This is a genomic window from Yersinia massiliensis, from assembly GCF_003048255.1.
Classification (GTDB): domain Bacteria; phylum Pseudomonadota; class Gammaproteobacteria; order Enterobacterales; family Enterobacteriaceae; genus Yersinia; species Yersinia massiliensis_A.
Genome location: NZ_CP028487.1, coordinates 2,248,179 through 2,305,849, shown reverse-complemented (window position 1 = coordinate 2,305,849; position 57,671 = coordinate 2,248,179). Strand labels below are relative to the sequence as shown.

Genomic DNA, 57,671 nt, shown 5'->3' with positions numbered 1-57,671 from the left:
GTCTGGGCGAGGCGATAAAGATATTTTCACCGTTCACGATATTTTGAAAGCTCGGGGAGAGATTTAATGGAGCGTTATCAACAACTGTTTAAACAGTTAGCCGCCAAGAATGAAGGTGCTTTTGTCCCATTCGTGCAATTAGGCGACCCATCACCAGCGTTGTCTTTAGAGATTATTGATACGCTGATTGCAGCAGGTGCCGATGCCTTAGAGTTGGGTATCCCGTTCTCTGATCCGTTAGCCGATGGACCGACAATCCAAAATGCCGCTCTTCGTGCCTTTGCTGCAGGTGTGACGCCAAGTATTTGTTTTGAGATGTTGGCCGAAATTCGTAAAAAGCACCCCACGATCCCTATTGGCTTGTTGATGTATGCCAATTTAGTCTTCCATAACGGCATTGATAATTTCTATCAACGTTGTGCTGATGTGGGCGTCGATTCTGTGCTGATCGCTGACGTCCCATTCGAAGAATCAGCGCCTTTCCGTGCTTCGGCATTACACCACGGTATTGCGCCGATATTTATCTGCCCACCGAATGCGGATGACGATTTACTGCGTGAGATTGCTTCCCATGGCCGCGGCTATACCTATCTGCTTTCTCGAGCAGGCGTGACTGGGGCTGAGAATCATGGCCATCTCCCGCTGAATCATTTGATTGATAAATTACGGGAATATCATGCTGCACCCGCTCTGCAAGGTTTTGGCATTTCAGAACCAGAGCAAGTCAAAACCAGTTTGGCGGCAGGCGCTGCGGGGGCTATTTCAGGCTCCGCGATTGTAAAAATCATTGAAAATAATGTCTCGAATCCCGCTGAGATGTTGGCGCAGTTGGCTCGTTTTGTGGCTGAGATGAAAGCAGCGACTCGCCGTTAATTTTCAGAAAAGCGTCTGATAGCAGGTTCCCATCAGGCGCTTTATTCCCTTCTTTTCAAATGCTTCCTGAAGACACATTCATTCAAAATTTGAATTAACGGAGTTCATCACTAATAATTGTGTAACAGACCCAGTATTTGTTTACATATTGGATGCTCTGCGTGCGCTGTAGTGATGCGTAATGTATGCGTTAATAACACTTTCAAAGAGTTACCCGTCCCCTTGTGATATCAATAACATGGAGAGTCATCTATGAAGCTTTTTAAAACATTTTCTGCCTTATGCGTTGCGGTAATTATGGCGATGGCTATTTCCGCTTGTGCGCCAACAAAAACGTCAGAAGGAACTGGTGGCTATATCGATGACACCGTGATTACCACCAAAGTGAAATCAGCACTGCTAGCAGCAAAAGATATAAAATCGACTCAAATCAGTGTTGAGACTTTTAAAGGACGCGTTCAGTTGAGTGGTTTTGTGAGCTCACGTCATGATGCAGACCGTGCAGTGGAAGTCACTCGCACCGTGCCAGGCGTGAAGTCAGTCAGCAATCAGATGCTGATTAGGTAATCAATACGTATGTATTGTATTTGTAGTATGCATTGTATTGAGAGCATGAGCCGTATGAATTGCCTGACTCTATAGTCTGGCGATTGGCGGGGAGATTTCACCGAGGGGTAAGTCAATGACTCACATTGTGAGCCTCCATTCGGTACCTTTCCCCGCCTATTTAATACTAGAATCGATAACCCGCGCCGAACATGAAGACCCATGGGTCTAAACGAGTATTGATTGTTTGCTCGACACCGCCAGCCTTAAATTTCACGTCAGATTCGATGTTCATCCACCAAACAGACATGTTTAGCATCCAATTTTCACTGACCATGTAGTCCATACCTGCCTGGCCTGCGATACCCCATGAATCCTTCACACTCAAATCTGTCAGGCCAGCAGCACTGCCCGTGTTGTTAAATTTCTCATCAAAGAAAGTGGTGTAGTTCAAGCCGATACCCAGATAAGGACGCAATTTGTCTTGTTTATCACGGAAATAATATTGCGCCATCAACGTGGGGGGTAATTGCTTAACTTCAGCGATATCACCAGTAGGGCCAAGACCAATCTTGTGGCGGAACGGTGTCGCCGCCAACAGTTCTACCCCGATATTATCCGTAATCAGATAACTAAAGGTCATACCCAACTGAGTATTATTGTCCGCTTTGAAGGAACCATAACCTAAAACATCATCAGATCCTGTTGTCGGTCTGACCGTTGCCGTCCCTGCCCGGAAAATATAATCGCCCGCTTGGTGCGCACTTGCCGCAGTGGGTGCCAAAGCGGCTACAGCTAACAATGCCAACGTGATTTTTTTCATTATCCATTCCATTTGTAGGTATATTCGCGGACTGAATATACCTACAAATGATTATTTATGATCTACTCGTGATCACATCTTTGGAAACAATTTAAATAAATCCTATTTTGAGTAAGGTTATTTAATTCCTTAATAACATTGAAATTGATCTGGATCATAAATCAGGATTTACGACAAATTACACCGCTTGGGGTTGATGAATAATGAAAAGGTAGGATGCACTATGTTTGAATATTATTTGTACGGGATGACGACAGGTAGAATGTTTACTCAGTGGCGCCCTATTAATAACGTCGAGGTAATAAGATCGGAAGAAATGATTTATCCGCCAACGTCAGTGTCCCACAACGCCCATAACAAGGTATAATCATCGGCTAAGTATTAGTTTTCGACCCCAAGGAGCTTTCATGCCTATCACGGCAAACACTTTATACCGTGACAGTTTTAATTTTTTACGTAATCAGCTACCTGCCATCGCGTTGATGGCTTTACTGACTGCGTTCATTACCGTCATGCTAAACCAGGCTTTTACGCCTGATACTGAACAACTGAGTATTTTAAGTGCCGCGCAAAGTGATATCGCATCATCAGCAAATGTGAGCATCAGTGAACTCGTGTCGCAGATGACACCAGAGCAGCAAGTTGTCTTGCTTAAAGTCTCCGCTGCTGCCACCTTTTCTGCGTTAATCGGGAATGTACTGTTAGTGGGTGGAATGCTAACGCTAATTTCGCTGGCTTCCCAAGGCCGTCGTGTTAGCGCATTGCAGGCAATTGGGCTTTCATTACCGATGTTGCCGCGGTTATTACTGTTGATGTTTATCGGTACCTTATTAATTCAGTTAGGGATTACGATGTTTATCGTACCGGGTATCGTGATTGCCGTTGCACTGTCGCTATCGCCTATCATCGTGACGACTGAAAAAATGGGTGTTTTTGCCTCGATCAAAGCCAGTACCAAATTGGCATTCGCCAATGTACGATTGGTTATCCCAGCCATGATGTTATGGATAGCGGCTAAATTGATTTTACTGTATTTGGTCAGCCACCTCACGGTTCTGCCAACACCGATTGCAACCGTTGTATTAAGTGCGCTCAGTAATCTGGTTTCTGCATTATTGCTGGTATATCTGTTCCGCTTATATATGTTGCTACGTCCTACTGATGTGACGGCCTAAGTATCCGGTATCGATAACACGACAAAAGGGCCATTTCGGCCCTTTTTGTTTTTCTTCGAACAAGTCATGCTCGTATAAGCCATGAGTAATGAAAACCGGTCAGCTTATTTCAGGCTCAACGTCTGCTTCTGGCTTATGCTTGGTTTCTGAGCCCTCATTGTCTGACTCGTTCTTTTCGGCGACCCGCTGTTTACTCTGAATCAGCTTCAGTGCCAGATACAAATCAGGTACCAAGATTAAGTCATTATCGTGGCTTTTCAGTCTATTAATACGGAACCAACGCGTCAGCTCAGTGCGTCTCCCCGCTAATATCAATTTAATATTGCGCTGCTTCAAATCACGCTTAAGTTCATCGATAGCGGCCAACACACTGATATCTGCATAGGTAAAACTGGCGACCGCATCAATCACAACCCAATCGGCCTGATGCGGCGTGCTATCAACCAAATTTAGAATACGCCGCTTAAAATAGGCTACGTTGAAGTAAGTCAAAGGCGAATTAAAGCGGTAGATCATCACGCCAGGAACCGGTTTGATACCATTACCACTGCGCATTGAATGGATCATGCCATCGGCATTAACCCCTAATAGCTGCTCTGTGGGGCGGAATACTGTCCGTAAAAACTGCAATAAGCCCAACAAAACGGCCAAACCAATACCGCTTATGACCCCAACTAATACCACACTGACGAAAGTAAATATCGCCAAGTAAAATGCCTGCGTATTCCGTTTGCGTAACTGCCAAAGGCTCCTGAACCCCAACAATGACCAGGCGGCATATATCAGCACAACGCCTAAGGCTGCGATGGGAATATATTGCAGTGGGCGAGTTAAAAATAGCAGCACCATTGCAATGACCAGTGCAGCAATAATGGAAACCAATTGGCTCTTGCCGTTATTGGCATCATTTACTGCAGTACGAGTACTGGCACCACTAATAGCAAAACCTTGCGACAATGCAGAGACAATGTTGGTGATACCCAGTGCACGTAATTCAACATCGGCATCAACTTCATAGCCATTTTTGGCGGCAAAACTACGCGCAGTGAGCATCATGCTGACAAAACTGACCACGGCAAGGTTCAACGCTGGGATCACCATGTCACGCAGCAAGCCAGGTTGAAAATCAGGCCAATGCACCATGGGCAAGCCACCACTAAATCCACCCACGACTAAGACACCAAATTGTTCTAAATTGGCCGCCCAAGTAACGAAGGTTGCAATGACAATAGCTAACAATGGCGCTGGCCAGTTAGGCCGTAACCATTTCACGCCATATAGCACCACCAAGGTCAGCAAGGAAATTGCCACCGTCGGTAGATGGCTGTTAATTAAATTATGGGGTAGCGCTAAGACCCGCTCAATTAATTGCGGGGGGCGAGTCATAAAGCCGAAGACCTTGCCCAACTGATCGACAATAATCGTAATCGCCACACCATTGAGTAACCCCGTCAATATCGGGCGGGATAGCAAATCAGCTAATGCGCCAAGCTTAAAACGACTGGCCACCAAGCACCATGTCCCCATCATGAGCGTCATCATAATGGTTAACTGCCAGTGAACCTCGCTGTTACCTGCCGCCAGCGGGGCAACTACCGCGGCGATCACGGCACAGGTCGCAGCATCAGGCCCGACAATTAATTGCCGCGATGACCCAAACAATGCATACGCAATCATTGGCAAAATACATGAATACAAACCAACAGCCGCACTGACCCCCGTCAACTCGGCATAGGCAATAGCAATAGGAAGCGCCACTGCGGCGACGGATAACCCTGCTCTGAAATCCGGCTTAAGCCAGTCCCGTTCATAAGCCATTAATTGGGTCAAACCTGGCATCCATTGCCGAAGTCGTTTTGTCTGCATATTTACTCCATAAATTCTTAACCCAATTTTCAGTATGCATCATGCTGGGTTAATGCATTACTAGCAATATGCAGACAAAATCTGTTACTTGTTTATCGTAAGTTTCTGCAAATTCCACTGGCAGAGCGCGCATTCCAACAGATAATTAAGGATAATAGTCTTTTGCCGCTAGTACCCTCACCTCACTGAATCCGGTATAGTCGGCCAGTGTACAAATGATGGATTGATTCATGAAGCAACTTTTAGATTTTCTCCCTTTGGTCGTATTTTTCGTTTTCTACAAGATGTATGACATTTTTGTCGCGTCAGGAGCATTGATTGTCGCGACCTTATTGGCATTAGCCTTTACTTGGCTGAAATTCCGTAAGGTCGAGAAAATGACGCTTATCACCGCGGCCATGGTGTTAGTTTTCGGCACGTTGACGCTGGCATTCCACAGTGACTTATTCATTAAATGGAAAGTCACCGTACTTTATGCACTGTTTGCGGTCGCACTCTTGGTCAGCCAATGGTTTATGAAAAAACCATTAATTCAGCGCATGCTCGGTAAAGAACTCACGCTGCCAGATGCCGTTTGGTCAAACTTAAATATGGCATGGGCACTGTTCTTCTTGGCATGTGGTCTGTTAAATATCTATGTGGCATTTTGGTTACCGCAGGAAATTTGGGTAAACTTCAAAGTCTTTGGTTTAACCGCACTGACATTAGTATTTACACTGATCAGTGGCGTGTATATTTATCGCCATATACCAGAAGAACAGAAAAAGTCATAACTTCAAATAACAAACAACTCAACTTATTGGCGTTGCACGGCATGTATGTAAATGGCGGCAGCGTCAAATATTCCAGTTTAGAAGCAGGCAGAGATGACCCAGGAACAACAATCACCTCGCGGTGAGCAATCATTACCTAACGGTGAGCTAGTACTTCGTACTCTTGCGATGCCCGCCGATACCAACGCTAATGGCGATATTTTCGGTGGCTGGTTAATGTCACAAATGGATATTGGCGGCGCTATTCAGGCGAAAGAGATCGCGCAGGGCCGTGTTGTGACTGTCAGAGTTGATGGAATGACGTTCCTCAAACCCGTTGCGGTGGGTGATGTGGTCTGTTGCTATGCACGTTGCATTAAAACTGGTCGCAGTTCTATTACCATCAATATTGAAGTCTGGGTAAAAAAGGTCTCTTCCGAGCCAATTGGCCAGCGTTATCGTGCCACTGAAGCCGTATTTACCTATGTGGCTGTTGATGATGCCGGTAAGGCACGCGGGCTACCTGATGGCCGTGGGAATTTCGAGGTGGGTGCAACGCAATAGCGGCTGCCCAATGTGACAGATGTCAAAAGGGTCGCCCAAAAGCGACCCTTTTCTTTTGCTAAGACAGCAAATCTAATGTTAGGACAGACAATATTGCGAGATGTTAATCCATCTCCATCGTACCGCCGATCTTAAAGACGATAGTAGTCACATAATCTTTAGCAGCCACTGCTTCAAAGCGCCATTTACGCATGACCTGCTTCACTTCGCGTTCAAAAGTATTGCGCGGTGTGGCATCTAAAATTCGGACATTAGTAACTCGACCATCGCTATCAATGTCATATTGAACTTTAACCTGCCCTTCAACCCCTAATGCCAACGCTCTCGCTGGATAGGTTGGTTTCGCCTTGCTTAATGCTCTTGGGCCGGATGTAGTAGAAGCGCCTGGCGCAGCAGCTTTAGGGGCTGATTTTACCGGTGCGTTATTCGCCGTCAGAGCAGGCTCATCAGATTTAAACGGTCTATCATCCGGTGGTGCTTCTGTTTTCTTCACTTCCGGCTTTTTGACTTCTTTTTTTACCGGCTTTGGTTTCGGTTTTGGTTTTACCGGTTCAGGGATAGGCACTGGAACGGGCTCTGGCAACACTTCAGGTTCAGGCGGTGCCTCTTCAACCGGTTCCGGTTCTGGCTCTGCCTTTGGTGGCTCCGCAGCAGCAGGTTGTGGCGCAGCAAAATCAGCAACATTCACCATCGTGACAGCAATCGGAGCATCCTCGACTTCAGGTTGAATGCTCATTTGCTCTACGGAAACATACAGTAACGCCGCAACCACGCTGCCGTGTAACCCGACTGAAAATACGAATGGCCACGTTAGCCGTCGACCCAAGAATAATTTATTTAGCTGCATAATAATTCAGTGTCCTCTAATGCAGCTAAGTTTAAATGCAAATAGCAATCATGTTCAATACGCAACTGCAAACAATCGTATCATTCATCCTTCAAATGTTGTTTTAAACGACGACCTCGGTGAAATGACACTTTTTATTTACCCTGAGTTATCATTTTATTTCATCATTAACGGTAAGTGTATACAGGTGATAGCCGCTGATGAGTCTCTCATCTCAGTTGATTGAATTTATGGAATGAACATGCTGATATGAAGTACTGAGGTAATGGCGAATCAATGCGGTATTGCCAATCTCATGCTCACATGAAGTCTGACAAAACAAATCTTAAAGGTGAAACATGCTGTATGTCATTTTTGCTACCGATGTCCCCGACTCACTCGACAAACGTTTATCTGTGCGCCCTGCACATTTGGCGCGCCTACAAGAATTGCAAGACCAAGGCCGCCTACTGACCGCTGGCCCGAATCCTGCCATCGACAATGCAGATCCCGGTGCGGCCGGATTTACCGGGTCAACAGTGATAGCGGAATTTGCGTCACAACACGACGCCGAGGTTTGGGCTAAACAAGACCCTTATGTTGCCGCAGGCGTCTACCAATCTGTCATCGTAAAACCCTACAAGCGCGTCTTCTGAGTTACCTTTCTGTTATAAAGGCCGCAAATATCAACAGCGGCCCCTATTTCGTATTCTTTATATAGGTATGACGTTAACTCAGCACATCAGCACAAATAGATGTTACGTCCAGCAAACCTCAACCGGTGGTTGACTAAACTTTGTAGTGTTTCATCCAATGTTCTTCACACGCATCAACGGCTTTATCCAACATATGCGCTGGCGATTTCAATATCATGTGGTCTTTTCTTACCCAGACTGGATAAGTGTGTTTACCTGCAGCAATGACTTGCTCAACATAGATAGCAGCGTGATAAATCAGCTCTGCTTCTTCACAATAGATTTCGTACTTATAAAGCGCAGTGCTGACTTTCAAATCACCAAAAAACACGGTTTTCGCTAATTTATATTGAGACATGAATGATAAGCCTTTGCTGTAATAGGGATAATATCATCCGCCGAACCACACTTATTAACTGTGATATTCTCGACAAAAACCACCTAACTTCATGTCTTACGTGAAAAATTTGTCTCTATGCTCACAGGGAATCGCTTAGCGTCATTCAGTGGCAACGCATTGAATAAGTAGCCTTGCATAGCATCAACGCCAATATTGGCTAATTGAATAAACTGTTGGCGGGTTTCCACGCCTTCCACGATGACACTCTGGCAATGATCACGTAATCGAGTGACAAGATTATCGAACGTGACACTCTCCGCCCACTGCCAATAAAACTGTTTGTCTACTTTAACACATTCAAAAAAACCACTGGCGGCGGCGGCAAGGTGCGAATTACCACTACCAAAATCATCTAACCATAGCGTGTATCGTTCAGCGAGTTTACTTAATAAGGTATTTTTCGGCCCATCACTAAGATTGGGGAAACTCTCCATCACCTCCAGTCGGATAAAAGGCATTGACTCCAGCAACGAGATGATGACCTTGTCATACAGCACGGCTTGCGCCATATCAAAATCTATATTTATCGAGAGTATGATTTGATAATCAATAAACCATTGCTGGTGAGTCGCCACAGCAAATAATTGCTCATACAACAATTCGGCCTTCATTTTGGCATTAAGTTGATGCAAGAAACGTTCAGTATTAATGGGCATTTTGAAAGAGTCAGTCGTAAAACGACTCAATAGCTCCACAGCAAATAACTCACCTTTTTTACTGTAAACAGGTTCACAGATAAAAGTGCAATCAACCGCAATGTTTAGCCTGCTATCCACTGAAAAATCCTTTTAATAAATAAGGAATGCAGTATTGATCAATTGATAAAATTGATCAATTTTTTATTATCGATCAATAATATCGATGAGCGCAAATGCAAACAAAGACAGGAGAAGAAATCAACCTATTGATAGATAGGAAGTATTACTTAAATACGATGATTGACATGATTATTATTTCACATTCACATATTTTACCAATAGGATGGCCGCTTCGAGCAACTCAACAGTAACACCCCTGAAACTGAATGATTTGAACGAAGCGGCCTAATATATAGAATAGCGCTTTGTTATTCTGATGTGAAATAAACTCACCATTTACTATGGTGCACTTTTTATTATTAATAGTGAAATAGGAATTGTCGCATTTCAATAATTTAGGATAGGTGTTTTTTTTCTGCGAAAAAAGACACCATTTAAGGTGGAAAATATCATACTCGTCATCACCGAGGACAACAACTCATTGTCAAAAAGCCCTCTACCCGACCCAAAATTGTGAATAAAAATGAAGGCGACTTTGTACAAAAACTCGATTTACACTGTCATAATTATTATGCAATAAACAAAAACAGCCTCATAAAGAGACTGTTTTTATTACTCATTCAGTGAATTACCATTCATAAGCAACAGTGAACAATAGTGACCTGCGATGCTGGTGCTCATTGTGCTGCCTGATGCTATAGATATGACGGTAACGTCGTGATTGACCTTCAAGCCAGCGACTTCTTCGACGCTGATTTTGCCGCAGCATACGCCAACGGCCTACCTCATTTTTACTCCGTCTCATGTAACAAGTCTTCCACAGCTGAGAACTGGGCTAGTATAAACCTTTCATCTTCTCAGCCAAGTTGCTGTTGGGCAAAATTCTGTATTTTACAAAAAATGCACTATCTTTCTATATATGTCGCACTGCGATATGTCACACAAACTATACGCATGACTCAACACACTCTAGAAACCCCAAAGCACATGCGAACTGCTGAATGTTTCATTGCAAGTCCTTTAAGCTAAAAGATTTTATCTAACATTATCTCTGCTTAAAGGTTTCGTCTTTGCCAGACTGTGCGTACACTCATTACTGACCGTTTGTGAACAGGATTTCCGCCCTCATGACAACATTTTATACCGTAATCAGTTGGCTTTCAGTTTTTGGCTATTGGTTGCTTATTGCCGGGGTAACATTGCGTATTCTCATGAAGCGCAGAACCGTTCCTTCGGCTATGGCGTGGCTACTTGTCATCTATATTCTGCCGTTAGTTGGCATCATTGCGTACCTCTCATTTGGCGAGCTTCATCTCGGTAAGCGCCGAGCAGAACGTGCCAAAGCCATGTGGCCATCTACTGCTCGTTGGTTGAGTGAATTGAAAGATTGCCAACATATTTTTGCCAATTCAAACAGTGAGGTCGCTACCCCACTATTTCAATTATGTGAGCGTCGCCAAGGCATCAGTGGTGTTAAAGGTAATCAATTACAGTTATTAACCACCACCGATGACACATTAAAAGCCTTGGTGCGAGACATTGAATTAGCCCGCCATAATATAGAGATGGTATTTTATATTTGGCAACCTGGTGGCCTGGTTGATCAGGTTGCGGAGTCCTTAATGTCTGCCGCACGCCGTGGCGTTCATTGCAGGCTCATGCTGGACTCTGCCGGTAGCCAACAATTCTTCCGTACCCCGTATCCCGCCATGATGCGCAATGCTGGGATAGAAGTGGTCGAAGCACTCAAAGTTAATGTTTTTCGCGTATTCTTGCGCCGCATGGATTTACGCCAACACCGCAAAATAGTATTGATTGATAACTATGTTGCCTATACCGGTAGCATGAATATGGTTGATCCGCGCTTCTTCAAACAAGATGCGGGGGTGGGTCAGTGGATTGATATGATGGCACGCATGGAAGGGCCAGTGGCGACAACAATGGGTATCGTCTATGCCTGTGATTGGGAGATTGAAACAGGTAAACGTATCCTGCCGCCGCCACCAGATAACCATATCATGCCGTTCGAAGAAGAAAGCGGCCATACGATTCAGGTAATTGCATCTGGGCCAGGTTTTCCAGAAGAGATGATCCATCAGGCGTTACTCACTGCCGTGTATGCTGCTCGTGAGCAGTTAGTCATGACAACGCCCTATTTCGTTCCGAGCGATGACTTATTGCATGCTATCTGTACTGCTGCACAACGTGGTGTCGATGTCAGCATTATTGTCCCTCGAAACAATGATTCAATGATGGTCCGCTGGGCAAGTAAAGCTTTCTTCTCAGAGTTACTTGATGCAGGAGTCAAAATCTACCAATTTGAAGGTGGGTTATTACACAGCAAAAGTGTGTTAGTTGACGGGCAACTCAGCTTGGTGGGAACCGTTAATCTTGATATGCGCAGCTTATGGCTCAATTTTGAAGTCACTTTAGTGATTGATGATGATGGTTTTGGCGCTGACTTAGCACAAGTGCAGGATGACTACATTGCTCGCTCAGTATTATTAGATGCTGAACAGTGGAATAAACGCCCTGTTTGGCATCGCGTTACTGAACGACTATTCTACTTCTTCAGCCCATTATTATAATGCAAAGGGCCATTCGGCCCTTTTTTGTAGATGCTCTGAGTTTCAGCGATAAGCTGCATAATCATTGTAAAAACGCTAAAGAGAATGTTTTAATGAGCGCAATCCGCAAAAATATATGGGAATCTGCAAAATGGACCAGAATGCACAAGAGCCAAGCTCAATGGATCTCAATAATCGCCTGACAGAAGATGAAACACTGGAACAGGCTTACGATATTTTTCTTGAACTGGCGGGTGATAACTTAGATCCGGCAGATATCTTATTATTTAATCTTCAGTTTGAAGAACGTGGCGGCGCAGAGTTGTTTGACCCCGCGGAAGATTGGCAGGACCATGTTGATTTTGACGTCAACCCAGACTTTTTCGCGGAGGTTGTTATTGGCCTAGCAGAAAGTGATGGCGAAGAGATTAACGATGTTTTTGCTCGCGTACTGCTATGCCGCGAGAAAGACCATAAACTTTGCCATATATTGTGGAAAGAGTAATCTCATTACCTGCGAATTAACTCAGTCCGTCAATTTTATTTCGTCATAATGAGTGCGCATTGTCAGTCATCATTAAAATCCCCGCCAGAGAAATATGACGGGGATTTTTACTCGGCAACCTAGCCAAATCACAACGCTATAGCGGATCCACTTTCAAACAAGAAACCGCATGACGGAAGCTCCCTTCCATCAATGGGCGTGTTTTCGCACACTCTGGCCCTGCAATTGGGCAGCGAGTACGGAATACGCAACCCGATGGCGGGTTAATTGGCGACGGTAGCTCACCTTCTAACAATTGAATGACTTTTGCCTTTTCTTTGTCTGGATCAGGGATAGGCACTGCAGACATCAGCGCCTTGGTATAAGGATGCTGCGGGTTATTATAAACCTCATCATATGTCCCCAGTTCGACCGCATGCCCCAAATACATCACTAACACTCGGTCAGAGATATGCTTGACTACGGCCAAGTCGTGGGCAATAAAAATCAGCGACAATCCCATTTCACGCTGCAATTGCTGCAATAAGTTCACCACTTGCGCCTGAATTGACACATCCAGTGCGGAAACAGGCTCATCGCAAATCACCAGCTTTGGCTCAAGAATCAATGCTCGGGCAATACCAATACGTTGGCACTGCCCACCCGAAAACTCATGAGGATAGCGGTTGATTAAATTGGGTAATAGACCCACTTTGAGCATCATTGCTTTGACTTTGTCCCTGGCTTCTTGACGCGGCATTTTAGGATGATAAGTCCGCAGCGGTTCAGCAATGATTTCACCAATCGTCATTCGTGGGTTCAATGATGCAAGGGGATCCTGAAATATCATCTGAATATCACTGCGGATATCGCGCCACTCATCAGGATTCATGTTGAGCAGGTCTTTTCCTAACCAAGCAACGCTGCCACCCGTTGCTTTCACCAAGCCAATGATGGCGCGAGCAAATGTGGATTTACCGCAACCTGACTCCCCAACCACGCCCAAGGTTTCACCTTCATACAGGCGAAGTGTCACCCCATCAACAGCTTTCAATGTTTTGGACGGTTGCCAGAACCACTGTTTGCCATCCTGAATATCAAAATGAACTTTCAGGTCAGCCACTTCCAACAAGACTTTTTTCTCTGTCATGGCATTCATACCAATTCCCCTACTGGCTTGTAGCAAGCGCGCAAACGCCCTTCACCGAAACTTTCTAATGCAGGTGCTGTGCTACAGCGATCCATGGCATATTGGCAACGAGGTTGGAAAGGACAACCTTTCGGCAAGCGCAGTAAATTGGGGGGGTTGCCCGGTATTGTCATCAGTGCATCGCCTTCAGTATCAAGACGAGGGACGGCATTCAACAAACCAATAGAATAAGGGTGGCTTGGGTGATAAAACACATCACGAGCCTGACCATATTCCATGGTTCGCCCTGCATACATCACCAAAACTTTGTTGCAGATCCCCGCAACCACCCCTAAGTCATGAGTGATCATAATTATCGCGGTATTGAATTCACGTTTTAGCTCATTCAACAACGTCATAATCTGAGCCTGAACAGTCACATCCAATGCCGTGGTCGGTTCATCTGCAATTAACAGTTTAGGACGGCACAGCAACGCCATCGCAATCATGACTCGTTGCCGCATCCCACCTGAAAACTCATGTGGGTACATGCGCATGCGTTTACGTGCTTCTGGCATTTTTACCGCATCGAGCATGCGAATTGATTCTTCGAACGCTTCGCTTTTACTCAATTTCTTATGCAGTTGCAGCACTTCCATCAACTGCTCACCCACTCGCATATAGGGGTTTAGCGAAGTCATTGGATCTTGGAAAATCATTGAGATCTCTTCGGCCCGCAGACGGTTTAACTGCTTTTCGGGGAGATTCAGGATCTCTCGACCATTAAACTTCGCCGAGCCCCCTATCCGGCCATTGCTGGCGAGCAACCCCATCAAAGCAAAAGCCGTTTGTGACTTGCCCGAACCAGACTCGCCCACAATGCCTAATGTTTCACCGGCACGCAGGTCAAAATTAAGGGCATTGACGGCCGTCACATCTCCGTCAGGTGTGCCGAAAGTCACAGTGAGATCTTTTACATCCAGCAGGACTTTTTGCTCTGGCTGCGCATTCTGTTCCAACAGTACATTTTGTTCCAACAATGCAGATTGCTGAACAGCAGACTGATTACCAATAGTCGTCATGGCGCTACTCCTCAGCGATCTTTCGGGTCGAGGGCATCACGCAAGCCATCGCCGATAAAGTTAAAACAAAACAAGGTTACGACCAAGAATCCGGCAGGAAACATCAGTAACCATGGCGAGACTTCCATTGAGTTGGCACCATCACTGAGCAAAGCTCCCCAACTACTCAGCGGCTCTTGCGTTCCTAGACCCAGGAAGCTGAGGAAAGACTCGAATAAAATCATGCTGGGAACCAGCAAAGAAGCGTACACCACCACCACACCGAGTACGTTCGGGACGATATGGCGCAAAACGATATTCCGTGTTGAAACACCGCCAACCAATGCCGCTTCAATAAACTCTTTTCGTTTCAAACTTAATGTCTGGCCACGAACGATACGAGCCATATCGAGCCAAGACACCATGCCGATAGCCACGAAAATCAACAAGATATTTTGGCCGAAGAAGGTGACCAATAGAATGACGAAGAACATGAATGGAAATGAGTTAAGGATTTCCAGCAGGCGCATCATCAGTGAGTCGACTTTCCCACCCAAATAACCCGACAAAGAGCCATATAATGTGCCGACGACCACCGCAACCAGTGCAGCGGCAACACCAACCATTAATGAAATGCGACCACCAATAGCGACACGGACCAACAAATCACGACCAGATGAATCTGTACCAAAATAGTGTCCAGACTCCATATCAGGTGCTGCGGACATCATGCCCCAATCAGTATCTGAGTAGCTAAACTGCGCTATCATTGGCGCGAAAATAACAAACAGGGTAATAAACATCAGGATCACCAAACTGGTGATCGCCGCACGGTTGTGTATAAAGCGGCGGCGGGCATCCTGCCATAGGCTACGTCCTTCAACTTCCAGTTTTTCACTGAAAACCTCCAGAGCTTCGCTATTTTTTTTGCTCAACATAATTGGCGTGCTCCAGTGCTAGTAACGGATTTTCGGATCGATAACGGCATAAAGCACGTCGACAATCGCATTGAATAAAATGGTTAGCGCGCCGACCAGAATGGTCAAGCTCAGGACCAATGAGTAATCGCGATTTAACGCTCCGTTGACAAACAACTGGCCAATACCCGGTAAACCGAAAATAGTTTCTATCACCATTGAACCGGTAATAATGCCGACAAATGCAGGCCCCATATAAGACAGCACGGGGAGCAACGCCGGTTTTAATGCATGGCGTAGAACAATCGTGCGCAACGGTAATCCTTTAGCGCGCGCCGTGCGGATAAAGTTAGAATGGAGTACTTCAATCATGGAACCACGGGTGATACGCGCAATGCTGGCGATATAAGCCAATGATAATGCCACCATTGGTAAAATAATAAATTTCGGTGCTCCGCCGTTCCATCCCCCACCAGGTAGCCATTTTAATATAATGGCGAAAACCAAGACTAATAACGGGGCGACCACAAAACTTGGGATCACCACCCCCGTCATGGCAAAGCCCATAACGGTATAGTCCCACTTGGTATTTTGGTTCAACGCGGCAATGACACCGGCACTCACACCCAACACAACAGCGAGTAGAAATGCAGCAAATCCAAGTTTAGCTGAAACAGGAAACGAGGCTGAGACTAACTCGTTAACGGTATAATCTTTATATTTAAATGAAGGCCCGAGATCACCTTGCGCCAGTTGCCCCAAATAATTGAAATACTGCTTATAAACTGGGTCGTTGAGGTGATATTTCGCCTCAATATTCGCCATCACTTCGGGTGGAAGATTACGCTCACCGGTAAACGGGCTTCCAGGGGCGAGACGCATCATAAAGAATGAAATCGTTATCAAAATGAATAGTGTCGGGATCGCTTCCAAACAGCGGCGTAGAATAAATTTTAACATTGCCTGTACCTTTAGCCTCTAACTGCGACTTTATATTTCAATGCAATAAGGGCAGCACGCGAGTTAAGCGGCTGCCCTAAATCAATTATTGCTTGATAATATAAAGATCTTTAACGTGCATATTATCCAGTGGATCTTTACCGGTGTAACCACCGACATAAGGCTTCACTAAACGGGCATTCACGTAATAGAACAGTGGGACAATAGCTGAGTCTTTATCTAGCAAGACTTCAGCTTGTTGGTACAAACCAGCACGCTCTTTCTCAGTTTTCACTTTCAGCGTGTCTTGCATCAGCTTATCAAACGCTGGGCTCTTATAATGCACAGTGTTGTTGCTGCTGTCAGAAAGCATCATATTCAGGAATGAAGAAGGTTCATTGTAGTCAGCACACCAGCCGGCGCGGGCCACATCGAAATTCCCCTGATGGCGAGTATCCAGGAAGGTTTTCCATTCCTGATTTTCCAACTTAACATCAACACCCAGGTTTTTCTTCCAGATAGACGCGGCAGCAATGGCCAGCTTCTTATGCAAATCAGAGGTGTTGTATAGCAAGTTGAATGTCAACGGCTTGTCTTTGGTATAACCGGCTTCAGCCAATAACTTCTTAGCGACTTCGTTACGTTTCTCTTGCGACCAGCTAAACCATTCTGGTGGTGTCAGTTCAGCGCCACTGGTGTATGGAGGGGTGAAACCATAGGCCGGTAAGTCACCTTGGTTTTTCACTTTGTTCACGATGATATCGCGATCCATACCCAATTTTAGTGCTTCACGTACACGAGCATCTGTAAATGGTGCTTTTTGGTTATTGATTTCGTAGTAATAGGTACACAGGTATGGGTCAACATGAACTTCTTGTGGGATCTCTTTTTTCAATTTCTGGAACAATTCGATCGGCATGTTGTTATACGTCATGTCGATTTCACCGCTGCGGTAGCGGTTAACGTCTGTTACTTCTGAGGAAATTGGTAGATAGGTCACTTGGTTGATAACTGTTTTCGCGTTGTCCCAATAAGTTGGGCTACGTTCTAACACGATACGCTCGTTAACCACCCAATCTTTCAACTTGTATGCGCCATTGCCAACAAAGTTTTGTGGTTGAGTCCATTTATCCCCAAACTTCTCGATCACCGATTTATTAACCGGTGACATTGATGGATGAGCTAATAGCTTGTCCAAATACGGGACTGGCTCGCTTAGTGTAACTTCCAACGTATGATCATCTAACGCTTTGACACCTAAAGTATCAGGGGACTTTTTACCGGTAATAATATCGTCGATATTTGCGATATGTGCATATTGGACATAGCTTGCATAAGGTGAAACCGTTTTAGGGTCAGACAAACGTTGCCAGCTATAAACAAAATCCTGTGCTGTTACAGGGTCACCATTTGACCATTTGGCATCTTTACGAAGATGGAAAGTCCAGACTTTGAAGTCCTTATTATCCCAGCTTTCTGCAACACCCGGCAAAATCTTGCCATTAGGATCGTTAATCACCAACCCTTCTAACAGATCGCGTGAGATATTTGATTCTGGCACACCTTCAATTTTATGTGGGTCCAATGACTGAGGCTCAGAACCATTATTACGGACTAATACTTGTTTCTCAGCCAGTTGTACACCAGCTGGTACATTCGCTGCGAACGTATTTCCGACAGCCATCATACCCAAAGCAGCGACAATACCTGCGGCTAGGAGATTTTTCTTCGTGATGTTGGTCATGCTTGTATCCACTCCAGTTTTTATTATTGCTTCACCCAGTCACTGGGCAAGCCTCACCTTAAAAGGTATTTTTTAATTACATCGTCCGGGGAACGAATCCGGTAATGTAAGACCCCATATGTATTAGCATCAGGCCAAAAGATAAACTGTGCTATACATCCCTATTACTCTGCCTATTGATCGATACGCTTAAACTGCCGTATATCTGACGACTACAACTTACGGATATAAAGATTTTTTAAATCCGTTAAATCTTGCGGATCTTTGCCGGTAAAACCGCCCACTGTGGGTCGAATCAGGCGGACACTCACACGGTAATAAACCGGTACCATGGCAGAATCTTTATCCAGCAAATTCTCAGCTTGTTGATACAGTGCGGTACGCTCTTGGGTATCTTTAACCACCAGCGCTTTCGCTAAAATTGCATCAAATTCAGGACTCTTATAGAAGAACGTATTATTGCTGCTATCTGATAACAGCATATTGAGGAACGCGGTAGGCTCATTGTAGTCACCACACCAAGTCGCTCTGGCAACATCAAACTGGCCTTGGTGACGACTTTCTAATGAAGTTTTCCATTCTTGGTTTTGTAAGGTGACGGTAGCACCCAGATTTTTTTGCCACATAGAGGCAGCGGCAATCGCCTGCTGTTTATTTTGATCTGATGTGTTGTAGAGCAAATTGAATTTTAATGGATTATTTTCATTGAAACCTGCTTCAGCAAGTAGCTTTCTGGCTTCAACATTGCGTTTTTCTTGTGGCCAACTTGCCCATTCTGGTAATGAAAAATTACCGCCATCAGTGAACGTTGGGGTAAAACCATAAGCTGGGATCTGCCCTTGCCCCATAATTTTGGTGGCAATGATGTCACGATCCAACGTTAATTTAATGGCCGCCCTCACTCTCGCGTCTGTAAATGGCGCTCTTTCGTTATTAATTTCGTAATAAAAAGTACAAAGATACGGGCTAACGTGAACCTGCGATGGCAGGTCTTTTTTCATTTTGGCAAACAGATTGGGGGGAATAGCGCTATTGGTGATATCAATTTCACCGCTACGGTAGCGGTTAATATCGCTCACCTCAGAAGTTATCGGCAAGAAAGTCGCTTTATTAATAACCGTCGCCTTGTTATTCCAATATGTCGGGCTGCGCTCAAGCACAATCCGCTCATTAACTACCCAGTCTTTTAGTTTATAAGCACCGTTGCCGACAAAATTCGTTGGTAGCGTCCATTTATCTCCATACTTTTCAATAACGTCGCGCTTAACCGGTTTCATAGATGTATGAGACAACATGCTAATGAAATAGGGCACCGGCTCGGTCAGCGTTACTTGCAACGTTTTCGCATCTAATGCCTTAACGCCTAGTTGATCAGGTTTTTTGGTGCCCTTTAGGACATCATCGATATTTTCGATTTGGGCATACTGTAAGTAACTGGCGTAAGGTGACCCTATTTTAGGGTCTGCCAAACGTTGCCAGCTATAGACAAAATCTTGTGCTGTGACTGGCGTGCCATCACTCCAAACTGCGTCATCACGTAGGTGGAATGTCCAAACTTTATATCCATCATTATCCCAGTGGGTGGCAACTGCCGGAATAAGATGACCATTGGCATCATTACTCACCAGCCCTTCTAATAGATTCAGGATAATATTTGTTTCAGGGTTACCCTCAACTTTGTGCGGATCTAAAGAAGCGACTTCAGTCCCATTATTGATAGTAATGCTTTGATCTATCGCTAAAACCTCACCAGAAGGCACGCTAGCTGCTGATGAAATAGTAGAAAAAGACAAACTTAGAATAGTACTTATTATCGCCAGTGGTCGCTGCTTAAACTTTATTTGCATGTCTAACTGCCCTTTTACGAGATTTGTGATGTTTTTCTCAAGGTTTGTATTAATCTGCCGCCCACAACGACTAGCAATAACTATTCCAAAAATAAAAAATTGAGGCTCGGTTTCATTGAATAAGCAAGAAATCTCTCATTACCATGTTGTCCGGAAACTAACAGATGCCTAAATTTGACGCCAATAATTTTTACAGAAATGTTAAGTAATTCTCTTTTCTAAGGGCTGTATAACGATAGTTACTCTCTGTATTTACGCAGTTAATCATAATTAAAATGTTTATTATCATGATCATAAGTCATAAAGACATTAGTTTTCAGATAAAAAAGAAGTCTTGAAAATCGTTAAAGACACATAAAATTAACATTTTAGCCTTAGCCAGAATAAACACCTACTCATTGGAGTGTAATCACTAATAACATCTAGATAAATTCAGCACAAGCCCCACAGAATGATGTGAGCATTTTAACAACAAATTGTGTGTTTGTTTTCAACGGAAGGTTGGTATGACGATTATTAAAGACAAACAAATATGCCTTAAGCTAAATTATTTTAGCCTAAAGGTTATTCCTGCAATATTTAAGTGCAATAGATTAAAATTAATACACTATTTGCACCAAAAAGGCGCTTATTTATATCAGGATTGAGATGAGATAAACAAAAAGGCCGCAGGTAAATAACCTGCGGCCTTTCATAATAATGCGTGGGAATGTTCTAAAGTAACCCAGGGAAAAGTGCTTTGATTCCTGTGACAATAAACTCAATACCTAATGCCATCAACAGCAAACCCATGATACGTGTTATTACGTTGATGCCCGTTTGCCCTAGCAATCGAACCAATAGCGGCGCGGCGCGGAATAACAGCCAACAGCAAAATGCAAACAAGGCAACCGCGACAGTTAATCCCAGTAAATTTTGCCAACTATGATAGCGGGAACTCCAGACAATCGTTGAGCTTATCGCACCTGGGCCTGCCATTAACGGCAATGCTAATGGGACAACACCAATACTTTCTCGCACCGCTGTTTCTGTTTTTTCCTGCTTATTCTGCTTATCCTCGCCGAGCTTACCGCTGATCATTGACATCGCAATGCTGACAACCAGAATCCCGCCCGCGATGCGGAATGAATCAATAGAAATACCAAATACAGTTAGAATTGCATCACCCAAGAACAGGGAGATCCACAAAATAATGGCAACAGAAAGGTTAGCCGTTAAGTTAGTTTTATCCCGACCCGCCGGTGCTTGATAGCTGGTCATACTGATAAATACCGGCAAAATCCCGACTGGGTTTACCAGTGCAAATAAGCCAACAAAAAACTTGATGTAACCTGAAAGGTCCAACAATGATTGACTCACATATCACTCCACGCAATTGCTGATAAATGCATCACAGATGAAAAACCATTATAACGAATGCCCCAAACAACACACCTTCATGCCCGTTCGTCGTCATCCTGCGTCGAAAAAGAGACTGACAATGCGCATAAGCTGCCTCGTATAAACCCAGTGTTCAATTGCAGCTCTTTCTACTGAAAATAACCTTTATGACAACACCACGCTCAATATGCGCGCTAATGTAATAGAATTAGCTGTAGGAATCCATGGAATAAACCAGCATTTATACTTGAAATTCAATCACCATTTTAATTGATATCTATTGTTAATTTTCTGTGATGTTAGTGATATTTAAAAGTCAGTAATTATAAGTTAATTCCCTCAAATGATAATTACTCTCAACAAATAATAGCTGAATGGTGTCAGCTTCACGTTTTTGTGATTTAAATCACGAAAAACATACCTAAGAATAGTTAAGCTCTGGTCAGTGGTAGAGAAGAACATCACAAGTTAATTAGGGTTAAAGGTTGAAAAAAGTCGTTTATCCCCCCACCTTTATTACTCGTGAATAAAAGCTCTTTCAGTAAATCAGCGGTAAGAATGAGAAAGTAAGATAATAAAACTGTGTCTATTTGCTCATACAGCTTGCTAGAGCCTGACTATACTAGTTGCTTCAACAGCTCATTTACTAAAAGAGTTTAACATTATCAGGAGAGCATTATGGCTGTAACGAATGTCGCTGAACTTAACGAGCTAGTAGCACGCGTCAAGAAAGCCCAGCGCGAGTATGCCAACTTCACTCAAGAGCAGGTTGATAAAATCTTCCGTGCCGCAGCTTTAGCTGCAGCAGATGCCCGTATTCCTTTAGCCAAATTGGCGGTTGAGGAATCAGGCATGGGTATTGTGGAAGATAAAGTGATCAAGAACCACTTTGCTTCTGAATATATCTACAATGCTTACAAAGATGAAAAGACGTGTGGCATTTTAGAAGAAGATAAAACCTTCGGTACTATTACTATTGCTGAACCTATCGGTTTAATCTGCGGTATCGTACCAACAACTAACCCAACCTCTACCGCTATCTTCAAGGCGTTAATTAGCCTGAAAACCCGTAACGGTATCGTGTTCTCTCCACACCCACGTGCTAAAGACGCAACCAATAAAGCCGCAGATATCGTGCTTCAAGCCGCTATCGCCGCAGGTGCGCCAGCAGATATTATTGGTTGGATTGATGCGCCAACGGTTGAGTTATCTAATCAGCTGATGCACCACCCAGACATTAACCTGATTCTGGCCACAGGTGGCCCAGGCATGGTTAAAGCAGCGTATAGCTCTGGTAAACCAGCGATCGGTGTTGGTGCGGGTAACACCCCAGTTGTTGTTGATGAAACAGCGGATATTAAGCGTGTTGTTGCTTCTATTCTGATGTCTAAAACCTTTGATAACGGCGTGATTTGTGCTTCAGAGCAGTCCATCATCGTTGTAGATTCGGTTTATGATGCCGTTCGTGAGCGTTTCGCGTCTCACGGTGGTTACCTGTTACAAGGTAAAGAACTGAAAGCTGTTCAAGATATTATTCTGAAAAATGGTGGCCTGAACGCGGCTATCGTTGGTCAGCCAGCCACTAAGATTGCTGAAATGGCAGGTATTAAAGTACCAGCCAATACCAAAATTCTTATCGGTGAAGTTAAAGTTGTTGATGAATCCGAACCTTTCGCTCACGAAAAACTGTCACCTACGTTGGCAATGTATCGTGCGAAGAGCTTCGAAGACGCTGTTGAAAAAGCAGAGAAACTGGTGGAAATGGGCGGTATCGGCCATACATCTTGCCTGTATACAGATCAAGATAACCAACCTGCTCGCGTTAAGTATTTCGGCGACAAAATGAAAACCGCCCGAATTCTTATCAACACCCCTGCCTCTCATGGTGGTATCGGTGACCTGTATAACTTCAAAGTAGCGCCATCTCTGACGCTGGGTTGCGGTTCTTGGGGTGGTAACTCCATCTCTGAAAACGTCGGTCCGAAACACTTGATCAACAAGAAAACTGTGGCTAAGCGAGCAGAAAACATGTTGTGGCATAAACTCCCGAAATCTATTTACTTCCGCCGTGGGTCCCTGCCTATTGCACTGGAAGAAGTGGCAACTGACGGTGCAAAACGTGCCTTCATCGTGACTGACCGCTATCTGTTTAACAATGGCTATGCTGACCAAATCACTGGCGTATTGAAATCTCACGGTATCGAAACTGAAGTCTTCTTTGAAGTAGAAGCAGACCCTACCCTGAGCATCGTGCGTAAAGGTGCAGAGCAGATGAACTCCTTCAAACCAGACGTGATCATCGCGCTGGGTGGTGGTTCACCGATGGATGCTGCAAAAATTATGTGGGTCATGTACGAACATCCAGAAACCCACTTTGAAGAACTGGCATTACGCTTTATGGATATCCGTAAACGTATTTACAAGTTCCCGAAAATGGGCGTGAAAGCGAAAATGATCGCGGTCACCACCACATCAGGTACGGGTTCAGAAGTGACACCGTTCGCGGTAGTGACCGACGATGCAACAGGTCAGAAATATCCATTGGCTGACTATGCATTGACTCCAGATATGGCAATTGTTGACGCCAACCTGGTTATGAATATGCCTAAGTCACTGTGTGCCTTTGGTGGTCTTGATGCGGTGACCCATGCACTGGAAGCTTATGTTTCTGTGTTGGCGAACGAATACTCTGATGGTCAGGCGCTGCAAGCACTGAAACTGTTGAAAGAATTCTTGCCAGCCAGTTACAACGAAGGCGCTAAAAACCCAGTTGCGCGCGAACGTGTTCATAATGCCGCGACCATTGCAGGTATCGCATTTGCTAACGCCTTCTTGGGTGTCTGTCACTCAATGGCCCACAAATTGGGTTCTGAGTTCCATATTCCGCACGGCTTGGCAAACGCCATGTTGATTTCGAACGTTATTCGCTATAACGCGAATGATAACCCAACAAAACAGACTGCTTTCAGCCAGTATGACCGCCCACAAGCACGTCGTCGTTATGCTGAAATTGCAGATCATCTGGGTCTGAGTGCACCGGGCGACCGTACCGCACAAAAAATTCAGAAGCTGTTGACGTGGTTAGATGAAATCAAAGCTGAATTGGGGATCCCTGTTTCAATTCGTGAAGCGGGCGTTCAGGAAGCCGATTTCTTAGCCAAAGTAGACAAACTGTCTGAAGATGCGTTTGATGACCAGTGTACCGGTGCTAACCCACGTTACCCACTGATCTCTGAGCTGAAACAGATCTTGATGGATACTTATTACGGCCGTGAATTCAGCGAAGAAATTGACCGTGAAGAAGTTGCAGTTGTAGCTGCACCTGCAGCTAAAGCTGAGAAAAAAGCTAAAAAATAATTATCTTAATGTACGAACCCTATTTCCGGATGGGGTGAGTCGCGAAGATATCACCCTCACAAGCTATTGCCTGTGAGGGTTTCTTTTTATGGCCAGACCTAAAATGTTTGCTATGGTCTCAAACTGAACTCTTCCCGCGACTCCTTTAGCATTCGTCATAAACCCACCAAACAAGGCTCACAGAGCTAATCCTCCCCCTTCCTATGGTAACTCTGCATGGCTTATTCCGTGGCAACAGCGCACGTTTAAATGAGCCTGACAGACCTGATATTTTGGCGTGACTCTTGGACAAGAAAAAGATTTAAAGATTTAAAGACTGAGTGGTATGTAAAAACTAGAGCGATTATGACAATCGAGGAATAGAACTGCGATGGATCGTCATCACCCAACGCCATATCTTGGCTGGCGTTGTATTGTCTGATACGACATGAATACAATAGAAGCTAAGTTACCCCACAATTTCAAAGATGAAACCTGTGAGGCATCTTATAGCCATTATTTAGCGCTTAGCGATAATGCTAGAGACAAGCAGCTTTAATGGCTTCTTTATAATGACGCCGGCAAACTGAGACATAACTCTCATTGCCACCAATAACAATTTGCTCACCGTCATGCACCGCTCTGCCCTGTTCATCCAAACGCAGCACCATGTTCGCTTTGCGACCACAGTGACAAATGGTTTTTAACTCAACCAATTTGTCTGCCCACGAGAGCAAATATTTACTGCCAGGAAATAGCTCACCGAGAAAATCAGTACGTAACCCATAACACAGGACAGGGATGTGTAAATCATCCACCACTTGACACAATTCTTGGACTTGTTCTTTGGTCAGGAATTGGCATTCATCAAGCAAAATACAGTGAACGGGTTTTGTTTGATGCTCAGTAGCAATAATAGATAATAATGATGTTCTGTGATTATAGAGCAAAGCTTGTGAAGATAGCCCTATACGTGAACTGACGGTCCCAACACCAAAGCGGCTATCTATCTCAGCCGTAAATACTAAGGTACGCATACCTCGTTCTTGGTAGTTATAAGAAGACTGTAACAGCGCCGTAGACTTTCCTGCATTCATTGCAGAGTAATAAAAATAAAGTTGAGCCATGGGCTCGTCGCTCCAGTGGTTTAATAAATAGTCAGAATGACAGCATGTATGCAGTTTATCATAAATTCCGACTTTATGCGGTGTTGACTATCTTACGCTATATTACTGTTTTCTTTATTAAGTAATGATAACGTTAATGAAACCGGTAACACCTTCATTTGAAGCTAGTCGCTATAATTAGGTAGGTTACATGAGCAATTTCACAATATTGATGTAGAAAAAGTATGCTGACTGAGCATTAACCAGATTAGCGAAAGTAAGAATCCGTTATGCTAGATATGCAGACCGCACGATTGGTTCATTAATGATACAAGTAATGTGTTCCCATCATTAATTCGTAAAATAGTGATAACAAATATTCTCAGAATCTGACAAATCCAACACAGCTCGCTTTTTTCTTACTGAATCTTTTGTTGTGCCCTATATCAAAATCCCGTTTTCCTGCGCGAACCATTATTGTGCATACCTGCATAGATACAGGGCATTCTTGCTTTATTGATATAAAGCAAACTTATAACTTAGTGAGAAAATCATGTTCTCGTGTAGGGTCATTATCGAACACAATGAACTTTTGCCTTAAAAAAACACGGTAAATAACAAAACGCCATCGCTTATTAGTAGCACGCAGCAACTTTTCATGAATAAAATACGTAAATTCTAGGATACGAATCAAATTGGCTATTGCAGAAATTAAAATAGCACTCTATTATTATCCAGACGCCCCCCCACCAATTATAATTTGAGACCAGGACAATGAGCGAAGCGTTAAAGATTCTTAACAACATCCGTACTCTACGTGCTCAAGCACGCGAATGCACTCTTGAAACTTTAGAAGAAATGCTGGAGAAACTTGAAGTGGTCGTTAATGAACGCCGCGAAGAAGATTCTCAAGTACAAGCTGAGATTGAAGAACGCGAACGTAAATTGAGCCAATACCGTGAAATGCTTATTGCTGACGGTATTGACCCAAATGAACTGCTGCAAACTATGAGTGCAACTAAAGCTACTACTAAAGCTAAGCGTGCTGCACGCCCTGCTAAATATAAGTATGTAGACGAAAATGGCGAAACAAAAACCTGGACAGGCCAAGGCCGTACTCCAGCGGTGATTAAGAAAGCCATTGAAGACGAAGGTAAATCACTGGATGATTTCCTGCTGTAATAGTATTCGTTAATCGACTATTACGATAAAAAAACCCTCTGATAATACGGAGGGTTTTTTTTATCGCTCATGTATATATCACCTATCATTGCTTAACACTCGTGATGTCAAAGATGAATTTACATACACTCGATAAGTCACTGGTGCCACAAACCTATTGATACTGATAAATAACTCTCTGTTATCATTCCGTTTATAACGCTATAAGAATACTCTGTTAATTTTTAGTTCCACAATAATCAGCGTGATCATGGTAAGAGAATCCCCGCCATCTTACGATATAAAGCAATATTGCCTGTCGCTAGTAAGTTTCGCATGTCAGCGTTGAGTACAAAAAATACATTTTATCTTGTACCCAACACATCGTCTTCTAACAATTATTTCACTTGATTAATCGAATCACCGCGTCCAATCCCGTAATAAGTGAAGCCGCGACTATTTAATCGTTCAGGATCGTACAAATTACGCCCATCAAATATTACCGGTTGTTTTAATCTAGATTTGATAACGTCAAAGTCAGGTGCTCTAAAATTTTGCCATTCAGTGCAAATTATCAGTGCATCCGCCCCTTGTAGTGCCGACTCCTTTGTTCCCATTAATTTTAAGTCATCCCTAGCGCCATAAATACGCTGAGCTTCATCCATTGCTTCGGGGTCGTAAGCCTGAATAATTGCACCACCATGCCATAATGCTTCCATTAAAATTCGACTAGGTGCCTCTCGCATATCGTCTGTATTGGGTTTGAATGCTAGTCCCCAAACGGCGAATGTTTTGCCTGCAATCTGTGAATGAAAATGGTGCTGAATAAATTCGGTTAACTTATACTTCTGTTCGTTATTGATTTTCTCGACCGCCTGCAAGAGTTGTGGCTGATAATCGCAACTTTCGGCTGACCTAATTAATGCTTGGATGTCTTTCGGAAAACAGGAACCACCATAGCCGCAACCTGAATAAATGAAGTGATAGCCAATGCGCGAATCAGAACCAATACCTTGACGTACTTTTTCAACATCAGCACCGAGTCTTTCAGCGATATTAGCGATCTCATTCATGAAACTAATTTTTGTCGCCAACATCGCATTCGCTGCATACTTGGTCAGTTCTGCACTGCGAATATCCATGATAAGCATGCGGTCATGATTCCGGTTAAAAGGCTCGTATAGCTCACTAATTAAGTCAATTACACCGTTGTCATGAGTATCAATGCCAATAACAATACGCTCTGGCCGTTTGCAATCAGCAACTGCAGCACCCTCTTTTAGAAATTCTGGGTTTGAAACCACATTAAATGCAATTTCTAAACCTCGCTGCTGCAAAACAGTTTTTATCCTTTGTTGTACTTTATCCGCAGTCCCAACAGGAACCGTAGACTTATCAATGATCACCTTAGGCGCATCCATATATTTCGCTATGGTGTCAGCAACTTCCAGCACATATTTAAGATCAGCGGCACCATCCTCATCAGGAGGTGTGCCAACAGCAATAAATTGAATACAACCATGCGCAACACCCGCCCGTGCATCGGTTGAAAATCGAAGCCTCCCCTCCTCATAATTTTCTTTTACCAAAGGTGCAAGACCAGGCTCAAATATAGCAATACGTCCTTTTTGCAAGTCAGCAACCTTGTTTTCATCAACATCAATGCAAAGGACATCGTGACCAACTTCCGCGAGTACTGCTGCCTGAACAAGCCCTACATAGCCAATACCAAAAACCGTCACTTTCATTCGTTCAATCCTTCCATTGCAATTCAATAAGGGCATACATGCAGCCATTATCAGGAACTAACCTTAATTTAACCTGAGGCGGCATAACCTTATTGATAGAGAATAATAAAATCTGGGTAGAAATTTTCAGACATAAGTAAGGAAGAAAGTATATCAATCGATATTTAACACATCTCGACCGTACACATTGATTGATACAAATTAGGCTTTTTTCGGAATTTCGTTATACAACCATTTATATTCAGAGAGGAAATTCAACGCATGGAAGGAATAAATTAAATGTAGGAATTAGTTATCGCGTCACAAATATAGCATTTGAACTATTTATCTGCTGAAAGCATCAGCCTTAAACGGCTCCCGCCCCCCCAGACTTGACACTGCCATGCGTCACATCGCTGACTTATTTGGTTTAAGTGTGCCGTTTTTAGCGTCCCTAGTGGTACGCCATTACTGAGTTGAACCTGATTTTTCCCCGCACTCACATTTGCATGCAGGCCAGCTGATACCAAAATTAAATTTTTGTATTCCACATGGTAGTAGCCAACAAGTAATGGAAACTGCCCATCCAAATGGGTACGTCTCAGCAGTTGATTAACCTGTTTGAGCAAGGATGACATTTGCGGTAAACGTTGCTGTTGATGCGACAAATGCTCTTGTAGTATCCCGTTAAACAACACCCGCAGTAGTAGAGCAGCCAAAACACCGTTATCCCCAGCTCGGGTCACATCAAGACAATAAAATGCCAAATCATTCTCTGAAAGAGCAGCAATATCAAGTACGAGGCCTGGTTGTTCAACCATTGTCAGTTGCCGATAATTTATACGGCAATGTGCAATAGTCTGCTGCGCTGGTGGCTGTAATTGTTTTAGTAACTGTGCTGCATCATAAGGATTTTTGCGCAAAGCTTCCCAATCCTGGATAAGTTCTGTCTCTTCTATCGCGTGAGAGGTGAAAACCACAGGATAAAGACAGGCCAACACAGCCTCACGTAGCCTATTCAAATCGACGATTGGTTTCAAAAGGACGTCTTTTACGCCAAGACGCAAGACTGTTGCGATATCAGTCATTTTATCGGTGGCAGATATAACTAAGACAGGGATCTTTATCCCTTGAATGAGTAGACGTTCAACAAACTCGATACCACCCATTTTAGGCATAGCAAGATCGCAAAGTATCAGGTCCGGAGACTGGATTTTAAGTTGCTCTAATGCCTTTAGTCCATTCTCCGCCTGATAAACGGTCGCACCCAGTGAACATAGGAATCCTGCGATGACGGAACGGAAAACCGTTTCATCTTCGACAACTAAAATATTTTTACCTGCTAGTGGTTTTTCCATTCACTGCTTCTCTTGCTAATCTTATGTGTAATAGTGGCTCAAAATAGTTATTTGTGCTTGTCAGAAATTGTCACACCTACTTCGCTTTTCTAGTATGTGTATTGCTGCTACATACTGATGCCCGCACTACCTGACTAAATGGCGTAGTTGCTCAAATTTGTTCTCCGTAGCTATTTTACCCGCTGAAATCGCCTCCTCTGCTCGATGAAAATCTAGCATTGAGATCTGCGGGCAATAAGGTTGGATGAGCACATCAGGAGGGTCTCCTGCCATACGATTGCGTTTTAGCCTGTTTTCCAAAACCTGAATAGATGTAGACATGATTTCCATGGCACTAGGAATGGTCTTAGGCGTGCTAATCGAGAAATTGGCGATATGTGTTTTCAGGCGTTGCTGCCAATTTTCTGGTATATCCAAAGGCTTATTTTCAGCTGAAGATTGCGAAGTAAACAAATCTTGCTGAACAAGATGTGCATCATGTTGTAAATCGACGGCAATCACGATGTCTGCGCCCAAGGCTCTAGCTAAAGAAATAGGAACAGGGTTAACGACCGCGCCATCAACTAACCAATAACTGCCAAACTGCACAGGAGAAAATAACCCCGGCATGCTGCAAGATGCTCTAATGGCCTGCTTAATGTCCCCTTCTGTAAGCCATAATTCGCGACCCGTTGTTAAATTTGTAACAACCGAACCAAATGGCAACTTACACTCAGCGATGGCTTGGGTATTGATGATTTCGTTTACAGCATTAAACACTCGTTCTCCGCGAAGTAATCCTCCGCGGCGCCAGGAAAAATCCATCAACCGAATGACATCCCAATACTTAAATGAACGGACCCAACGCTCAATATCGTCCAAGTGGTCAGTAGCATAAGCGGCACCAACTAACGAACCAACAGAACAACCCGCGACAATATCAATCTTGACGCCCATATTATTTAGCGCGTTGATCACACCTATGTGCGCCCAACCTTTTGCAGCGCCAGCCCCTAGTGCCAGTCCAACCTTGATTTTTCTCATTTTATTTCGTCCATTTTAATCAGTTTGGCACTTTATTAATCAACTTAAACAATCGGGTATTAGGAACCTCGCTAACAAAACGACAGAGTCTATAAATTAGTAAGCAGCGACCTAGTTGTCACTCAGATGAAAAGTGTATATTTCTCAATCTCAGTGATCGTCTTTGTTCTAGAACTATAGTGAATATTTATCGCTCTGGGAGATTGAAACAAATAGTTTACACTTCATTACTAACATATAGCTTAAAAACAGTTGGACATACTGTGAATGTTGAAATATGCCAAACCGATCTGTTTAATCCTGAAGTTATTGCACTCATTGCTCAATTAGATGCGTACCAAGATGTACTCTATCCAGTTGAAAGTAATCATGCTGTATCAATTGAGAGTATGCGTTTAGTAAGAACATTTGCTTACATTGCTAAATTAGAGGGTAAGGTCGTTGGCTGCGCGATTCTTTTTTTGCCTAATACGCCATTCCCAGAGATTAAGCGCGTTTTTGTTTCTCCTGATCAACGAGGTTATGGAATAGCAACAATGCTAATAACCACGATCATCAATAAATCCAAGGTATTTGATATCAGTAAAATATATTTAGAAACAGTAGCTTATCAATCTAGTGCCGTACAATTGTACCGGCATTTAGGATTCGAGGTTACCTCTACGTTTGGGGACTACCAGCATGATGCTTTAAGTATTTATATGGTGAAGTCTTTGGGAGAAGTGAGTTGATAGAATGGTGAAATGAAGGACTGAGCCTATTTTGACTAACGTTTTTTGAATTTATTATTCAGGAAAATAAAATAAGGAGTGGCTAAAAATTCACTTAATCAAAGTGTCAATCAAGACTAATCCTAAAAATAAGAATTTTAGAAAATAATATGAAATTCGATAAATTGACATGCCTATTTCTATCGAATTTCATAGTTCGTTCTTAATCGCTATAGTGACATCTGCGATGTATGAAATAGCCACAGAACATTATGATGACTTACAGGTGATTAATAAAATAATTACCCGTTAATAGTGCCAAATGAAACACTCATTTTTTCAAACATTGCGATGACTTTATTGATCAATTTCATGGGTAGCTCCAGCAAATATCATTATTTTTATGTGACACACATCACAGTTATTAAGTTACGCCATAATGAAACGGCGGTCAAGTATTTTTGTGATGTAAGTCACAAAACTTGTTGGCGTCGCAAAACAACAATAAATGATCAACTTTGAACCTCATCGCACGATTAGGTAAGATACCCTCAAATCTACTCAGTTTTTTGTCAATTGGCGTTTGAACGTATTTGCTGTTCAACCAAGAGACGACATGATTAATAGTTTCGGAGAAATTTTGTCAGAACAGTGTCCATGCGGTAGCGCCATTGAATACAAAAAATGCTGTGAGCCCTATCATTTATCTACGCAGGTCGCTGCTTCCCCTGCGATTCTTATGCGTTCACGTTATAGTGCCTATGCCAAAAAGAATGTGGATTATCTGATTAAAACATGGCATCCAGATTGTAATGCGCAAGAATGGCGCGCAGGGATAGAGCAAAGCTTTGCCAATACGCTATGGCACCGATTGATCGTCATTACCGAAACCACTGGCAGTCATGAAGATGAAGGCTTTGTCGAGTTTATTGCCCATTTTACCGATGACAATAAGGCGCAACGCAGCGTTATGCATGAACGTTCTCGCTTTCTTCGAATTGAGAAAAACTGGTATTATATTGATGGCGTGCGGCCTTCCGTAGGAAGAAATGATGCATGCCCTTGCGGTTCAGGGACAAAATATAAGAAATGCTGTGGACATGGTTAATAATTTCGCTTTATGACTTCAGCAATTTCAAAAACTAAACTTACACAACATCAAGTAATGTTAAGACAGGATTTAGCACCTTATGCCACACCAGAACGTACAAAAGAAAGTGTTACGCACTATTTGCCCTGATGCCAAAGGCTTAATCGCTAAAATCACCAATATTTGTTACAAGCACCAACTGAATATTGTTCAGAATAACGAATTCGTTGATCATTTGACGGGCCGTTTTTTCATGCGGACAGAGTTAGAAGGTATTTTTAACGATACCACTCTGCTGGCAGATTTGGATGATGCGTTACCAGAAGGCACTAACCGTGAGTTACACACTGCGGGACGGCGTCGGATTGTCATCATGGTAACGAAAGAAGCGCATTGTCTCGGCGACTTACTAATGAAAAGTGCTTATGGCGGGTTGGATGTAGAAATTGCTGCAGTAATTGGAAACCACGATGCCCTGCAGAACTTAGTTGAGCGCTTTGATATCCCCTTCCACTTAATCAGTCATGAAGGCTTAACTCGCGATCAACATGACCAACGTTTAATTGAGAAAATTGAACAATATCAGCCAGACTACGTGGTTCTCGCTAAATATATGCGTGTGCTCACGCCAGCCTTTGTGCAACGTTTCCCGTATCAAATTATCAATATCCATCACTCATTCTTACCTGCATTTATTGGCGCACGACCTTACCATCAAGCCTATGAGCGGGGAGTAAAGATCATTGGCGCCACTGCGCACTATGTAAATGATAGTTTAGATGAAGGCCCAATCATCATGCAGGATGTGATCCATGTTGATCACTCGTATACTGCTGAAGATATGATGCGAGCGGGTCGTGATGTTGAAAAAAACGTGCTTAGTCGTGCTTTATATCGTGTTTTAGCGCAACGCGTTTTTGTGTACGGTAACCGCACAGTGATTTTGTAAGCAGAGATAAGAAAGATTTTTTGCCCAGATATTCATCTACACGGACAAAAAAACATCTAACAAATTATTTTTTTCATTTCAAGTCTTTACAGGGGCGCTTCATTTGATATGATGCGCCCCGCTTACCAAGAGAGCGTTGCTAAGCATGTTAGGCCAGTGGTGGGGTTCCCGAGCGGCCAAAGGGAGCAGACTGTAAATCTGCCGTCATCGACTTCGAAGGTTCGAATCCTTCCCCCACCACCATTTATTGCATATCTATCAATGTCTCAGCATTAGGTCAGGCCATTTTTAGTAAAAACCACAGAATCAGTGGTGGGGTTCCCGAGCGGCCAAAGGGAGCAGACTGTAAATCTGCCGTCATCGACTTCGAAGGTTCGAATCCTTCCCCCACCACCATCTCTACAAACTCCCTACGCATTCAGCAAACTTTTAACTCAAAAATAGCTTCAATCTGGGGAAGGTGAGAACCTTCGACAAGGTTCGCGCCGAGCGTAGCGAGACAACAACGCACCGCGTTGGCCCGAAGGGTGAGGAACGAAGTGACGAATCATCCTTCCCCCACCACCATCTCTACAAACTCCCTACGCATTCAGCAAACTTTTAACTCAAAAATAGCTTCAATCTGGGGAAGGTGAGAACCTTCGACAAGGTTCGCGCCGAGCGTTGCGGCGCAGCTCCTCATTATGGATTGATTTATTGATATATATTTTACGCTTGACGATTAAGTTGAAATAACTTTCACCCAAAGAAAAATACTGTGAAATTACCTGATACCAAACAACGTCACATCATTTAAAAGTCAGATAAGTTTAGTCCAGTGTTTGAATATAATCGATCAGTCTATTCAAGACACTGGAATGGGAACGTGACTTATAAAAATATAACTTACCTCCATGATTTAAGCTCGAGAAATTTATAAACTCAAGTTCAGATTTACCATTAAAATTGTCCATCACGGAATCTGTAATGCAGATGTAGCGCCCAGAATAGATAAAACTCAAGCAACACGCTAAATTATCAACCAATCTAACACTAACCTTACCATGTTGTTTTTTAACAGATTCCTCTAGATTCTTAACAAATTGGCTTCTATATACAATAGGATTACATAGCCAAATGTTATTGTGGAGTATATTTAATACATCTTGACTCTCATTCGCAATCCCTTTCCTGCCATAAATACCAAATCCACTATCTGGAACTTCATTCAGTAGCATAAATCTATCACTAGATATAATTTCCGATGATAGAATCAATGAGTTCCCATCATAATCTCCTATATCATCGATGCTTTCATAATAAAATTTAATTATGTTTGCTTGAATGTTGTTCTTTTCAGCCATTAAATATATTTTTGTCAAACTTTCACTTTTACCCCAGTCGTAATACAGATTGATAACATTGGATACATGACCAGTAAGATGTTTTTTGGTTATCTCTTTCTCCTGCTGATACAGATCTTTTAGATCATTATATAAAACCTCACCATCCCTAGTTAAACTCATACCGAACTTTTCTCGCTTGAATAACTTTTTCCCGATAATATATTCAAAGTCTTTGATTGATTTTGCCACGGGCGGTGTTGTTCTATTCATCACCCTAGCAGCCTTACTCAACGAGCCATTTTCAACCACAGCCATAAAGGCTTCTAGCTTTCTAGATAGAAACATAATTCACTAGTCCTTTGAGTAAAAATCCATAGAAATAAATATGTATTGATACATTCTTGCCATTAGTTAAAAGCATAATTTAGCATTGAATGAATTTTATATATGATTTTTATATTTAATAATTACAATATAAATGTTTTCTGCATAGATACTTACAGTGAGAATATACTTCACACTAATATATCTTGATGATTCTTTATATATTAACACCTTAGCATTACCTCTATTTCTAACAGACAAATGATCGTAGTTCCATGATTTATAATCATTATGTTTTGTTTGTCATGTTACAAAATCAATTGGTACATCTGAATGTACAACTTTAAAACTCACTTAGGAAAGATACATGCATCACACTATCGTGCATTAATTATCATCATCATGAACGATGAAAATCAATTCACATCAACTTATAAAGGAGTATAAAATTAATTGACGAGTCGATACTTAAGTTACTTTTTAGATAACACAATCACTACCCACTCATCAACATCCTATTCACTTCACCTCTAATTACATTCAAACATTATTAATACAATTAAGAATAAGTAGAACTCTAGAAATAGAACAACTATCAATTTTAAATAAAAAGTTAATCTTCGCAAAAGTCTATTGACCACTTTAAATTATTTTTAGAATTCGCATTACGTAATAAGAACTCCAAAACTAAAACAGTAAATATCATTTTCGATCACTCATTGTATCTTGTTTGTGGATTACATTTTGATTCTGTATCTGCTAATATTCAAAACTATTTCTTTACGAATCAACGGTGTTGACCATGAAGTTTGTCTCTTTTAATATCAATGGATTGCGAGCAAGACCGCACCAGCTCGCCGCAATAATTGAGCAACATCAGCCTGATGTTATCGGCCTTCAGGAAACAAAAGTGCATGACGACATGTTTCCTCTGGAGGATGTCAGCCAATACGGTTATCACGTATTTTATCATGGGCAAAAAGGCCATTACGGTGTTGCACTGTTAACGAAAGAAAAACCTTTAGCAGTACGTCGTGGCTTCCCAACAGATGAAGAAGATGCGCAACGTCGCATCATCATGGCTGACATTGCGACACCACAAGGTCCTCTAACTGTTATTAATGGTTATTTCCCGCAGGGGGAAAGTCGCGACCACCCTACAAAATTCCCCGCAAAGGCCCGTTTTTACGCAGATCTACAGCAGTATTTAGAACAGCAATTTTCAACCGACGCCCAAGTATTGGTTATGGGTGATATTAATATAAGCCCGACGGACTTAGATATTGGTATCGGGGAAGATAGTCGTAAACGCTGGTTACGTACTGGAAAGTGTTCATTCTTACCTGAAGAGCGTGAGTGGCTGGCACAATTACAAAATTGGGGTTTAGTCGATACTTTCCGAGCTGCAAATCCGGATTGCAACGATCAATTTTCGTGGTTTGATTATCGTTCACGAGGCTTTGATGAGAATAGAGGCCTACGCATTGACTTACTGTTGGCAAGTCCCCCATTAGCCGCTCGTTGTATTGCCACAGGGATTGATTATGAGATCCGTGGAATGGAAAAACCATCCGATCACGCTCCTGTTTGGTCTGAATTTCAGTTCTAATTAATAGAGTGGCCTAATAACTGGCAGTACTATTTTATTGTCACTGAGCGATATGGATAAATTCAAATGATCGAAGTTGTCGCCGCAATTATCGAACGCAACGATAAAATTTTGCTTGCTCAGCGAAACGCCTCTAGTGATCAAGCTGGTTTATGGGAATTTCCTGGCGGAAAAGTTGAGGCTGGCGAAAACCAGCCTCAAGCATTGATTCGGGAACTTAGCGAGGAGTTAAATATTGTCGCTACTGTCGCCGGTTATATCGCCACCAACCAATGGGATTCGGGTAAGAATATTATCCGGCTCCATGCCTGGCACATTAAATCCTTCAGTGGAGAACCGGAACGACATTGCCATTCGGCCTTTGTTTGGTTGCCACCAGTGGATGCTTATGCCTATCCACTGGCACCGGCAGACATTCCACTCTTAGATGCTTTTATTACATACAGGCAGTTATTCGCACTGGGTTAAGTTTGGGTGACCACTCAGTCAAGCTATCGTGTTAATCTTTTCCATATCAATGGATTGGTGCCGACCACACTGGAATCACGCACACATTGCAACACTTCACCTTCGATTCGTAACACTGCACCTTCCGAATAATTCTGGTTCTGATAAATACAGCAGCGGGTACAAGGATTATTGTTGCTATTGCGATTTGAGGAGTTATTCCAAACCTCAGGTGGTAATGGGACGACAACATCAACATTGTTACGATTGGCCATCACCGCACTGGACATCAGTGTGGCAAAGCCCATAAAACCTAGTAATACCCATGTTTTCATGACTTAATCTCCTTGGCTTTGCTCGGTGTTTTCTTTCGTTTCTTTGTTGCCCCTGACGGCGCAGCTGGCAACCCACGAAACACCTGAGATGAGCGGTTTTGGTTTTGTTTTGCCTGACTAATTAAGTCCTGCAGCGTAGCCACTAATGGTTGCATAAAATCCTGATACCGACAGTTTTTCTCGCTAATTTGCGTCAGCGTCGACTCCCAATGCGCCGTCATATCGGGTCGTGCTGCAATATCCGGTAGAGCGTGAATCAATGCTCTTCCGGCAGGACTTGCATGGATATATCGCCCTTTTTTAAATAAAAATGTACGTTTAAAGAGTAGCTCAATGATCCCTGCACGTGTCGCTTCAGTACCCAGGCCATCCGTTGCGCGCAACACTTTTTTCAGCTCTTTATCCTGAACAAAACGTGCAATACCTGTCATCGCTGATAATAAGCTGGCATCTGTGAAGGGCCTTGGCGGCTGTGTTTGCCGTTCGACCACCTCACCACGCTCACACAATAACTCAGCGCCTTTTTCAACGACAGGCAAAGGTGCGCCTTCATTCTCTTCATCACGCTCTTTGCTGCCTAGCAAGGTACGCCAACCCGCTTCTGCCAGAAAACGGGCTTTCGCAATAAACTTCCCGCCAGCAATATCCAATTCAATGACGCACTTTCTAAACTGCGCATCAGGGCAGAACTGCATCAGATATTGTTGCGCGACTAAACGGTATACTTTGCCCTCATCAATTGTCAGGTTCACGTGACTCGCGCGTGCTGTAGGGATAATAGCGTGGTGAGCGTCGACTTTTTTATCGTCCCAACAACGATTGCGACGATCGCTGTCCATCACCTCAAGTGGCAACAAATCTGCTTGATGAATGCTAATTGCATTAAGTACCGAATGACGCCCAGCAAAATGCTCTTCTGGTAGGTATCGGCAATCTGAACGAGGATAGGTAATCAATTTGTGCGTTTCGTACAAACGCTGGCAAATATCCAGCACTTGCTGTGCACTTAGCCCAAATCTTTTCGCTGCTTCAATCTGTAATGTCGATAACGAGAATGGCAACGGCGCGATTTCTGATTCCCGTTTATCATTATAGGATGTAACAAATGCAGGTTGGCCTGTAATGCGGTTGACAACATGTTCAGCCAAGGGCCGATGCAGTAACCGCCCTTCTTCATCCTGATAGGATTCACAGGAATCACTCGGCTGCCACTGCGCAACAAAACGCTCATCTGCAGGTGTGACAATATGCGCTTTCACTTCGAAAAAATCTTTGGAGACAAAATCTTCAATTTCTTCATCGCGGCGCACCACCAGCCCTAAGACCGGCGTTTGCACGCGGCCGACGGATAAAACACCATCATAGCCCGCATTTCGGCCAAGAATGGTATAAGCCCGGGTCATATTGATGCCATAGAGCCAGTCGGCGCGAGCACGTGCTAAGGCAGAGACGCATAACGGGATAAACTCCCGATTATCGCGTAATCGCTCGACCGCACGTTCGACGGCCTGCGGGTTTAAATCGTTAATCAGGCAACGGCGCACATTTTGGCGTTTCTCAGCCACCAACTCGAGGTAATCCAAGACTTCATCAACGAGTAACTGCCCTTCACGATCGGGGTCACCCGCATGAACGACTTCATCGGCCTGTAGCAATAACTGTTTGATTACATTTAGTTGTTTACTGACTGACGGACGCGGTTGAAGTTGCCATTTTTCGGGAATGATCGGTAAATCAGCCAGTGACCAGCGCGCATAGCGGCTATCGTAGGCATCAGGCTGAGCTTGCTCCAATAAGTGCCCCACACACCATGTCACCATTTGATCATTACCGCAGGCAATGAATCCATCACCCCGACGATGCGGTTTTGGCAAAATATCTGCTATTGCTCGTGCCAAGCTAGGTTTTTCGGCAATAAAAAGTCGCATCATTCACCGCATAAATACGTCAAAGAAAAGATCATTCTGCAATCTCTATTAGCGCCCGATGATGATCAACTTCGCTTAATTCACCGATAGGGCTGAGCGTCAAACCATGTTGTGCCGCAACTGCTTGTACCTCGGTTTCAGCTTCGGACAATACGGCTAGTAGTAAGCCACCGGAAGTTTGCGGGTCACATAATAGTTTTTTCTGGAGATCGGTCATGTCACCTATCAGATGACCATAGCTATCAAAGTTACGTTCTGTGCCACCCGGCACGCAGCCCTCAGCAATATACTTTTCAACGGCAGGTAAACGTGGGATCGCAGAGAAATGTAGCGTTGCCTGAACGCCAGAGCCTTGACAGATTTCGCTTAAATGCCCCAGCAGACCAAAACCGGTCACATCCGTCATTGCTGTGACACCGGGGATATGGGCGAAGTCAGCACCAGACTTATTCAATTGGCACATTGTTTCAGTCGCAACGCCCTGATGTTCTGGTCGCAATTTACTTTTCTTTTCTGCTGTGGTCAGAATGCCAATGCCTAGCGGTTTAGTCAGAAACAGCTTACAGCCAGCTTTAGCAGCACTGTTTTTCTTCACTTGTTCTGTACTGACAATGCCTGTGACCGCCAAACCAAAAATCGGTTCTGGCGCATCAATGGAATGACCACCTGCTAACGAAATCCCAGCCTGCTGACAAACATGTCTTCCACCTTCGATGACCTGTTGTGCGATTTCCGGTGCCAATTTATCTATCGGCCAACCGAGAATCGCAATGGCCATAATAGGTTTTCCCCCCATGGCATAGATGTCACTGATAGCATTAGTGGCGGCTATGCGACCAAAATCAAAAGGATCGTCAACGATCGGCATAAAAAAATCAGTGGTACTGATAATGCCAACACCACTACCAATGTCATAGACCGCCGCATCGTCACGTGTCTCATTTCCCACCAGCAGACGGGGATCGATAAACTTCTGTTGCTCAGAATGCAAAATTTTATCCAATACTTTTGGTGAAATTTTGCAACCGCAGCCCGCGCCGTGGCTGTATTGAGTAAGACGTATCGCTGGCGATGTCATAACACTCTCCCGTCTGGTGGTCAGTAATCAGCGGCTTAACCGAAGGTTAAACTATTTAGTCAGGAATGCTGCGTATAGGGCAAGTATCCAGAGTGCCTATGGTAGCGCCTAAGGCGTGGATTGGTAAGTAGGGACCCGCTGTCGGGTAGATAGGTTGGTCACAAAGCAGGCGATAACGCAGCTTGTCATCGAAGCTGCGCTAATAAACGAGCTAAATAGCACTGATAGCCCTTAAAAATAACGAACAAAAGTTGAGTAATCCGGTGGCGTAACTTTCGTTGCAGATTTTAGTTGTGGTGTACCCAAGTAGAGGAACCCAACAATTTCATCTTGATCACGACAAGCAAAACCTTGACGAACAACCGGATGGTGAGTCCAAGATCCCGTGCGCCAAATCCCATTGTATCCCTGCGCTAAGGCTGCCATTTGCATTGCTTGAACCGCACAGCCAGCAGAAACCACCTGTTCCCAGTTAGGCACTTTGGGATTCTCAGTGACATGGGCAATGACAGTGATAATTAAAGGTGCCCGAAAAGGTGCCTGCTTTGCCTTCTCTAACACCGCCTCGTCTGCACCATCGTGTTGAACTGCTTTTTGTAGTAATTGACTAAAACGTTCTAAACCGTCGTTTTCGATTAATACAAAGCGCCACGGCTGCAATGTACCATGATCTGGCGCGCGCATACCCGCGTGAATAATATGCTCCAATGCCTCCCCCGTCGGGGCGGGAGTCGTCAGACGGGACGCCGAACGACGGTTAAGTAGCAATTCCAACGCATCCATCACTTTCTCCTGATAACGATTTTTATTTTCAGCACGGTAACATAAGTTGTCGTTTTGTTACCAGTGTTGGCCAAATAGCGAGGTTACTCTGCGATTTAAAGCTGACTTTTATACGTCAGGTCATTAGGATAGCCATACTTGCGCGGTTTTGTTGGAGATAACATGCACACTTTGTGGCGAATCTTTTCTGGTTTTTTCAAGTGGACCTGGCGGCTATTGAATTTTGTCAGAGAATTTATCCTTAATCTTTTCCTTATACTGCTCATTTTGGTCGGTGTAGGTGTTTATTTACAGTTTCAATCTAAGCCGGTGGAACCGGTAAAAGGTGCATTATTAGTTAATTTGAGTGGTGTGGTCGTTGATCAACCTGCCGTCAACAATAAGCTGCGTCAATTAGGACGTGAGTTATTGGGGGCATCCAGTAATCGGTTACAAGAAAACTCCCTGTTTGATGTCGTCGAAACCATTCGTCTTGCTAAAACCGATAATAATATTAATGGCATGGTGCTATCTCTGAGCGATTTTACCGGCGCTGACCAGCCTTCGTTGCAGTATATCGGCAAAGCACTGCGAGAATTCCGTGACAGCGGCAAGCCCATATATGCGGTTGGTGATAGTTACAATCAGACCCAATACTATTTAGCCAGCTTCGCTAATAAAATCTATCTATCACCTCAAGGTGCTGTCGACTTGCATGGTTTTGCGAGCAATAACCTCTATTACAAGTCGTTGCTCGAAAAACTGAAAGTCACCACCAATATCTTCCGCGTCGGAACCTATAAATCTGCCGTTGAACCTATGATTCGTGATGATATGTCACCGGCTGCTCGTGAAGCTGATAGCCGTTGGATTGGCGGGTTATGGGATAATTATCTTAGCGCAATGGCCGCCAATAGGCAGCTAACGCCGGAGCAACTGTTCCCTGGCGCAGCAGGCGTTATCAGTGGCTTACAAGCTGCAGGTGGCTCACCCGCGAAATATGCGTTGGATAATAAGCTGGTCGATCAGCTAGCTTCACGTCCCGATATGGAAACTTTTTTGGTCCAAACCTTTGGTTGGGATAAAAAGAACAACGACTTTAACTTCGTCAGTATTTATGACTATCAGCCAACGCCACCACCACAACAGGGTGAGCAGATAGCCGTTATCTTCGCAAATGGTGCCATTATTGACGGCCCGCAGACACCGGGAAATGTTGGTGGCGAAACGTTAGCAGCGCAAATTCGTCAGGCACGTTTAGACCCGAAAATCAAAGCCGTTATCCTGCGCGTTAATAGCCCAGGTGGTAGTGTTAGTGCTTCTGAACTGATTCGTTCTGAGCTATCTGCATTGCGAGCCGCGAATAAGCCACTAGTGGTGTCAATGGGCGGTATGGCAGCATCTGGAGGTTATTGGATCTCTACACCAGCTAACTTTATTGTTGCCAGTCCAAGCACTTTAACGGGGTCGATTGGTATTTTCGGTGTCATTAATACCTTCCAAAATTCACTCGAAAGTATTGGCGTACATACGGACGGCGTGGCCACCTCACCTTTAGCTGATATTTCAATAACTAAAAACTTGCCGCCTGAGTTCTCTCAGATGATGCAAATTAATATCGAAAATGGTTATAAGACCTTTATTGATTTGGTCGCAACTTCTCGCCACAAAACACCAGAACAGGTGGACCAAATCGCTCAAGGTCATGTGTGGATTGGATTAGATGCGAAAAATAACGGCTTAGTCGATCAATTGGGTGACTTTGATGATGCTGTGAAGAAAGTGGCAGAATTAGCCCAACTGAAAACGTGGCAATTGAATTGGTTTGTGGATGAGCCTAGCCTGACTGATTTGATTTTCGGCCAGATGAGTGCTTCAGTGCAGGCGATGTTGCCATCGGCTATTCAAGCATGGCTACCCGCACCGATTTCAGCAGTAGCGCAAATGGTTAATGACCAACCGAACTTGCTTAATACGCTGAATGACCCACAGAACCGCTATGCGTTGTGTCTAACTTGTGGTGATGTTCGCTAGTACCTTCGTGATATTTGCTAGAAAAAACAACAACCGATCCTGCCCAGCCTATGCTGGGCTTTTTTTCCTCACCAGTCTCCCTATAATTCATCTATCTCATTCAGCGTTTTTCAGGTCCCAATGCTCATGCAGAAAAAATCTATTTATGTCGCCTATACGGGCGGTACTATTGGTATGCAACGTTCAGAAAATGGATACATTCCTGTGTCCGGCCATTTGCAACGTCAGCTTGCCCTGATGCCAGAATTCCATCGGCCTGAAATGCCAGATTTCACTATCCATGAGTATGCGCCATTGATTGACTCCTCAGACATGACGCCTGAAGACTGGCAGCATATCGCTAATGACATTCAACAGAATTACGATTTGTACGACGGATTTGTCATTTTGCATGGTACCGATACCATGGCTTTTACCGCCTCAGCCCTCTCCTTCATGCTTGAAAATTTGTCCAAACCAGTGATTGTTACCGGTTCACAAATTCCCTTGGCCGAACTGCGTTCTGACGGCCAAACCAACTTGCTCAATGCCCTTTATCTCGCCGCTAATCATCCCGTCAATGAAGTCAGCTTGTTCTTTAACAACAAACTATTTCGGGGTAATCGCACCACCAAAGCCCATGCTGACGGCTTTGATGCTTTTGCCTCGCCGAATCTATCCGTCCTGCTCGAAGCGGGTATCCACATTCGTCGCATCGCATCCGTTGAGTCACCGGTAAATAACGGCCCCCTCACCGTCCATAACATCACACCGCAACCAATAGGCGTAGTCACTATCTACCCCGGCATCTCAGGTGCCGTCGTGCGTAATTTTTTACTCCAGCCGGTAAAAGCTTTGATTTTACGATCTTATGGCGTAGGGAATGCCCCGCAAAAAGCAGAATTGCTCGATGAGCTAAAAAATGCCAGCGAGCGCGGTATCGTGGTGATAAATCTAACTCAATGTATTTCTGGTAGCGTCAATATGGAAGGCTATGCAACCGGCAATGCCTTAGCGCATGCTGGGGTAATCAGCGGCTTTGATATGACGGTTGAAGCCGCACTAACAAAGTTGCATTATTTGTTAAGCCAAACGCTCTCCCCTGAAGAGATTCGCCGGTTAATGCAACAAAACCTACGTGGCGAGTTAACGGATACTCACTGATCCTGCGGAGCATCAATGAACACGGCTCTACTCTTAGTTGATTTACAAAATGATTTTTGCCCCGGTGGCGCACTGCCAGTCTCTGAAGGTGATAGCGTCATCGCAGTTGCAAATCACGTCATCAATGCTTGCCTCAATCTCGATATACCCATTATTGCCAGCCAAGATTGGCACCCTGTAGAACATCGCAGTTTTGCGGTTAACTCAAATGCAGAGCCATGGACTATCGGAGATTTAAATGGTTTGGCGCAGGTATGGTGGCCAGTGCATTGTGTGCAAGATACCCTTGGGTCGGCATGGCATCCACAGTTACAACATGAGGCGATCATGGCGACCTTTCGCAAAGGACAAGATCCCGAGATTGATAGCTACAGTGCTTTCTTTGACAACGATCGGCGGGCTAAAACACTGCTTGATGATTGGCTGAAACAACAAGATATCAACCATCTGCTTGTGATGGGACTGGCGACGGACTACTGCGTGAAATACAGCGTGTTAGACGCCTTAGCGCTTGGGTATAAAGCCACTGTCATTGTCGACGGCTGCCGAGGCGTAAACATACAACCGCAGGATAGCCAGCAAGCATTTGATGCCATGCGTGATGCGGGCGCAGAATTACTGACTTTGGCGCAACTGTTGGACCCTGTTAACACGAACCAAAAATAGCACCCGATTCGATATAAACTTTAACGGAGCCAATCGGCTCCGTTGTTCACACTGTAATTGTTGTTCAGACTGTTAACCAGTGCCAATCATCTCGAAGGACATTCCTTACTCTGGCTTTAATTTCACCAATGTCGGTTGGCTGAATTGCTGCTTCAGCTCTTGCTTGGTTTTCATCACTATCTGGCCATCAGTGCCAATACTCATATGTTGAGCATCCTTGTTATGGCGCGCCTGCCACAACATCACTATTTGCAGGCTATTCTCTTTTTGCTCAGGTGTCAGCGCCACACCATCCGGCCATTTACCCAGTTCAACTGCCTGCACTAAACGTTGATATATTTCAGGGTTCATCACTGAAATCAGGTCTTCAAGCTCCATCAGAGCATCCTTAGCGAAATGAATAACAAGCTGAATCGATTTTTCATGTATCAAAATGTTGCATCGGCACTATCTCAACCGGCCGTTTGTTCACCATTCTGATCATCAACAAAATTCAGCGATGCTGAGTTAACGCAATAGCGCTCACCCGTAGGCTGTGGACCATCAGGGAAAACATGCCCCAAGTGCGCATCACAATTGCCACAGCGAATCTCAACCCGATGCATATTATGTGAATAATCATCAATATAGCGAATAGATTCAGCATCTATGGGTTGGTAAAAACTCGGCCAACCACAACCTGAATCAAATTTTGATTCAGAGATAAAAAGGGGTTGATGGCAGCATAAGCATTGATAGACCCCCTCACGCTTGTTATGCAGCAATTTGCCGCTAAAGGGGGCTTCAGTCCCATGCTGTTGGGTGACATGCCGTTGAATGTCAGACAGTTTCTCAATATTTTCTGTAGGGTTCAGTTCTTTAGCCATTTGTGCGATTCTCTGGCGGGGAATAAAGTCAACGAAAACAACATCTAATAATAACAAAAAATTAACAACAAAGCATTTAAAATTGTCCTAAACTGTATGCCATCGAAGTGGAGACGGAATAATTGTGATAAAAATCTCAAATATTACGGATTCTCACTTTAAACTGAATAATTCGCCCCAATATAAAAAAGAGGCTAATCGTATCTGGAAACGCGTGATTAATGTTCGATCTACCCTGCTTGGTTTGATTTGTAGCAATAATTGACACGATTCCGCTTGACGCTCGGTAAGGTTTTTGTAATTTTACAACCAACCTTTTATTCACTAACAAATAGCTGGTGGAATATATGACTATCAAAGTAGGTATCAACGGTTTTGGCCGTATCGGTCGCATTGTTTTCCGTGCTGCTCAGGAACGTTCTGACATCGAAATCGTTGCAATCAACGATCTGTTGGATGCTGACTACATGGCATACATGCTGAAATACGACTCAACACACGGTCGTTTCAACGGTACTGTCGAAGTAAAAGACGGCCATCTGGTTGTTAACGGTAAAACCATCCGTGTTACCGCAGAGAGAGATCCGGCTAACCTGAAGTGGAACGAAGTTAACGTTGACGTAGTTGCTGAAGCAACTGGCCTGTTCCTGACCGACGAAACTGCACGTAAGCACATCGCTGCTGGCGCGAAGAAAGTTGTTCTGACTGGTCCTTCTAAAGACGACACCCCTATGTTTGTTATGGGCGTTAACCACAAAGCTTATGCTGGCCAAGAAATCGTTTCTAACGCTTCTTGCACCACTAACTGCTTGGCTCCACTGGCTAAAGTTATCAACGACAAATTCGGTATCGTTGAAGCGCTGATGACCACTGTGCATGCGACTACCGCAACTCAGAAGACTGTTGATGGCCCGTCTCACAAAGACTGGCGCGGCGGCCGCGGCGCATCCCAGAACATCATCCCTTCATCTACTGGCGCAGCTAAAGCTGTAGGTAAAGTTATCCCAGAGCTGAACGGCAAACTGACTGGTATGGCGTTCCGCGTTCCTACCCCTAACGTTTCTGTTGTTGACCTGACTGCACGTCTGGAAAAACCAGCTTCTTACAAAGAAATCTGTGCTGCAATCAAAGCGGCTTCAGAAGGCGAGCTGAAAGGCGTTCTGGGTTACACCGAAGATGACGTTGTTTCTACCGACTTCAACGGCGAAAAACTGACTTCAGTCTTCGACGCTAAAGCAGGTATCGCACTGAACGACAACTTCGTGAAACTGGTTTCTTGGTACGATAACGAAACTGGCTACTCAAACAAAGTTCTGGATCTGATCTCCCACATCTCCAAATAATGGATTGATGTCGAGTTCTGCCAAAAGCCACCTTCGGGTGGCTTTTTTATTGGCCCTCAATCGCCTCCCCCCACTAAAACGGTCAATAAATGACGAGACGTTTCGCATTTATGCCACTTTCTACTAGCACCTCACATATCAGTACCGTAGTAATACGTTCAGGAACTTACTTTTACAAATACTGGTATCTACGGACAGATGCGCTTCAATATCCCAGTTCGGGATATTGAAGCGCATCTGTCCCATTAAGGGACTATTATTACCATTATGAGAATCATCGCCATCAGTGCATTAACGACGTTCTGGGCTAAACATCCTGAGACAGAACAGCCGCTAAAAGCTTGGATTGATGAAGTTAAGCATGCTCAGTGGGCTACCCCCTGTGATATAAAAGCTCAGTTTCGCAGTGCGAGCGTCCTAAAAAGCCGACGAGTCGTATTTAACATCAAGGGAAATGATTATCGAATGATTACCGCTATTGCTTATCGTTTTGGGGCGGTATACATAAAATTTATTGGTTCGCATAGACAGTATGACAGTGTAGATGCAGACCATGTCGAGTTGGAGTAAGTAATAATGATAATCCGGCCAATCCGCAATGAAGAAGATTATCGCGCAGCATTAAAAGCGGTATCTCCACTGTTTGATAATGAGCCAGAACCCAATACCCCTGAAGGTGATTTTTTAGAGGTCATGATTGTCTTGATTGAAGCCTACGAACAAAAGCACTTTCCGGTTGATCTGCCCGACCCAGTCGAGGCGATTAAATTTCGTATGGAACAATCATGTCTAAGCGCAAAAGATCTTATGCCCGCGATTGGCAGAAGCAATCGTGTCTATGAAATACTTAATCGCAAACGTAGCCTAACTCTACCAATGATCTGGAAATTGCATACCCTGTTCGGGATACCAGCAGAGAGTTTGATAAAACCCATGCAACTGAAATAGTCACATTTACTTTTCTAAAGCAGGTCATTATTTTTCAGTTAATGAATGGTGCGAATAAGCAGGTCTGGGGGTTCAAGAAGGACAGGAATAAATTGCGCAATATCAATGATTCACCACAACTATCCGCTGCGTTTGCTGCAAGTCTTAATGCCTGTGATATTATCGAATAACTGAAGTTCAATTGATCTCAAGCTCCCTTTCCCATAAGGCTAAACGAATGAACGAGAAAGTATTCACCCTTCCTGTTGTTGAACAAATTTCACCTTACATCAGCCAACGTCAGTTAGATGATTTGCCTATCGTGGTGGTATCCCATCCGAAGGTGCGTGCTGCTGTGAGTTTGCAAGGTGCACACTTGTTAGCTTACCAACCGAGCGGTGAACAACCTATTATTTGGCTTAGCAACAACACGCCATTTAAAGACGGTGTCGCTATTCGTGGTGGTGTACCCATTTGTTGGCCTTGGTTTGGTCCATCTGCACAACCGTCACACGGTTTTGCGCGTCTTCTTCCTTGGACACTTAGTGCCCATGATGAGAATGAAAATGGGGTGATTCTGACCTTCACCTTGGAAGACAGCGATGCCTCACGTAAATTCTGGCCTCATCCATTCACGTTAATCGCCCGCTTTAAATTGGGGGATGAATGCGAGATGGAGCTAGAATCGCACGGTGATTATCAAGCCGTTGCTGCACTGCATACTTACTTCCAGATTGGCGATATCAACCAGATTAAGGTAAGCGGGCTGGGTGAGACATATTTCGATAAAGTACTTAAAATTGCGGATGCAAAACAGCAAGGCGATTTAGTCTTTGAGGGTCAAACTGACCGTATCTATACACAACCTGATGCCTATAGCCTGATTAAGGATGCGGCCCTGAAACGTACGATTGAAGTGCATCATCATCATCAAAGTGATGTTGTCGCTTGGAATCCAGGAGCTGAACTGGCGAGTAGCATGGTTGACATGCCAAATGATGGCTATAAAACGATGGTTTGCGTAGAAACAGCGCGTGTGAATAAGCCTTTGGTCGCGACACCTGATTCGCCTGCCCGCTTGGCGATGACGATTCGTAGCCGCAAAAACGCCTGATAGTAGCATCGGCTATGGACACAAAAATGGGGCTTAATGCCCCATTTTTTATTGCTTAAATAGCATGCAAAAAATGATGCTCGCTATATTAGCGGAAAGTATAAGTCACACCCGTCCACAATATGCCGGTATATGACGCATCAACCATCGGGCTATTTTTCACTTCACTTGCTAAACGAATATAACGACCAGTGAAGAACGCGTTCCAATTTGGATTGATGTTGTAGTTCGCGGTTAACTCAACATACGGCGCCCAACTGTCGCTTGGGTTATATTGAGCTAATCCACTGCGTGCAGATTCTTCACGACTTACGCCATAATAATAGCTATTTTGATCACCGCTGTTCCAACTGACACCAACGCCCGGCGTTAATGTCCAGCTATCAACGTTATAGCGATAAAGGTAAGCAAGATCACCGATAAAGCCACCGCTATTATCAAGCACATCGCCAGAGAACATCGCTCGCAACGTCCCCCAATCCTCAATATGAGAATATGACATCCCTGCCATCATGGTGCTGCGACGTTTGTCCAACTGCTTCATCTGGTAGTCATCACTGTCACCTGGCGTAAAGTGCAGCGGTAAATAATAAGCATCGATTGATAAGCGGTTACTGTCGTCTTTCCAGAGGTAATAACCTGCAGCCAAAGTGCGGAAATAGAAATTATCACTTTCGTAAGAAACGATTGGGACTGGATAGACGCGGTCATTCTTTCCGCGATAAGGGTCTGGACTGACTAATGCAGAAGCCCCCAGAGACCAGGTTCCTGCCATTGCGGTTGGCATACACACAGCCGTTACCACAGCCAATGCCGCCAGCGTCTTTATTTGCTTCATTTTTGTATCGTTCTTTTTCACAGATGAAATCCCATAGATAACAAAATAATTAGTTAACTTAGTGTAAATCAATTGGTTGCCAGTGGCGAAATCTTTACACAGGTTAGCCTGATATCCCTATTGTTTTTACAACTCATCACCGGTAATAGACGGAATGATAACCTAAAAATTTACGTAGATTTGATTACAATAAAATAACGAGATATTCGAATTGATAACCACGATGAATCTTATATAAAAAACTAGCAACGAATTAAAAAATAGCTTTAATTACCGATTAATGGTTATTTATTGTTCTTAGGGTGGAAAATTGTTAGTCAAGGGTTACTTGACCTTTAGAGGAGACGCGACCATAACAATAAGGTAGTAGTTTCAAAATTTTAACCCAATAAAGCGCTACTACTATTTTGAGTTCCCAACCATTCAAACAGGACGGGCATCGCTATGAACATATTTGATCACTATCGCCAACGCTATGAGGCGGCCAAGGACGAAGAGTTCACACTGCAGGAGTTCCTCACCATCTGCCAGCAAGATCGCAGTGCTTATGCCAATGCGGCTGAGCGTTTGCTAATGGCTATCGGTGAACCAGTCATGGTCGATACCGCACTTGAGTCCCGCATGTCTCGGCTGTTTTCTAACCGCGTCATTGCGCGCTACCCTGCTTTTGAAGAGTTTTATGGCATGGAAGAAGCCATAGAACAGATTGTGTCCTATCTCAAACATGCCGCTCAAGGGTTGGAAGAGAAGAAACAAATTCTGTATCTGCTGGGCCCAGTAGGTGGGGGGAAATCTTCACTGGCTGAACGTCTGAAAGCGCTGATGCAGCGAGTCCCTATCTACATATTAAGTGCCAATGGAGAGCGTAGTCCGGTCAATGATCACCCACTGTGTTTGTTCAACCCGCAAGAGGATGCATCGATTCTGGCCAAGGAATACAGTATTCCTAGCCGTTATCTTGGCACGATCATGTCACCATGGGCCGCTAAACGCCTTCATGAATTTGGCGGAGACATCACTAAGTTCAAAGTCATCAAAGTCTGGCCTTCAATTCTTGAACAGATTGCGATTGCAAAAACAGAACCCGGTGATGAAAACAATCAGGATATCTCTGCGTTAGTCGGTAAAGTGGATATCCGTAAGTTGGAAAATCATGCCCAAAACGACCCTGATGCCTATGGCTATTCCGGTGCTTTGTGCCGCGCAAACCAAGGGATAATGGAATTTGTCGAAATGTTCAAAGCACCAATTAAGGTGCTGCATCCGCTGCTGACTGCAACACAGGAAGGCAACTATAACGGGACTGAGGGGATATCTGCCCTGCCATTCAGTGGCATTATTCTTGCTCACTCGAATGAATCAGAATGGGTCACCTTCCGCAATAACAAAAACAATGAAGCATTCCTTGACCGTGTTTATATCGTCAAGGTGCCTTATTGCCTGCGTGTATCGGAAGAGATCAAGATCTACGACAAACTGTTAAATCACAGTGAGTTGACCCATGCGCCCTGCGCGCCCGGCACGTTGGAAACACTGGCTCGTTTCTCGATTCTGTCTCGAATGAAAGAACCGGAAAACTCCAGTATTTACTCCAAAATGCGGGTGTATGACGGCGAAAGCCTGAAAGATACCGATCCGAAAGCCAAGTCTTATCAAGAGTATCGAGACTACGCTGGTGTAGATGAAGGGATGAACGGCCTTTCGACTCGTTTTGCCTTTAAAATCCTGTCGAGAGTGTTTAACTTTGACCATGCTGAAGTTGCCGCCAACCCCGTACACCTGTTCTATGTGTTGGAGCAACAGATCGAGCGTGAGCAATTCCAGCAAGATGTCGCGGAAAAATATCTCGAACATCTGAAAGGTTATCTGATCCCGAAATACGCCGAATTTATCGGTAAAGAGATTCAGACCGCTTATCTGGAGTCCTATTCAGAGTATGGACAGAACATTTTTGACCGCTATGTTATCTATGCCGACTTCTGGATTCAGGATCAGGAGTACCGTGACCCAGATACTGGACAGTTATTCGACCGTGAGTCGCTGAATGCTGAATTGGAGAAAATTGAAAAACCTGCGGGTATCAGCAACCCGAAAGATTTCCGTAATGAAATCGTCAATTTTGTCTTGCGCGCCAGAGCGAATAACAATGGCCGTAATCCAAACTGGACCAGTTACGAGAAGCTGCGCACAGTGATCGAGAAGAAAATGTTCTCGAATACGGAAGAATTGCTGCCAGTGATTTCCTTTAATGCTAAGACCTCGACGGATGAGCAGAAGAAACATGATGACTTTGTCGATCGGATGATGGAAAAAGGTTATACCCGTAAGCAGGTTCGCTTGCTGTGTGAATGGTATCTGCGGGTAAGAAAATCATCATAACCCTAATATCGATATATTTCGGTATCAGGTATAGCCCCAAAAACTTTCGTGCTGTGGAAGCAGAATAAAGCCCCAGCCACTTAGTCCGCTAAGTGGCTGGGGTGAGTCAAGGCAGCCCTAGGAGCTTAGTCCGCTAAGTGACTAGGATGAGTAAAGGCAGCCAACACAGCAACAGCGCGATAAATACAGGGGATAGCCCCAAAGCTTTCGTGTTGTAGCAAGGCGGCAACTGAACGAGGCCCTAGGAGCTTAGTCCGCTAAGTGACTAGGGTGAGTAAAGGCAGCCAACACAGCAACAGCGCGAAAGATGCAGGGGATGGTGGCAAAGTCGTTTGGGGGACATATGGGCTACTTCATTGACAGACGACTTAACGGCAAAAACAAAAGCATGGTCAATCGCCAACGCTTTTTACGCCGCTATAAGTCGCAAATTAAACAGTCTATTTCCGATGCCATCAATAAAAGATCCGTTACTGATATTGAGAGCGGAGAGTCGGTCTCGATACCTATTGATGATATCAACGAGCCAATGTTCCATCAGGGTCGAGGGGGATTACGTCATCGGGTGCATCCCGGCAACGACCATTTTGTCACCAATGATCGGGTCGAGCGCCCTCAAGGTGGCGGTGGCGGCAGCGGTAGTGGTCAAGGGAATGCGGGCCAGGACGGTGAAGGTGAGGATGAATTCGTCTTTCAGATTTCCAAAGATGAGTATCTTGACTTGCTATTTGAAGATCTCGCCCTGCCCAACCTGAAGAAAAACCAGTACAAGCAGTTGACCGAATTTAAAACTCACCGTGCGGGCTACACCTCTAATGGGGTACCTGCCAATATCAGCGTGGTGCGATCGCTGCAAAATTCACTCGCTCGGCGTACTGCCATGACCGCCAGTAAACGCCGTGAACTACGCGAGTTGGAAGAAACGCTCAGTGTGTTGGAAAACTCTGAACCAGCACAACTGCTGGAAGAAGAACGCGTACGTAAAGCCATTGCTGAGTTAAAGCAAAAAATCGCCCGTGTCCCTTTTATTGATACGTTTGATCTACGTTATAAAAACTATGAGCGCCGGCCCGAGCCCTCCAGCCAAGCGGTCATGTTCTGTTTGATGGACGTGTCAGGATCAATGGATCAAGCCACAAAAGACATGGCAAAACGTTTTTATATCTTGCTTTATCTATTCCTGAGCCGGACCTATAAAAATGTGGATGTGGTGTATATCCGTCACCATACCCAAGCCAAAGAAGTGGACGAACAGGAATTCTTCTATTCGCAAGAAACTGGCGGAACCATCGTCTCCAGCGCGTTAAAGTTGATGGATGAAGTGGTGCAGGAGCGTTATGACCCCGCACAGTGGAATATCTATGCTGCCCAAGCCTCTGATGGGGATAACTGGGCTGACGATTCACCACTGTGTCATGATTTGCTGGCGAAGAAGCTCCTACCGATGGTGCGTTATTACAGTTACATTGAAATTACCCGTCGCGCTCATCAAACGTTGTGGCGTGAATATGAGGATTTACAGGCCAATTTTGAGAATTTTGCCATGCAGCATATTCGCGAACCTGAAGATATTTACCCCGTGTTCCGCGAATTGTTCCATAGACAAACTGTTGATAGTTGATATTAAATTGCCGGAAAGTCCTCCTACTGAGAAATCTCTGATGCAGGAGTGGTTTTCCGGCTTTTTCTTGAGCTAAAATTATCACTCCTCGTTATTTTTAGAGTTATTCCATGAAATGGCATGATGGACTGCGGCAACCCGGCGTATTGGCAGCACTGACTGCTGCGCTGTTATTTGGTGCTGGAACCCCGCTCGCAAAGCTATTACTCAACACGGTTAGCCCGTGGCTATTGGCAGGTTTGCTGTACTTTGGCTCAGGTGCAGGTCTGGCACTCTATCGGCTGGTCGCCCGTTCACCTTCCGTTAGCCTGCCGCGAAACGAATTATTGTGGTTTATCGGCGCGATTACGGCCGGTGGCGTTATCGCCCCCGTACTTCTGATGATAGGCCTTACCGGAATGCCTGCATCAGGGGCTTCATTATTGCTCAACGCCGAGGGTGTTTTTACCGCGCTGCTTGCATGGTTTGCCTTTAAAGAGAATTTTGATCGCCGTATTGCGCTAGGCATGATCGTAATTGTGGCAGGTGCCGCCATTCTCAGTTGGCCCGGCGAGGCGCATTTTGCGGGTTTGTGGCCTACGTTGGCTATCTTAGGTGCCTGTTTCGCCTGGGGTATTGACAATAATCTGACCCGAAAAGTGTCGTTAACCGATGCAACGTGGATTGCCAGTGTCAAAGGACTGGTGGCGGGTATCGTCAATCTCAGCCTTGCTTTCGTACTCGGCGCTACCTTACCTCCATTGCTTAATTTAACCGGTGCGTTATTGGTCGGGTTCTTTGCCTATGGTGTCAGTTTAGCGTTGTTTGTGATTGGCTTACGCCATCTTGGTACCGCGCGCACTGGCGCTTATTTCTCTATTGCGCCGTTCTTGGGTGCTGTATTAGCGGTTATGATGGGTGACACTGTCACGATACCATTGATATTGGCTGGCCTGCTGATGGCGATAGGCATTTGGTTGCATCTGACTGAAAGACATGAGCACCAACACATCCACGACGAGTTAGAACACGAGCATTTACATAGCCATGATGAACATCATCATCATACTCACGATGACCCCGTCGATATGGGAGTACCCCATAAGCATCGTCATCAACATCATCCAATGACGCATACTCATGTGCATTTTCCCGACTCACATCACCGCCACAAACATTAAGTCGATATTTGCCACAGACGCTATTTGCCACAGGTAACGGATCAGCCTCCCTCCACTACCTGTCATCTAGCTGGCTAAAGCGCAACGCCAGATAATCCAGCACGCTACGGACAGACGGAAGCAAACCTCGCCGTGAGGGAAAGACCGCGTGGATTATTTCATGACGCAGTGACCACGTTGGCAGTAGCTGAACTAATGACCCTTGCGCCAGTTGTTCTGCCACCATCATGACGGGAAGTTGTACTGCTCCAACGCCACGTTGCGCCGCACTGCGTAATGTGGTCATATCTGCCGTCACCAATCGAGGTTGATGATAAACAGCCGCATGTGCGCCATCAGGCCCGTCTAGACGCCAAATAAACTCTTGCTGAGGTTGCCCTAAGCCAACACTCGGCCAACCGCTCAAATCAGCGGGCATATTGACTTCACCTTGCCGTGCAATTAATTCAGGACTGGCAACTAAACATTGGCAGCGATTACCCAAAATTTTCAGTACTAGATCGCTATCTTGCAATGGCGGTGGCCGGACACGGATAGCGATATCAATGGCTTCAGCCACCAGATCAACCTGCCGATTCGTTGACTCGAGATGAATAGTGACCAAGGGGCAACTGGCCATAAAATCTGCCAACATGCTACTGACTGTGGTCTGCAACAGCGCGACAGGGCAAGTGATGCGCACCACGCCTCGTGGCTCTGCACGCGTCAGATCAATCGACTCCTGAGCCGCACGCGCCTCTTCTAGCATTGCTTTGCAATGCTCGTAATAGGTGCGACCTACATCCGTTACCGCAAAGCGCCGTGTTGAACGTTGGATTAACCGTACACCTAACCGTTCCTCTAACAACGCCAACCGCCGACTTAGCTTTGATTTGGGTAAACCTAATACCCGAGCTGCGGCACTGAAACCGCCGTGCTCGACCACTTCAGCGTAATAGTAAAGATCATTGAGATCTTGCATGTCTGCCTCGCCGTTATCGTCCTACCACCCTTATTGTTCCAATAATAGGACACTAATAAGTAATTTTGCTACCTAGCGCCTCAATTATCCTAAATATATACTTTCTCCCACTTGGAGCAGAAGGGTTTAACAGTAGGATGGCGGTATCGTATTACGCTGTCATCAGCGCTATCTGCTACAAAAAACATCTGAAATAGAAACGACGTTGCGAGGAGATTGAGATGAAAAAAGTCCAAGGTATTTATCGCGCACCACGCCAACATTGGGTCGGTGATGGTTTCCCTGTGCGTTCACTATTTTCGTATCAAAGCCATGGCAAACAGCTAAGCCCGTTCTTGCTGTTAGACTATGCAGGGCCCGCAGATTTTACCCCAACAACACACCGTAGAGGGGTTGGGCAGCATCCACATCGTGGCTTTGAAACCGTCACCATCGTTTATCATGGCGAAGTTGAGCACCGAGATTCAACCGGTAAAGGCGGTGTTATCGGTCCTGGTGATGTGCAATGGATGACAGCAGGCGGCGGTATTTTGCATGAAGAATTTCATGCTGATAGCTTTGCCCAGAAAGGTGGTGCCTTTGAAATGGTACAGCTGTGGGTCAACTTGCCTGCAAAGGATAAAATGGCCGCCCCTGGCTATCAGGCGATCCGCAGTGAAAATATTCCACAGGTTGCGTTGCCGGACGATGCGGGGAGTCTGCGGGTAATCGCGGGTGATTACGCTAATACACTGGGGCCTGCCCATACGTTCTCTCCCCTTAACGTTTGGGATATCCGGTTGAATCCGGGGAAAGTGGCTGAGTTTTCTCTGCCCGTTGGTTGGAATACGGCTTTAATCGTCCTTCGGGGTAGCGTATTAGTCAATGGTGATGCGATTGCGCGTGATGCTGAGATGGTGCTGCTGGATGCGGCGGGCAGTCATGTGAGTATCGAAGCCAACAATGATGCCCTGCTATTGTTACTCAGTGGTGAGCCCATTGATGAGCCGATCGTCGGTTACGGGC

Annotated in this window: 53 protein-coding genes, 2 tRNA genes and 1 other RNA gene (2 of these 56 cut by a window edge); 30 read left to right on the top strand and 26 right to left on the bottom strand. The window is 44.5% G+C overall.

From position 1 onward, the window contains the following. From trpB to DA391_RS10845, 3 genes are all read left to right on the top strand, one after another. Window positions 1-67 carry the 3' end of a tryptophan synthase subunit beta gene (gene trpB, locus DA391_RS10855; protein WP_050080713.1) on the top strand. The gene continues 1,124 nt to the left of window position 1, outside the view, so the window shows 67 of its 1,191 coding nt (coding positions 1,125-1,191); its start codon lies off the left edge, out of view; it ends in the stop codon at window positions 65-67. Further along, a complete protein-coding gene (gene trpA, locus DA391_RS10850) occupies window positions 67-873 on the top strand; it encodes a tryptophan synthase subunit alpha (RefSeq protein ID WP_108087691.1) in 807 nt (268 codons plus the stop codon). Before trpB ends, trpA begins: the two co-directional genes overlap by 1 nt. Window positions 874-1,125: 252 nt before the next feature. Next, window positions 1,126-1,440 carry a BON domain-containing protein gene (locus tag DA391_RS10845; RefSeq protein WP_019210110.1) on the top strand — a complete coding sequence of 105 codons (315 nt, stop codon included), beginning with the start codon at window positions 1,126-1,128 and terminating at the stop codon, window positions 1,438-1,440. Between the two features lie 166 nt (window positions 1,441-1,606). Here the strand turns inward: DA391_RS10845 and ompW are convergent, their stop codons facing one another. Next, entirely contained in the window at window positions 1,607-2,242 is a 636-nt protein-coding gene (gene ompW / locus DA391_RS10840) for an outer membrane protein OmpW (RefSeq protein ID WP_072084642.1), read from the bottom strand. Window positions 2,243-2,649: 407 nt separating this feature from the next. On the opposite strand from ompW, the gene DA391_RS10835 reads away from it, so the two are divergent. Next, complete coding sequence (locus DA391_RS10835) at window positions 2,650-3,417, top strand: YciC family protein (RefSeq protein WP_019210112.1); 768 nt, start codon at window positions 2,650-2,652, stop codon at window positions 3,415-3,417. 99 nt (window positions 3,418-3,516) lie between these two features. Here the strand turns inward: DA391_RS10835 and DA391_RS10830 are convergent, their stop codons facing one another. Continuing rightward, the gene (locus DA391_RS10830) at window positions 3,517-5,283 is read right to left on the bottom strand and encodes a SulP family inorganic anion transporter (protein WP_050080707.1); all 1,767 of its coding nucleotides are present in this window, start codon (window positions 5,281-5,283) and stop codon (window positions 3,517-3,519) included. A gap of 230 nt (window positions 5,284-5,513) precedes the next feature. Here DA391_RS10830 and DA391_RS10825 point away from each other — a divergent pair, with 230 nt between their 5' ends. Beyond that, window positions 5,514-6,056: a septation protein A gene (locus DA391_RS10825; RefSeq protein WP_050285677.1), complete on the top strand. Its 543-nt coding sequence runs from the start codon at window positions 5,514-5,516 to the stop codon at window positions 6,054-6,056. Between the two features lie 93 nt (window positions 6,057-6,149). Then, window positions 6,150-6,599: an acyl-CoA thioester hydrolase YciA gene (gene yciA / locus DA391_RS10820; protein ID WP_019210114.1), complete on the top strand. Its 450-nt coding sequence runs from the start codon at window positions 6,150-6,152 to the stop codon at window positions 6,597-6,599. Between the two features lie 103 nt (window positions 6,600-6,702). On the opposite strand, the gene tonB is transcribed toward yciA, so the two are convergent. Then, window positions 6,703-7,446, bottom strand: a complete 744-nt coding sequence (tonB, locus tag DA391_RS10815) for a TonB system transport protein TonB (RefSeq protein ID WP_108087690.1) — start codon at window positions 7,444-7,446, stop codon at window positions 6,703-6,705. A gap of 338 nt (window positions 7,447-7,784) precedes the next feature. On the opposite strand from tonB, the gene DA391_RS10810 reads away from it, so the two are divergent. Continuing rightward, on the top strand, window positions 7,785-8,081 hold the full coding sequence (locus tag DA391_RS10810) for a YciI family protein (protein WP_050080702.1): 297 nt from the start codon (window positions 7,785-7,787) through the stop codon (window positions 8,079-8,081). Window positions 8,082-8,214: 133 nt separating this feature from the next. Here the strand turns inward: DA391_RS10810 and DA391_RS10805 are convergent, their stop codons facing one another. The 3 genes from DA391_RS10805 to DA391_RS10795 all read right to left on the bottom strand — a co-directional run bounded on the left by DA391_RS10805 (window position 8,215) and on the right by DA391_RS10795 (window position 10,083). Then, the gene (locus DA391_RS10805; RefSeq protein WP_050080700.1) at window positions 8,215-8,478 is read right to left on the bottom strand and encodes a hypothetical protein; all 264 of its coding nucleotides are present in this window, start codon (window positions 8,476-8,478) and stop codon (window positions 8,215-8,217) included. Between the two features lie 89 nt (window positions 8,479-8,567). Further along, window positions 8,568-9,296 (bottom strand): EAL domain-containing protein, encoded by a 729-nt coding sequence (locus DA391_RS10800; protein ID WP_050873120.1) that lies wholly within the window; start codon window positions 9,294-9,296, stop codon window positions 8,568-8,570. 610 nt (window positions 9,297-9,906) lie between these two features. Beyond that, on the bottom strand, window positions 9,907-10,083 hold the full coding sequence (locus DA391_RS10795) for a YciY family protein (RefSeq protein WP_072084641.1): 177 nt from the start codon (window positions 10,081-10,083) through the stop codon (window positions 9,907-9,909). Window positions 10,084-10,405: 322 nt separating this feature from the next. Here DA391_RS10795 and cls point away from each other — a divergent pair, with 322 nt between their 5' ends. Both cls and DA391_RS10785 read left to right on the top strand, forming a co-directional pair. After that, the gene (cls, locus tag DA391_RS10790; RefSeq protein ID WP_019210119.1) at window positions 10,406-11,866 is read left to right on the top strand and encodes a cardiolipin synthase; all 1,461 of its coding nucleotides are present in this window, start codon (window positions 10,406-10,408) and stop codon (window positions 11,864-11,866) included. Window positions 11,867-12,026: 160 nt separating this feature from the next. Then, window positions 12,027-12,350 (top strand): HI1450 family dsDNA-mimic protein, encoded by a 324-nt coding sequence (locus tag DA391_RS10785; protein ID WP_042806529.1) that lies wholly within the window; start codon window positions 12,027-12,029, stop codon window positions 12,348-12,350. Between the two features lie 136 nt (window positions 12,351-12,486). On the opposite strand, the gene oppF is transcribed toward DA391_RS10785, so the two are convergent. From oppF to DA391_RS10750, 7 genes are all read right to left on the bottom strand, one after another. Further along, window positions 12,487-13,488, bottom strand: coding sequence for a murein tripeptide/oligopeptide ABC transporter ATP binding protein OppF (gene oppF / locus DA391_RS10780; protein ID WP_050080697.1), 1,002 nt, complete (start codon window positions 13,486-13,488; stop codon window positions 12,487-12,489). Further along, a complete protein-coding gene (locus tag DA391_RS10775) occupies window positions 13,485-14,540 on the bottom strand; it encodes an ABC transporter ATP-binding protein (RefSeq protein WP_072084640.1) in 1,056 nt (351 codons plus the stop codon). Before DA391_RS10775 ends, oppF begins: the two co-directional genes overlap by 4 nt. A gap of 11 nt (window positions 14,541-14,551) precedes the next feature. After that, on the bottom strand, window positions 14,552-15,460 hold the full coding sequence (gene oppC / locus DA391_RS10770) for an oligopeptide ABC transporter permease OppC (protein WP_042806404.1): 909 nt from the start codon (window positions 15,458-15,460) through the stop codon (window positions 14,552-14,554). A 15-nt stretch (window positions 15,461-15,475) separates the two neighbouring features. Then, the gene (oppB, locus tag DA391_RS10765; RefSeq protein ID WP_004875191.1) at window positions 15,476-16,396 is read right to left on the bottom strand and encodes an oligopeptide ABC transporter permease OppB; all 921 of its coding nucleotides are present in this window, start codon (window positions 16,394-16,396) and stop codon (window positions 15,476-15,478) included. A gap of 85 nt (window positions 16,397-16,481) precedes the next feature. After that, window positions 16,482-18,119 (bottom strand): oligopeptide ABC transporter substrate-binding protein OppA, encoded by a 1,638-nt coding sequence (gene oppA / locus DA391_RS10760; RefSeq protein WP_050080696.1) that lies wholly within the window; start codon window positions 18,117-18,119, stop codon window positions 16,482-16,484. Between the two features lie 212 nt (window positions 18,120-18,331). After that, entirely contained in the window at window positions 18,332-19,966 is a 1,635-nt protein-coding gene (locus DA391_RS10755; RefSeq protein ID WP_050285683.1) for an ABC transporter substrate-binding protein, read from the bottom strand. Window positions 19,967-20,680: 714 nt separating this feature from the next. Further along, window positions 20,681-21,325, bottom strand: coding sequence for a YchE family NAAT transporter (locus DA391_RS10750; RefSeq protein ID WP_049607202.1), 645 nt, complete (start codon window positions 21,323-21,325; stop codon window positions 20,681-20,683). 699 nt (window positions 21,326-22,024) lie between these two features. Between DA391_RS10750 and adhE the strand changes: the two genes are divergently transcribed. After that, window positions 22,025-24,703 (top strand): bifunctional acetaldehyde-CoA/alcohol dehydrogenase, encoded by a 2,679-nt coding sequence (gene adhE / locus DA391_RS10745; RefSeq protein WP_050080694.1) that lies wholly within the window; start codon window positions 22,025-22,027, stop codon window positions 24,701-24,703. Window positions 24,704-25,221: 518 nt separating this feature from the next. On the opposite strand, the gene DA391_RS10740 is transcribed toward adhE, so the two are convergent. Continuing rightward, window positions 25,222-25,809, bottom strand: a complete 588-nt coding sequence (locus DA391_RS10740) for a thymidine kinase (RefSeq protein ID WP_050080693.1) — start codon at window positions 25,807-25,809, stop codon at window positions 25,222-25,224. Window positions 25,810-26,562: 753 nt separating this feature from the next. On the opposite strand from DA391_RS10740, the gene hns reads away from it, so the two are divergent. Then, window positions 26,563-26,970 carry a histone-like nucleoid-structuring protein H-NS gene (gene hns, locus DA391_RS10735; RefSeq protein WP_050080690.1) on the top strand — a complete coding sequence of 136 codons (408 nt, stop codon included), beginning with the start codon at window positions 26,563-26,565 and terminating at the stop codon, window positions 26,968-26,970. A gap of 377 nt (window positions 26,971-27,347) precedes the next feature. Here hns and DA391_RS10730 read toward each other — a convergent pair whose 3' ends face one another. From DA391_RS10730 to rssA, 3 genes are all read right to left on the bottom strand, one after another. Further along, entirely contained in the window at window positions 27,348-28,697 is a 1,350-nt protein-coding gene (locus tag DA391_RS10730) for a UDP-glucose dehydrogenase family protein (RefSeq protein ID WP_050873122.1), read from the bottom strand. Between the two features lie 320 nt (window positions 28,698-29,017). Next, window positions 29,018-30,034: a two-component system response regulator RssB gene (rssB, locus tag DA391_RS10725; protein ID WP_050080687.1), complete on the bottom strand. Its 1,017-nt coding sequence runs from the start codon at window positions 30,032-30,034 to the stop codon at window positions 29,018-29,020. 126 nt (window positions 30,035-30,160) lie between these two features. Beyond that, entirely contained in the window at window positions 30,161-31,057 is an 897-nt protein-coding gene (gene rssA, locus DA391_RS10720) for a patatin-like phospholipase RssA (RefSeq protein WP_057642993.1), read from the bottom strand. 263 nt (window positions 31,058-31,320) lie between these two features. Here rssA and DA391_RS10715 point away from each other — a divergent pair, with 263 nt between their 5' ends. The 6 genes from DA391_RS10715 (at window position 31,321) to DA391_RS10690 (ending at window position 34,373) form a co-directional block, all read left to right on the top strand. Beyond that, a complete protein-coding gene (locus DA391_RS10715) occupies window positions 31,321-31,788 on the top strand; it encodes a GNAT family N-acetyltransferase (RefSeq protein ID WP_098904553.1) in 468 nt (155 codons plus the stop codon). 619 nt (window positions 31,789-32,407) lie between these two features. Then, window positions 32,408-32,875, top strand: coding sequence for a YchJ family protein (locus DA391_RS10710; protein WP_050080779.1), 468 nt, complete (start codon window positions 32,408-32,410; stop codon window positions 32,873-32,875). A gap of 82 nt (window positions 32,876-32,957) precedes the next feature. Further along, window positions 32,958-33,806, top strand: coding sequence for a formyltetrahydrofolate deformylase (gene purU, locus DA391_RS10705; RefSeq protein WP_019210135.1), 849 nt, complete (start codon window positions 32,958-32,960; stop codon window positions 33,804-33,806). 158 nt (window positions 33,807-33,964) lie between these two features. Then, window positions 33,965-34,049: transfer RNA gene (locus DA391_RS10700), tRNA-Tyr, on the top strand. Window positions 34,050-34,117: 68 nt separating this feature from the next. After that, window positions 34,118-34,202, top strand: a tRNA-Tyr gene (locus DA391_RS10695). A 44-nt stretch (window positions 34,203-34,246) separates the two neighbouring features. Beyond that, window positions 34,247-34,373: non-coding RNA, RtT sRNA (locus DA391_RS10690), on the top strand. 242 nt (window positions 34,374-34,615) lie between these two features. On the opposite strand, the gene DA391_RS10685 is transcribed toward DA391_RS10690, so the two are convergent. After that, window positions 34,616-35,476 (bottom strand): LysR family transcriptional regulator, encoded by an 861-nt coding sequence (locus DA391_RS10685; protein WP_050873125.1) that lies wholly within the window; start codon window positions 35,474-35,476, stop codon window positions 34,616-34,618. A 781-nt stretch (window positions 35,477-36,257) separates the two neighbouring features. Here DA391_RS10685 and xthA point away from each other — a divergent pair. Together xthA and DA391_RS10675 are read left to right on the top strand one after the other, a co-directional pair. Further along, window positions 36,258-37,064: an exodeoxyribonuclease III gene (gene xthA, locus DA391_RS10680; protein ID WP_050080682.1), complete on the top strand. Its 807-nt coding sequence runs from the start codon at window positions 36,258-36,260 to the stop codon at window positions 37,062-37,064. Between the two features lie 66 nt (window positions 37,065-37,130). Further along, window positions 37,131-37,532 carry a pyrimidine (deoxy)nucleoside triphosphate diphosphatase gene (locus DA391_RS10675; protein ID WP_050285688.1) on the top strand — a complete coding sequence of 134 codons (402 nt, stop codon included), beginning with the start codon at window positions 37,131-37,133 and terminating at the stop codon, window positions 37,530-37,532. Window positions 37,533-37,555: 23 nt separating this feature from the next. Here DA391_RS10675 and DA391_RS10670 read toward each other — a convergent pair whose 3' ends face one another. From DA391_RS10670 to DA391_RS10655, 4 genes are all read right to left on the bottom strand, one after another. Next, complete coding sequence (locus DA391_RS10670; RefSeq protein WP_050080680.1) at window positions 37,556-37,846, bottom strand: DUF1496 domain-containing protein; 291 nt, start codon at window positions 37,844-37,846, stop codon at window positions 37,556-37,558. Next, window positions 37,843-39,774 carry a DNA topoisomerase III gene (locus tag DA391_RS10665; RefSeq protein WP_050285689.1) on the bottom strand — a complete coding sequence of 644 codons (1,932 nt, stop codon included), beginning with the start codon at window positions 39,772-39,774 and terminating at the stop codon, window positions 37,843-37,845. The genes DA391_RS10670 and DA391_RS10665 overlap by 4 nt, the downstream gene beginning before the upstream one ends. Before the next feature lie 31 nt (window positions 39,775-39,805). After that, the gene (gene selD / locus DA391_RS10660) at window positions 39,806-40,852 is read right to left on the bottom strand and encodes a selenide, water dikinase SelD (RefSeq protein WP_108087689.1); all 1,047 of its coding nucleotides are present in this window, start codon (window positions 40,850-40,852) and stop codon (window positions 39,806-39,808) included. 231 nt (window positions 40,853-41,083) lie between these two features. Next, complete coding sequence (locus DA391_RS10655) at window positions 41,084-41,635, bottom strand: NAD(P)H nitroreductase (RefSeq protein ID WP_050080676.1); 552 nt, start codon at window positions 41,633-41,635, stop codon at window positions 41,084-41,086. Between the two features lie 162 nt (window positions 41,636-41,797). Here DA391_RS10655 and sppA point away from each other — a divergent pair, with 162 nt between their 5' ends. The 3 genes from sppA to pncA all read left to right on the top strand — a co-directional run bounded on the left by sppA (window position 41,798) and on the right by pncA (window position 45,457). Beyond that, window positions 41,798-43,648: a signal peptide peptidase SppA gene (sppA, locus tag DA391_RS10650; RefSeq protein WP_108087688.1), complete on the top strand. Its 1,851-nt coding sequence runs from the start codon at window positions 41,798-41,800 to the stop codon at window positions 43,646-43,648. A 126-nt stretch (window positions 43,649-43,774) separates the two neighbouring features. Next, complete coding sequence (gene ansA, locus DA391_RS10645) at window positions 43,775-44,791, top strand: asparaginase (RefSeq protein ID WP_108087687.1); 1,017 nt, start codon at window positions 43,775-43,777, stop codon at window positions 44,789-44,791. Between the two features lie 15 nt (window positions 44,792-44,806). Beyond that, entirely contained in the window at window positions 44,807-45,457 is a 651-nt protein-coding gene (gene pncA, locus DA391_RS10640) for a bifunctional nicotinamidase/pyrazinamidase (RefSeq protein WP_050080672.1), read from the top strand. A gap of 105 nt (window positions 45,458-45,562) precedes the next feature. Here the strand turns inward: pncA and DA391_RS10635 are convergent, their stop codons facing one another. Together DA391_RS10635 and msrB are read right to left on the bottom strand one after the other, a co-directional pair. Then, window positions 45,563-45,835 (bottom strand): YeaC family protein, encoded by a 273-nt coding sequence (locus DA391_RS10635; protein WP_108087686.1) that lies wholly within the window; start codon window positions 45,833-45,835, stop codon window positions 45,563-45,565. A 74-nt stretch (window positions 45,836-45,909) separates the two neighbouring features. After that, entirely contained in the window at window positions 45,910-46,323 is a 414-nt protein-coding gene (msrB, locus tag DA391_RS10630) for a peptide-methionine (R)-S-oxide reductase MsrB (protein ID WP_049607171.1), read from the bottom strand. A 347-nt stretch (window positions 46,324-46,670) separates the two neighbouring features. Between msrB and gapA the strand changes: the two genes are divergently transcribed. The 4 genes from gapA (at window position 46,671) to DA391_RS10610 (ending at window position 49,707) form a co-directional block, all read left to right on the top strand. Beyond that, a complete protein-coding gene (gene gapA / locus DA391_RS10625; protein ID WP_019210148.1) occupies window positions 46,671-47,666 on the top strand; it encodes a glyceraldehyde-3-phosphate dehydrogenase in 996 nt (331 codons plus the stop codon). Between the two features lie 267 nt (window positions 47,667-47,933). Further along, window positions 47,934-48,236 (top strand): type II toxin-antitoxin system HigB family toxin, encoded by a 303-nt coding sequence (locus tag DA391_RS10620; protein WP_050873130.1) that lies wholly within the window; start codon window positions 47,934-47,936, stop codon window positions 48,234-48,236. A gap of 6 nt (window positions 48,237-48,242) precedes the next feature. After that, complete coding sequence (locus DA391_RS10615; protein ID WP_049607167.1) at window positions 48,243-48,614, top strand: helix-turn-helix domain-containing protein; 372 nt, start codon at window positions 48,243-48,245, stop codon at window positions 48,612-48,614. Window positions 48,615-48,831: 217 nt separating this feature from the next. After that, the gene (locus tag DA391_RS10610; protein WP_050080670.1) at window positions 48,832-49,707 is read left to right on the top strand and encodes a D-hexose-6-phosphate mutarotase; all 876 of its coding nucleotides are present in this window, start codon (window positions 48,832-48,834) and stop codon (window positions 49,705-49,707) included. Window positions 49,708-49,795: 88 nt separating this feature from the next. On the opposite strand, the gene DA391_RS10605 is transcribed toward DA391_RS10610, so the two are convergent. After that, a complete protein-coding gene (locus DA391_RS10605; protein ID WP_206286184.1) occupies window positions 49,796-50,545 on the bottom strand; it encodes a MipA/OmpV family protein in 750 nt (249 codons plus the stop codon). A gap of 444 nt (window positions 50,546-50,989) precedes the next feature. Here DA391_RS10605 and yeaG point away from each other — a divergent pair, with 444 nt between their 5' ends. From yeaG to DA391_RS10585, 3 genes are all read left to right on the top strand, one after another. Then, window positions 50,990-52,924: a protein kinase YeaG gene (gene yeaG / locus DA391_RS10595; protein WP_019210151.1), complete on the top strand. Its 1,935-nt coding sequence runs from the start codon at window positions 50,990-50,992 to the stop codon at window positions 52,922-52,924. Window positions 52,925-53,267: 343 nt separating this feature from the next. Further along, window positions 53,268-54,545 carry a YeaH/YhbH family protein gene (locus DA391_RS10590; protein ID WP_057644475.1) on the top strand — a complete coding sequence of 426 codons (1,278 nt, stop codon included), beginning with the start codon at window positions 53,268-53,270 and terminating at the stop codon, window positions 54,543-54,545. Between the two features lie 110 nt (window positions 54,546-54,655). Then, entirely contained in the window at window positions 54,656-55,705 is a 1,050-nt protein-coding gene (locus DA391_RS10585) for a DMT family transporter (RefSeq protein WP_057649415.1), read from the top strand. Window positions 55,706-55,760: 55 nt separating this feature from the next. Here the strand turns inward: DA391_RS10585 and DA391_RS10580 are convergent, their stop codons facing one another. Next, the gene (locus DA391_RS10580) at window positions 55,761-56,666 is read right to left on the bottom strand and encodes a LysR family transcriptional regulator (RefSeq protein WP_050285696.1); all 906 of its coding nucleotides are present in this window, start codon (window positions 56,664-56,666) and stop codon (window positions 55,761-55,763) included. Window positions 56,667-56,887: 221 nt separating this feature from the next. On the opposite strand from DA391_RS10580, the gene DA391_RS10575 reads away from it, so the two are divergent. Then, window positions 56,888-57,671, top strand: the 5' portion of a protein-coding gene (locus DA391_RS10575) for a pirin family protein (RefSeq protein WP_050080662.1). The gene runs 89 nt beyond the window's last position; the window shows 784 of its 873 coding nt (coding positions 1-784); its start codon is at window positions 56,888-56,890; the stop codon falls past the right edge of the window.

Coding starts and splice junctions, on each gene's coding strand:
- DA391_RS10740 (WP_050080693.1), bottom strand. CDS start 25,809: ATGGCTCAACTTTATTTTTATTACTCTGCAATGAATGCAGGAAAGTCT.
- DA391_RS10670 (WP_050080680.1), bottom strand. CDS start 37,846: ATGAAAACATGGGTATTACTAGGTTTTATGGGCTTTGCCACACTGATG.
- oppB (WP_004875191.1), bottom strand. CDS start 16,396: ATGTTAAAATTTATTCTACGCCGCTGTTTGGAAGCGATCCCGACACTA.
- rssA (WP_057642993.1), bottom strand. CDS start 31,057: ATGAGAAAAATCAAGGTTGGACTGGCACTAGGGGCTGGCGCTGCAAAA.
- DA391_RS10835 (WP_019210112.1), top strand. CDS start 2,650: ATGCCTATCACGGCAAACACTTTATACCGTGACAGTTTTAATTTTTTA.
- DA391_RS10665 (WP_050285689.1), bottom strand. CDS start 39,774: ATGCGACTTTTTATTGCCGAAAAACCTAGCTTGGCACGAGCAATAGCA.
- DA391_RS10775 (WP_072084640.1), bottom strand. CDS start 14,540: ATGACGACTATTGGTAATCAGTCTGCTGTTCAGCAATCTGCATTGTTG.
- DA391_RS10805 (WP_050080700.1), bottom strand. CDS start 8,478: ATGTCTCAATATAAATTAGCGAAAACCGTGTTTTTTGGTGATTTGAAA.
- purU (WP_019210135.1), top strand. CDS start 32,958: ATGCCACACCAGAACGTACAAAAGAAAGTGTTACGCACTATTTGCCCT.
- gapA (WP_019210148.1), top strand. CDS start 46,671: ATGACTATCAAAGTAGGTATCAACGGTTTTGGCCGTATCGGTCGCATT.
- sppA (WP_108087688.1), top strand. CDS start 41,798: ATGCACACTTTGTGGCGAATCTTTTCTGGTTTTTTCAAGTGGACCTGG.
- cls (WP_019210119.1), top strand. CDS start 10,406: ATGACAACATTTTATACCGTAATCAGTTGGCTTTCAGTTTTTGGCTAT.
- DA391_RS10830 (WP_050080707.1), bottom strand. CDS start 5,283: ATGCAGACAAAACGACTTCGGCAATGGATGCCAGGTTTGACCCAATTA.
- DA391_RS10580 (WP_050285696.1), bottom strand. CDS start 56,666: ATGCAAGATCTCAATGATCTTTACTATTACGCTGAAGTGGTCGAGCAC.
- oppF (WP_050080697.1), bottom strand. CDS start 13,488: ATGAATGCCATGACAGAGAAAAAAGTCTTGTTGGAAGTGGCTGACCTG.
- DA391_RS10675 (WP_050285688.1), top strand. CDS start 37,131: ATGATCGAAGTTGTCGCCGCAATTATCGAACGCAACGATAAAATTTTG.
- DA391_RS10825 (WP_050285677.1), top strand. CDS start 5,514: ATGAAGCAACTTTTAGATTTTCTCCCTTTGGTCGTATTTTTCGTTTTC.
- selD (WP_108087689.1), bottom strand. CDS start 40,852: ATGACATCGCCAGCGATACGTCTTACTCAATACAGCCACGGCGCGGGC.
- pncA (WP_050080672.1), top strand. CDS start 44,807: ATGAACACGGCTCTACTCTTAGTTGATTTACAAAATGATTTTTGCCCC.
- DA391_RS10730 (WP_050873122.1), bottom strand. CDS start 28,697: ATGAAAGTGACGGTTTTTGGTATTGGCTATGTAGGGCTTGTTCAGGCA.
- ompW (WP_072084642.1), bottom strand. CDS start 2,242: ATGAAAAAAATCACGTTGGCATTGTTAGCTGTAGCCGCTTTGGCACCC.
- DA391_RS10845 (WP_019210110.1), top strand. CDS start 1,126: ATGAAGCTTTTTAAAACATTTTCTGCCTTATGCGTTGCGGTAATTATG.
- oppA (WP_050080696.1), bottom strand. CDS start 18,119: ATGACCAACATCACGAAGAAAAATCTCCTAGCCGCAGGTATTGTCGCT.
- tonB (WP_108087690.1), bottom strand. CDS start 7,446: ATGCAGCTAAATAAATTATTCTTGGGTCGACGGCTAACGTGGCCATTC.
- yeaG (WP_019210151.1), top strand. CDS start 50,990: ATGAACATATTTGATCACTATCGCCAACGCTATGAGGCGGCCAAGGAC.
- DA391_RS10810 (WP_050080702.1), top strand. CDS start 7,785: ATGCTGTATGTCATTTTTGCTACCGATGTCCCCGACTCACTCGACAAA.
- DA391_RS10635 (WP_108087686.1), bottom strand. CDS start 45,835: ATGGAGCTTGAAGACCTGATTTCAGTGATGAACCCTGAAATATATCAA.
- DA391_RS10785 (WP_042806529.1), top strand. CDS start 12,027: ATGGATCTCAATAATCGCCTGACAGAAGATGAAACACTGGAACAGGCT.
- DA391_RS10585 (WP_057649415.1), top strand. CDS start 54,656: ATGAAATGGCATGATGGACTGCGGCAACCCGGCGTATTGGCAGCACTG.
- yciA (WP_019210114.1), top strand. CDS start 6,150: ATGACCCAGGAACAACAATCACCTCGCGGTGAGCAATCATTACCTAAC.
- DA391_RS10615 (WP_049607167.1), top strand. CDS start 48,243: ATGATAATCCGGCCAATCCGCAATGAAGAAGATTATCGCGCAGCATTA.
- ansA (WP_108087687.1), top strand. CDS start 43,775: ATGCAGAAAAAATCTATTTATGTCGCCTATACGGGCGGTACTATTGGT.
- DA391_RS10590 (WP_057644475.1), top strand. CDS start 53,268: ATGGGCTACTTCATTGACAGACGACTTAACGGCAAAAACAAAAGCATG.
- msrB (WP_049607171.1), bottom strand. CDS start 46,323: ATGGCTAAAGAACTGAACCCTACAGAAAATATTGAGAAACTGTCTGAC.
- DA391_RS10795 (WP_072084641.1), bottom strand. CDS start 10,083: ATGAGACGGAGTAAAAATGAGGTAGGCCGTTGGCGTATGCTGCGGCAA.
- DA391_RS10685 (WP_050873125.1), bottom strand. CDS start 35,476: ATGTTTCTATCTAGAAAGCTAGAAGCCTTTATGGCTGTGGTTGAAAAT.
- DA391_RS10620 (WP_050873130.1), top strand. CDS start 47,934: ATGAGAATCATCGCCATCAGTGCATTAACGACGTTCTGGGCTAAACAT.
- DA391_RS10755 (WP_050285683.1), bottom strand. CDS start 19,966: ATGCAAATAAAGTTTAAGCAGCGACCACTGGCGATAATAAGTACTATT.
- hns (WP_050080690.1), top strand. CDS start 26,563: ATGAGCGAAGCGTTAAAGATTCTTAACAACATCCGTACTCTACGTGCT.
- xthA (WP_050080682.1), top strand. CDS start 36,258: ATGAAGTTTGTCTCTTTTAATATCAATGGATTGCGAGCAAGACCGCAC.
- DA391_RS10655 (WP_050080676.1), bottom strand. CDS start 41,635: ATGGATGCGTTGGAATTGCTACTTAACCGTCGTTCGGCGTCCCGTCTG.
- adhE (WP_050080694.1), top strand. CDS start 22,025: ATGGCTGTAACGAATGTCGCTGAACTTAACGAGCTAGTAGCACGCGTC.
- trpA (WP_108087691.1), top strand. CDS start 67: ATGGAGCGTTATCAACAACTGTTTAAACAGTTAGCCGCCAAGAATGAA.
- DA391_RS10610 (WP_050080670.1), top strand. CDS start 48,832: ATGAACGAGAAAGTATTCACCCTTCCTGTTGTTGAACAAATTTCACCT.
- rssB (WP_050080687.1), bottom strand. CDS start 30,034: ATGGAAAAACCACTAGCAGGTAAAAATATTTTAGTTGTCGAAGATGAA.
- DA391_RS10605 (WP_206286184.1), bottom strand. CDS start 50,545: ATGAAGCAAATAAAGACGCTGGCGGCATTGGCTGTGGTAACGGCTGTG.